The organism is Flammeovirga agarivorans (assembly GCF_012641475.1).
In the GTDB taxonomy this organism is placed as follows: Bacteria; Bacteroidota; Bacteroidia; order Cytophagales; family Flammeovirgaceae; genus Flammeovirga; species Flammeovirga agarivorans.
Map to the genome: position 1 here is coordinate 230,686 of NZ_JABAIL010000005.1, position 57,671 is coordinate 288,356.

Below are 57,671 nucleotides of genomic sequence, written 5' to 3' on the forward strand. Positions count from 1 at the left end.
CAGAAGTCGACATATGAGCGATTTTAAAAGATCCCCATCCTTTACCAAATACGTCAATACACATTTGGCCAATAGCTGTCTCGTTTTCTTCTTTTACATCCGAAGGAGGCATAATCACATACCATCCCATTACATCTGAATAAAATTTTACAGCTTTTTCAATATCAGGAACTGTAATTCCGATATGAGAAAATGATCTTGGGTAACTTTGCATAATTATTTATAAATTTTTGATTGGTTTGTAAAGATCGAATACAGAATGTTGGAAGTCAATATCTTACTAATTTGAGAGATAGTTACTAATAGGTTAGTATTATTGATTATCAGTCTAAAAAAAATACAATGGAAAATAAAAAATATGAATGTCCGCTTCGGTTCACGATGGATCTGATTGGAAGTAAGTGGAAATCCTTGGTGTTATTTCATCTACTAAAGGGTGGAATGCGTTCAGGAGAACTACAGAAAACATTAAAAGATATATCAAATAAAATGTTTACTCAAACAGTGAGAGAATTAGAGGAAGATCAGTTGATTCAAAGAAGGATTTTTCCAGAGGTTCCACCTCGAGTTGAGTATGAATTAACCCCATTAGGGAAATCGTTAGAAGACATACTAATTCAGATGGATGACTGGGGGAGGAATGTAATAGAAGATATAAAAAAAGAACGCTAGGTACAAAGTATCTAGCGTTCTCCAAGCTCTCTCTTCAATCTATTCATCTGACTTCTATGCTGCTTAACATAGTTTTTCTTTAGATATTTTGTTGAAACCATTCTAATGGTTCAACTACGTATCAATGTCTTTTTGAGTACATTACAAATGTCATCATATGTTCCTTTAAAATGAAGGTATTTATACTTTTTAATCTTATTTGCTCAAGTTTAAACCTTATTTAAGAATTATATTAAAAAATTACTTAAAATATGTATCGGTGTTACGAAACCATTTCCTTAATGACTTTAAATTTCAACTGAAATAGATTAGCAAGTAAATTGCTATTAACTGTGCTTAACATTTATTAAATTGCAGATCGACTAACTCATTTAATTTATATGAAACTTCAAACGCTCATATCATATATTCTACTATTAGCTGTTTTTGCATCATGTATTGCTTTAGAAGATGACTTTTCTCCTAGTATTTCTTCCATGGAAATCGAGGAAAATAAGGTCTTTCATTACAAAGATACTTTCAACTTAAGTGTTACGTTCTCAGACAATGTATTGATCTCTGAAGCAACGATCTCTATAGGTGAGGTAAACCCTGAAAGTAGCTCTGTTTTTACTTTTTCTTTTGACTCTACCTATGCTGATATTCAGGCAAGAGCATTGGCTATCGATTCCTCGTTAGTGATTCCTGCTTACGTTCCAACAGGGCAATATTTCTTGGCATTAAAAAATAAAGATGCAGGAGATAACGTAATGGTAGATTCGATCTTTTTCCGAATAGAATCAGATACTATATTACCTTCATTTTCTTCAGATATCTCAGTGATGTCAGCTATTGAGGGAAATCAAGAAAGTACAGTTTATTGTAGAGGTGAACGACTATTATTATCTGGTATCTTATCTGATAATATTGGTCTTACGAAATTGAGTGTACAGTTTGCTGATAGCTCTCCAAGAAACTTCTTAATACAAGGAGATTCATTGGATATTAATGATATCGTTCAACGACAAATTTTTATTCCTGAGTCGCTAGAGAACGGGATAGATACATTAACTTTAACTCTAGAAGACGAGTACAGTAATGTTTCTGTTAAGAAAATACCTTTAGAAATTAATTGTGATGATGTTGCAGCCAATTTTGCATCATATGAGTCCACTCAAGAAATACCATCAGATCGTATTGTTTTAATTTATCCTGGTACTCCATTCCAATTAACTTCATTAATTGCTGAAGATGAAGGTGGATTAGATTCAGTACAATTAGAAGTAAGTAGAATACCTGTTTCTTCTGACGGAAGTACTTCTACTCCAATTATCGAGCAGTTTGTTGAAGTCGCTTTAAATGGAGTGAATACAATAGATTTAGCTACCTTAGAAGATTTGAACTTTAATTTTGAATTTGATGAACTAACTACTGATGCAGGTGAAACGATTTTCATTAATGTGAAAATAAAAGACCAAGAGCAAACGTGGGATAATGCTTCATTCTTTAGATTCTCCTTGGTGGCAAGAGAAGATTTGGCTCCATCAATAACTGTAACAGACTTCATCTTTAATGATACTAAAGAATATGTTCCTGAAAATGAACCGTATGCTTTAACACCTCAAACAAATAGTATCAATATTAAATTAGAAGGTAAAATCTATGAAAATGTAGGTTTACAATCTGTACTAATTGAATTCATTGATTTAGGATTAGGATCAAGAGGTACGTCAGCAAGTAAAACAGTTACTGAGTTTTCATCTTACCCTGTTGATTTAGGAAGTCTGATCTCAGATCTACAAATGGTAGTTCCTTCAATGAATCAGGCAGATTTATATGAATACTCTCAAACCGATTTCCGTTTAAGAATTCTTGCTACCGACATCAGAGGTCAAACGGATGAAATCATCTACAACTTCAGTGTTGATTATAGTTTAGCAATCGAAGAAGGAGAGGGAGAAGTGGAAGAGCCAATTCTTCCAGGTAGAAAGGGATTTTAATATATAATTACAATGATATACTGAATTAAAAATACAGTAGTTTCAATATAAAAAGGAAAGAGGCTGTCTCATGATTGAATAATTGGGGCAGTCTTTTTTTGTGATCATGGTACAAAAAACTTAGTAATTGATTACGGAAGTTTTCTATTCGTGTCAAATAATAGATTTTTAAGTATCAAAATAAGCTAGTAAACTATTTGACTGTCTATTTATAAGAGTGCTTGTAAATAGTCACTTTTTTAGAGGAGGTGTAAAACTGAAAACTAATTATCATGAAAATTTTCTTTCACTCTAATGAGTTTAGAATTCTCTTTCTTTATGATTGTAAAAGTGGGTGAAAAAATTGGTGAGTTTATTTATCATGTTTCACACTAGAAGGATTTAAATCATTTTAATATAAGTTTATAAAGCCCTTTTGAGAGGTATTTAGGAGATATTAAAAAGCACCATATGAAGATACATATGGTGCTTTTTTATATAGCTACGTAAAAATATTACGCTTCTACCAATTGTCCTTTGTTGATAACCGCTATCGCTTTTCCTTTAAATTGAGTGCCAATAAATGGAGTGTTATCTGATTTAGATTGAATATCTTTTTTCTCAAAAGTCCACTCATGGAACGGGTCAAAAACTGTTATTGTAGCTTTTTCTCCTTCTTTAATAGTAGCTGAATCAGCTTTTAAGATTGATCTTGGCGTAGTTGATAACTTCTCAATAATTGTATCAACAGAAATACCCTGAGGTAAATTGGAGATGATATTAGCGAAAGCTGTTTCTAAACCTAAGATTCCACAATCAGCCAAATCAAACTCTAACCTTTTTGATTCAGTATCTTGTGGTGTATGTGATGAAACGATGGAGTCAATAGTTCCATCTTTAATTCCTTCCCATAGAGCGTCAATATCTTCTTGAGAGCGGAAAGGAGGCCATACTTTTTTATTTGTATCAAAGTCTGATAAAGATTCGTCTGTTAAAGCAATTTGATGTGCTGCGATGTCACAAGTAACTTTAAGGCCATCAGCTTTTGCTTTTCGAATTAAATCGACAGATTCTTTTGCTGATATATTGGCAAAGTGTACTCTACCATCTGTATAACTCAATAAAGCTAGGATTTTCTGGATGGCTAGCCATTCTGCTACATTAGGTATTCCCCTTGTACCCATTAAGGTACTCGGAACGCCTTCGTTCATATGGCCATCATTGTCTAATGTCTTCTCATTAGCTAATTCTACCATCAATCCATCAAATTTTTGCATATACATGATAGCTCTTTTCATTACACCTAAGTGCCATGAATGATGTATACCATCTGTGAAAGCTACCGCACCGGCTTCATGCATATCGATATACTCGTTCATTTCTTCTCCTTTTGCATTCTTAGTTAATGCTCCCATTGGGTGAAGTTGAACTGGAGTAAAAGCGCTCATTTGTTTAATAAAATGTACACTTTCTTTTGTCTGTACTGTAGGGTTTGTATTCGGTAAAGTGGCTACATCTGTAAACCCACCAAAAGCAGCTGCTTTACATAAAGAAGCAATGTCTTCTTTGAATTCTTCACCTGGCTCGTTTAAAGTAGAACGCATATCTAACCAACCTGCAGATACCCATAATCCATCTGTATCAATCGATTTTGCATTGGGAGCAGTAATTGGAGATGTTGAAACCTCATCGATTACACCATCTTTAATTAAGATATAAACATTTTGTTGATGATAAGGGGAAGTTGTATTTGATACTCTTACGTTATTGAGCAAAATTTCTTTCATGGTGCTGTAACTCAAAAGACCTTTAAAAATTCTCGGCTACAATCCATTTTAATGTTATTGGGAGTAACCGCACAAATGTACATTGTAAATAATAAATTTTGAAAATATAGGGCACAAAAAAAGAGATACAAAAAGTATCTCGTTCAATTTGGAAGAGTTCAAAGCTGTTTTACAAGTCTACATACCTGATGTTTTCCGACTTGTACAACCTGAACGGCATCCATAATATTTTTAACCAATCTAAGTCCCATTCCTCCTTTACGATGTTCTTTAATTACATCTGTAATAGCAGGAGATTGATATGCTTTAATATCAAAAGCTTCGCCATCGTCTTTAATTTCAATCACTACCTCTTTTTCATTGTCTTGGGTAGAAACAGAAACTTCTATTTCCTTGGTAGGATCACAGCTGTTTGAATGAATCATCCTGTTTGCACAGACCTCATCGACTGCTACAACGATCATATCTCTTTGGGAAAGAGGTACACTGTAGTTGTCTAAAGCCGAGAGCAGAAACTCACGGATTTCATGAAGGTTGGTCGTTTCACAGTTGACTTTTTTTCTAAACATCACTGTTTTTAAATTATAAAATATTGATGGCCTCTTCTTTACTGGCTGCCAAGTTTAAAAATTGATCTACACCTAAAATTTCGAATACACTTTTGATGTTGTCAGCAACATTAAACAATACCATAGTAATACTATTCTTTTCGATATCGTCTAATCTTGAAGTAAATACACCAATTCCTGCAGAAGAAATATAAGTTAATCCTACACAATCAATTAATAACTTCTTATCACCTTTATCGATGCACTCTTGAAGTTCAGTATCAAGTTCAATAGATGAGCTTGCATCTAATTCTCCAACTACACTGATTAGTGTGAAGTCATTCTCTTGTACAACATTAACGTCTACTTTGGTCATTATGTATACGGTTTAACTTCATTAAGGTTTCCCTTAATTTTAATTTTTTTTAAATTTTTTACTAATAAAAGAAACAAAGGGTGTTAAAATCTCGTAGACCAACCCTTTGTCTCTTTTGATGTCTCTTAAAAATGTTCAATTCTATTAAAGAATCAACATTGCGTCGCCGTAGCTTAAGAAACGGTATTTTTCTTTGATTGCTTCTTCGTAAGCTCTCATTACTAAATCATAACCACCAAATGCAGCAGCCATCATTAATAATGTTGATTTAGGTTTATGGAAACCTGTAACCATAGAAGATACAATTTTGAAATCGTATGGAGGGAAGATAAATTTATCTGTCCAACCTTCGTTTGCTTTCAATGTATTTGAAGCCGAAACTGAAGTTTCTAAAGAACGTAATGCTGTAGTACCTACTGCACAAACATTTCTTTTTTCAGTCAACGCCTTATTAACAATCTCTACAGTCTGCTCACCTACTTTGTAGTGCTCAGAGTCCATTTTGTGTTTTGTTAAATCTTCAACGTCTACATCTCTAAATGCACCTAACCCTACATGTAAAGTAATAGGAGTGATATCTACAGATTTAATCTCTAAACGTTTTGCAACTTGTGGTGTAAAGTGTAAACCTGCTGATGGGGCAGCTACAGCACCTTTATTTTCTGCAAAAATTGTTTGGTAACGGTCACGATCGGCCGGTTCAGCTTCACGACCTAAGTCTCTTGGAATTGGAGTTTCTCCAAGTTCTTCAATTGTTTTGTAGAATTCTTCATCTTCACCGTCTACTAAGAAACGGATAGTTCTACCTCTTGAAGTTGTATTGTCAATGACTTCAGCCACTAAACTACCATCGCCAAAATACAATTTGTTACCTACACGAATTTTACGAGCAGGATCAACTAAAACATCCCATAAATGAGACTCTTTGTTTAGTTCACGAAGAAGAAATACCTCGATCTTAGCACCAGTTTTTTCCTTGTTACCATATAATCTTGCAGGGAAAACTTTAGTGTCATTCGTCACTAATACATCACCCTCCTCGAAGTACTCTACAATATCTTTGAACAATCTGTGCTCAATTTCTCCTGTAGAACGGTGTAATACCATTAAACGTGCTTCGTCGCGGCTTTCTGCCGGGTATTGTGCTATTAGATCTGAAGGTAGATCAAACTGAAATTGGGATAGCTTCATGGAGTGAAATTACTATTTTTAATCTATCTATTAATATCGATATATTATCGCTTAACTTTTCTACTATACACACAAAATGCGTACCTTGAAAATCAAGACGGTAAATTTAACAAATAAAGATCAGATAATTTCCAATAGATCAATAGATAAAGGATTTATTATCTAAAATCTTTCAATTTTTTTTGAAAATAATGCTTTTCTTCAAACTTTTTTTTGAGAGTTTCCGATTTGCAGTCAATGCACTGAAAGAAAATATATTACGAACAGTTCTTTCACTATTAGGAGTGACCATCGGTATCTTTGCGATTATAGCCATTTTTACCTTAGTAGATGCATTGAATAATGGTATCCAAAATAGTTTATCTGCTTTTGGAGATAAAGTAATGTATGTTGGAAAATGGCCTTTTGCTTTCAATGAACCCAATTACCCTTGGTGGAAATATTATAGAAGGCCTAGCCCTGATGTAAAGGAATTTAAGTTTATCCAAGACAATGCAAAATGGGTAAAACACATAGCGATCTTTGAAGATAAAAGGGGAAATACTATTCAATATAAAAATAATTCTTTTGAAGATGGAAAGATAGTAGGATGCTCATATGAGTATAATAAGATCACTTCTATGCCTATTGATCGAGGCAGATACTTTACTAAAAGTGAAATGACTGCAGGTGTTCAAAATACTATAATTGGATACGATGTAGCCAAACAACTATTCCCTAGAGGTGATGCTCTTGGAAAAACGATTAAATCAAAAGGACAAAAATTTAAGGTAATCGGTATCTTCGAGAAGCAAGGAGAAAGTTTACTTTCCACTCCAAGTAATGATGAAATTATCCTTATTCCTTATAATTCTTTAGTGAAAATGTATACCTCAAAAGGACGAAACATTTCTCCAGTGCTTATTGCAAAAGGATATAAGCAAGATGAAGATATGGGAGAGATGCATGCAGAACTTAGGGGATTAATTAGAAGACATAGAGGACTTAGGCCAAAAGAAGAAGATAATTTCGCCCTAAATAAAACGGATGCAATTGCAGACTTTATTAATGGTATAACAGGATCTTTAAAAATTGCCGGAGGAGTTATTGGTATGTTCTCCATCCTTGTTGGAGGATTTAGTATCGCCAATATTATGTTTGTGTCTGTAAAAGAAAGAACATCACAAATTGGTATACAGAAGGCATTGGGTGCTAAAAATTACTTTATCTTATTACAGTTCTTATGTGAGTCGATGTTCCTTAGTTTCTTTGGAGGGGTTGGTGGACTTATTTTGGTCTCCTGTTTATCAATATTCTCAACAGAAACTTTTATTATCTCTCTAAATATTCAAAATTTGATCATAGGAATGGGTATCTCTGGGTTAGTCGGAATTATTTCGGGGTTAGCACCTGCCGTTTCAGCTGCCAGAATGGATCCTGTAGAAGCGATGAGAGCTTCATAGATAAATTAATTATTAGATAGATGATCACACCTTCTGAACGTATCAGTTCACAATTTCCTTTTGAACCTACACAAGGTCAAAAAGTATTATTTGATTTATTTGACCCATTTATTCTGGAGAAAAACAACAGAAGGAACACTTTTCTATTAAAAGGATATGCAGGTACAGGTAAAACATCTGTAATTACTGCTCTATCTAATATTCTACGTTATTATAGCTACAAAACATTACTTATGGCGCCAACAGGAAGAGCAGCCAAAGTGATGTCATCTTATGCAAAACGAAAAGCGTTTACGATTCATCGAATTATCTATAAGCAAACGGAAGATCCTGATACCGGAGCCATGCGTTTTGAGAGAACAAAGAATAATGCTCAAAACACTATCTACATTGTAGACGAAGCATCTATGATTGATGATCAATCACATATGCAAGGGGAAGGATTATTGAGTTCTTTAATCCGATATGTTTTTCAAGATCCTAAGGCCAATAATAAATTATTACTAATTGGAGATACAGCACAGCTACCTCCTGTGAAACAAGATATTAGTCCGGCACTAGATGAAATATATCTTCAGAATATCTTCAAACTGAATATTATTAGTCATGAATTGACAGAGGTTGTTCGCCAAGCCTCAGAGTCTGGTATTCTTTACAATGCAACTCTTCTTAGAAATACATTGGTTACTAATGAAGATATAAAGTTTGTGACTTCTCCTTTTAAAGACATTTTTAAAATGGGGTCAGATCGTTTGGAAGATGGTTTATTATATGGATATGATAAATATGGAATTGAGAATACGGTGATTGTTACCAGATCAAACCGAGCAGCAACACAATACAATCAATATATAAGAAGGCAAATTCATTATAGAGAAGATGAACTAGATGCTGGTGATTACCTAATGATTGTCCGCAATAATTACTTTTGGTTAGATGAGGATTCACCTGCTGGTTTTTTGGCTAATGGAGAGTTTATTGAAGTGACTAGAGTGGGTGGTATTGAAGAGAAATATGGTTTAAGATTTTGTGATATCCGTTTCAGGTTATTGGATTATGATGAGCATAATGTGGTAGAGGCAAAAATTATCTTAGATACCCTCCATTCTTTTACCCCTCAACTAAGTAATGAGGAAAATAGAAAATTGTACAATGCTGTAGTTGAAGAGTATGCCGATATTGAAAATCCGAGGTCTCGAATGAAAAGAATCCGAGAAGATGAATACTTAAATGCTCTACAGGTGAAATTTGCTTATGCACTTACTTGTCATAAGGCACAAGGTGGACAGTGGGATGCAATTTTTGTTGATATTGGTTTCTTGAGAGATGATATGCTAGACTCCGATTTTGTTCGTTGGCAGTATACAGCATTAACCCGAGCAAAATCGGAGTTGTTCTTAATGAACTATCCAGAAAGGTTTTTTAAATAATTAATTTCTTGAAGGCTAATTATCAAACATTGCAACAACTCTAGCTGGTGCTGCTGACGCTCCAACAATTTTTAAAGGAAAAACGGCTACTTTAAACCCAGTGTACGGCAGGGATCCTAAATTCACCAATTGTTCCATATGACAATATTCCTTTTCTTGACCTACAAGATGGGCATTCCAGAATAAATCCTGGTTTTCAGTTTTCTTTGCTTGTTCAATAAGATAAGGTAAGGGTAAATCCCAGCCCCAAGAATCGATACCCATCACTTTAATTCCTTGATCAATAAGGTAGTGCGTTGCTTCGGCACTCATTCCTGTACCTACCTTATGAAAGTCTTCCGTTCCATTAAATTTATCTCTACCAGTTTTTATCAATACAATCATTCCTTCTTTTAAGGAAAGGTTATTATCTGATAAAAAATTGGTAATATCTTCTTTTGTAATAGGGGCAAAATCCTTTTTGTGTTCCATATCAATCACTAACCCTTCTCCGTAGCACCAATCCAAAGGTACTTCATCAATAGTTTTTGCTTTTTTTCCTGCAACTGTTGGGGAATAATGCCATGGAGCATCTATATGTGTTGTAGAATGAACTCCCATCTTTTCAATGGTATCATCTGCCCAACCAATAAAGTTTTTCGGAAATAATTTAAAAGGTAGTCCTAGGAAACGAATCAACCATTTTGCTTTAGCGTGAGGTTTATGTTTAATCTTTACTCGCATAAACCAAGGGTCTTTCTTGTTGAATTGAATTGGTTTTGAAAGGTCTACAATTTTCATAGTTAAGTTTATCAGTAATTTAAAAGCGTTTTTGAATAAGAATATTTGCAGCAATAAAAAAGCCAACCCGAAACGGATTAGCTTTTTCATCATGTAACCAAGTATTTAATCGTCCTATTTCATCCTTCTACTTTAAGTAGACAGATAAAAAATCTATGTAAATCACTGACTTAAACTACGAAGAAAGGATATGATTCTTTCTCAATAATAGTGTCAGCTAATTCGCGTCTTAAAACATGTACGTTCTCTAAATCATACTTAGTGAAACGTTTTAATCCCATCAACATTACTCGTTGTTCATCTCCTGTAGCAATTCCACCAATTGCTTCGCGACCTGAAGTAGCAATCACTTCAGCTGCTTCTCTGATAAACACTTTTGCAATGTTAATTTGTTCTTTGCAAGCTTCTTCTCCTTTGTCCTCTACCATTTTTTCAGTACGAAGAATTGTAGATTCAGCAGCATAAATTTGAATTAACATATCAGCAATATTCATAAGTATTTCTTGCTGATCGTTAATTTTTGCTTCAAACACCTGAACAGCTCTACCTGCAACCATTAAAGCTGCTTTTTTGAGTCGTTTTAAAATGTCTTTTTCAACATTAAATAGGATAGAAGTATCAATTGTCTCAAACGATGGAACAGAAGTTAGTTCTTTTGCTACATCCATTGCTGGAGAAACAATATCTAACTCACCTTTCATCGCCCTTTTTATCATCATGCCTACAAGAAGCATGCGGTTGATTTCGTTTGTTCCTTCGTAAATTCTAGAAATACGAGCATCTCTGTAAGCTCTTTCCATTGGTGCTTCAGCAGAGAATCCCATACCACCATACACTTGAACACCTTCGTCTACTACGAAGTCTAATACTTCAGATCCGAATACTTTAAGAATAGCACATTCAATAGCAAATTGCTCCACACCTTTAAGTTTCGCTTTTGCTTCGTCCATTCCTCCCACAAGTAATTCTTCTGTATGGTCTTCAATGTTTTGACCAGCTCTATAACACATCGACTCAATAACATAAGTTTTTGTAGTCATTTGAGCTAACTTTTGTTTGATTGCTCCAAAGTTTGCGATAGGTTGTTTAAACTGTTTACGCTCCTTCGAATATTTTACTGCATGATTAATCACTGCTCGGCAGCCTCCAAGAACACCAGCACCTAATTTAGCTCTACCGATATTCAAGATATTCACAGCGATTTTAAAACCGTTTCCTCTTTCCGAAAGCATGTTCTCTACGGGAACTTTGCAATCAGTAAAGAATACCTGACGAGTAGAAGAACCTTTGATACCCAATTTTTCTTCTTCTTCGTTCATTGTAATTCCACCAAACGAGTTTTCTACAATAAAAGCAGTGTGGTTTTTGTCATCACCAATTTTGGCAAATACAATAAATAAGTCGGCAAACCCAGCGTTGGATATCCACATTTTTTGACCTGTGACCAAATAGTGAGTTCCATCTTCTGAAAGAACCGCTTTTGTTTTACCTGAATTGGCATCCGAACCTGCGTCCGGTTCTGTTAATGCGTAAGCGGCTGCCCACTCACCTGTTGCTAGTTTAGGAAGATATTTTTCCTTTTGTTCTGTAGTACCATAATACATAATTGGTAGTGTACCAATACCCGTATGTGCACCGTAAGTTGTTGAAAATGAACCTGCTTCTCCAAATACATCGGCAATCAACATAGAAGTGTTGAAACTCATACCCAAACCACCTAACTCTTCTGGTACAGAAATACCTAAAAGACCTAAATCTCCAGCTTTATGGAAAATTTTCTCTACTAATTCCCAGTCATGGCCATCGATTTTTTTAGCATTTGGTGTAATCTCTGTGTCAATAAAATCTTTAGTGGCTTGTGCCATCATTACTTGCTCCTCCGAAAACCCTTCAGGAGTAAAAATTTCATTTGCTTCTGTTTCGCGAATTAAAAATTCTCCACCTTTGATTGCTTTCTTATTGGTTACAGTGTTCATAATAAATTGAAAATGTTTAGTGTTGTTATTGGATGTAATTCAAAGTGGAATGATCACATTAGACTTTCTATTTAAGTAGTAAGTGAATATGTGATCATCCCTTACATGATTTACAATTATGTGTATTGTTTATTGGATGATCGGTTCATCTAATCACTAAATACAAAACGTATTACAGAAGTGATTATTCATTTAAAATGTATGCAAGCATAACATTCTTTTTCAAATATATGTAAAAATATTATGCATGCATAACATAAAGCGAAAAAATGTTCTTTTCACGCTTAATTTTTTACTTCATCTTCATTTTTAAAGCAATTACAGTAGTATTATCACAATTTTTTATTAGAATCATTAAAATGTATTTAACAAGTATGACTTATCTCACTGATGACTAGCAAGGTGTTATGTATTTTTGCGGGGCTTGGTTCATACTATTAGCACGAATCAAACAAACTGAACACGGAATTATTATAAATCTCTGAAAAATTATGAGCGATTTTTTCTATCAAAAGCCTTTCCCAATAAAGAAAGACACAACGAAGTATAGATTACTTACAAAGGATTATGTATCAACTATCGAAGTAGACGGACGTAAATTTTTAAAAGTAGATCCAAAAGGATTGGAGTTACTTTCTAAAGAAGCGATGGCAGATGTTTCATTCTACCTTCGTACTGCCCACTTAGAAAAAGTTGCTAAAATCTTAGATGATCCTGAAGCATCAGACAACGATCGTTTCGTTGCTCGTACATTATTAGAAAATGCTGCAGTTGCAGCAGAAGGTCAACTGCCATCTTGCCAAGATACAGGTACTGCTATCGTAATGGCTAAAAAAGGTGAAGGTGTAATTACTGGTTCTAATGATGCTGAAGCTTTATCAAAAGGTATCTATGAAACATACCAATCAAGAAACTTAAGATACTCACAAGTGGTTCCATTAACCATGACTGAGGAAAAAAATACAGGTACGAACCTTCCTGCACAAATTGATATTTACTCTGAGCAAGGTAACTCGTATGAGTTCTTGTTCATGGCTAAAGGTGGTGGTTCTGCCAACAAAACATTCTTATACCAACAAACTAAGGCTTTACTAAACGAAGAGAGCTTAACAGCTTTTGTAAAAGAAAAGCTAAAGTCTATTGGTACTGCAGCATGTCCTCCATATCACTTGGCATTTGTAGTAGGTGGTACTTCTGCTGAAGCAAATATGGCTACTGTAAAGAAAGCATCAGCAGGTTACTATGACCATTTACCAACAGAAGGTAATATGGGAGGTCAAGCTTTCCGTGATGTTGAATGGGAAGAAAAAATCCAAAAAATCTGTCAGGAAAGTTTAATTGGTGCACAATTCGGTGGTAAATACTTTACACATGATGTAAAAGTAGTTCGTTTACCTCGTCATGCTGCTTCTTGTCCTGTTGGTATTGGTGTTTCTTGTTCAGCAGACCGTAACATCAAAGCAAAAATCAATGAGGATGGTATTTGGTTAGAAGAATTAGAAAGAAACCCTCGTCGTTTAATTCCTACAGAAGAATCACAAATGGACAATCCTGTAGAAATCGACTTGAACCGTCCAATGGAAGAAGTATTAGCAGAGTTAACGAAGTACCCTATCAAAACTCGTTTGAATTTGAAAGGTACATTGATTGTTGCTCGTGATATTGCTCATGCTCGTATCAAGCAGATGTTAGATAACGGTGAGGAAATGCCTGAGTACTTCAAAAATCACCCAATTTACTATGCAGGCCCTGCGAAGACTCCAGAAGGAATGCCTTCAGGATCATTTGGACCAACTACTGCAGGTAGAATGGACCCTTACGTTGGACCTTTCCAAGCTAAACGCGGTTCTATGATTATGTTAGCTAAAGGTAACCGTTCGCAACAAGTTACAGATGCTTGTAACGAACATGGTGGATTCTACTTAGGATCTATCGGTGGTCCTGCTGCAATTCTTGCGAAAGAAAATATCAAATCGGTTGAATTGGTTGATTTCGAAGATTTAGGAATGGAAGCAGTTCGTAAGATTGAAATCGAAAACTTCCCTGCATTCATCATTGTTGATGATAAAGGAAATGATTTCTTTGCGGAACTTTAATTTAATGTAGATAAGAACAGCATGCTGTTTATCTCAATAGATTTCAATATAATCCCTCATAACTTAAGTTGTGAGGGATTTTTTTGATCAAAATTTTTCGTTCTATTTAAGAAACATCCTCTAAATTTATTGTAATCAATAAATTATATCATGCTGAATATAAATATTAACTCTATTACAAACTTCCTTGAGGGACTAAGTGATCAAATGGAAGCATCTATAAGTAACAATACTTTATTTTTTCCTTCTAATTATGGTCGAGGATTTATAAAGCAAGTAGAGTTAAACAATGGTTTAATTTTTCAGGAAGAGAAGTTTGTGATTTATGAAGATATGTTCCTTACAAGAAGTATCGATAAGCAAGAGAATTATTTATCACTTTACTTTTTGATACACTCACCTTTATTAACCTATAATCCCCAAAGTAAAGATTGGGCTCAGCAGAAACTTCTTTTCTTTGATGAAGATTATCGATTCAATCAATATTACCCAGCATACCTTAATATACATCAGTATCATTTATTCATTCATAAAAATAAATTGAATGAAATCTGTGAAAGATATGAGTTTCCAAAAGGATTATATGAACACTACTTGAGTGATCAGAGATGGTTATTTCAGGCTTCACATTCCTTAGAAATAAGAAACTTGATAAAGCAGTTCGTTGAACTTGATATTGAAACACCTGTAGATAAAAGTCTATTTCATCAAAACTTGGAGACTTTAATTCTTTGGTCTTTAAAAAGGATCAATGAAAATAAAGAAGGGAGAGTCAATAAGATTTACCAACAAGATCTTCAAGTAGTTTTAGAGGTCGGTAATTTGTTACTACAAGACCATGAGAATGAAATGACGATTCAAGAAATAACCCAAAAGTATGCTATTGGTGAGCGCAAACTTCAACGATTATTTAAATCCCATTTTGGAGAGTCTATGAACTCCTATAGAAAAAGAATGAAGTTGGAACAAGGGAGACAAATGTTAGAGCAAGGTCTTTTTACAATCACTGAAGTCTCTTACCAATTAGGTTATAGTTCTCCTAGCCATTTTTCTAAGATTTTTAAAGATCACTTTGGGGAAAGTCCTAATAGTATCATTTGATTTGACGTTTTTGCTATATATTAAGACGGAATAGTATAATACGTTAAGCAGCTTTCATATTTAGTTTTGTGTTGTGATTAGAAACAAAAGTCTTCAATAACAATAAAAAACAATAATTATGAAGAAAGTGATTTATTATTTAACGGTAGTGTTATTCTCAAGCGTACTATTATTTAATGATGTCGTTTATGCTAATGATAAATATGAAGTTGAGATAGAAAGAAACATCAAATATGGAGAAGGTTTTATTCTTAAAGATGGTCAACCTACTTCTGTTGATCTATTGATGAATATTTATAAGCCTATCACTTCAGATCATAAGCAACGCCCAGCAGTATTTTTTACTTATGGGGGAGCATTTCAAAGAGGAACACCTCATGAACGTTATGAAATTGATGGACAACAAGATACTTCTCCGGAAGAATATTGTAAGCGATTAGCACAAGAAGGATATGTATGCTTTGCTATCAATTATAGAGTTACGCCAGATTTACCAATTCCTCATCTTAAAGGTATTAACGAGAGTACTCTTTTAAATAGAGATGGTATTAAATTAATGATGGATAGAGCATCGCAGGTACGAGCAGATATGAACTTGCCTCCATTAGATCCAAAGAATCCATCACATATAAAAATACAATCCGATGCTGTATTAGCAGCTGCCGAAGATTTGCAAAGTGCGGTTCAATATGTAAAACAAAATGCGGAGGAATTATCTGTAGATAAGAACAAGATTATTATTGGAGGTTTTTCTGCAGGGGCAGTTACTTCATGGAATGTAGCTTATGGATTAAAAGAGCCAGTTACTGCAGTATTTTTATTATCAGGAGCACCGATTGTTTTTGAGCTTGATAATATAAAGGCAGGAGAAAATCATCCTCCAATTCTTCAATTTTTAGCACAGACAGACCTTACAGGGGCAAGAATTGCCAATCCATTAATGATAGAACATTATCAGAAAACAGGTGTGGAATATGAGTTTGCTTGGGTACCCGGTTTTGGACACTTCTACCCGGCAGGGGCCACGTCTATGTCTGGTGATGCTCGACGAATTCCTGTGGAAACGAGGTTACTCAATTTTATAAAAAGAGTAGTAGAACCAACAATATAGATCACTAAAAAAGGGGGGAGAATACTTCCCCCAACATTTACTACTTAATCGATTTATTATGATTTATCGCGTTTCTCTTTTTATGCTTTTTCTTGTACTACATATAGTATCAGCATATGGACAGGAAGATCATCTTCAATCAAAGACAAGGCTTACATCTATAAGTCTGCATAAAGAATATTATAATTTCAATTCTACTCATCAGGCAACTTACTTTCTTTTAAAAGGAGGGATAACTTTCAAAGACAACAGCCATTTATTGGTGGAACTAATAGGTACCCAATACACAGAAGAAGGTAGAAAAATCTATTCTCCAGGTGATATGAATATCTCTTACACAAGAGAGATCCTTCCCTCGAGTAATGGTGATTTTTTAGGTATAAATGCATGTTTGAAAATGCACTTTCCTACTGGAAACTCGGATTTATCTGGTTTATTTGGTCATTACACTGTAGAACCTATGATTACTTATGGGTGGAAATTAATTGGTAATAATCTCACTCTATCTAATCAGTGGAGAGCCTATATTCCTACAATTCAAGCTATAGAAAATACGGTAGCTCCTGCGTTTGTTCGTTTTGAGCCTGCATTGAAATATCAATACGATGATAAATGGATCAATGTAGCATTAGACAATCGATGGGTGTGGAATTTTGATGACTTTGTGATTTACTACAAAGTGGAAGGTGGAATTGATTTAGGAAACAATTACCAACTTTCAGGATTTTATGAGAAAAAAATAAGAGGAGAAGCATTATTTGATATTTATTCAGGTATCAATATCAGGTTTAAATTTTAACTCTAGATTTTCATTTTTGAGTTATAATAAACTTGAAGTCAAATCCATCACTTTTGCCTTGAAAGCATCCCAATATTCAGTAAGGAAAATATAAGTGACTACACCTACAACAACTCCAATAATATACTTGATAATTTTATTCATGAATAAGTGAAATTAGATTGATGAGACTTTGAATATTTTTAAGAATTAATGACGGAGTAAAGATCTAAAATGATACGGAAATAAAACTTCCGCAACTTCTAAATATTTAAAAAAGCCTTGACAATTAATTAACTGTCAAGGCTTTTTTTACAAGAAATTCAGTTTTGAAAGGAAGTTACTTTTGTAGCTATTACCAATCGGAATTTCTTTTTGAGGCATCACAATTTGCATATCCTCTATTGTATTTACTTTTTCCAGATTAACGATATAAGAGCGATGAACTCGAATAAAATTATCTGGAAACTTTTTTTCTAATGCTTTCATAGTAGAGTGGATCACATACTTTCGATCCTTTGTATTAATTAACATGTAATCTGAAAGAGCTTCAACAAAAAAGATATCGCCTAAAGAGAGCTTTACAATTTTGTTATCTGCTTTTACAAATAATGTATCATCACTACTTTTATCTACTAAACTTTGATCACTATTTTCGATGGACTGTTTGGCCTTTTCTACCGCTTTTAGAAAACGAGGGTAGGTTATTGGCTTGATCAAATAGTCTGTCAAATTGTATTCATAAGCTTCTGCTCCAAAATCACGTCGACCTGTAATTAGAATTACTTGAGGTAGTTTTTCTAAGGATTGTACCAACTCGATCCCTGTCATTTGAGGCATCTCAATATCTAAAAATAATAAATCGACAGCAGTGTTTTTGAGAACTTCATATGCAGATACAGCATTGTCAAACTCACCGGCAAGTTCTAACCCTTCGGTACGTTTTACAAAGTCTCGTACAACCATACGAGATACCTCTTCATCGTCTACAATAACACATTTTAAATCGACCATATTAAAGATCTAAGGTTTTTAACTTTTGAATGTATTTTCCTAATATATCAAATTCTAAGTTTACTTTTGTCCCTTTTTGAATTTTATGGAAGTTTGTGTGTTCAAAAGTATAAGGAATAATAGCTACGCTAAATTGTCCTTTTGCATCATCTACAACAGTAAGGCTTGCTCCATTAACACAAACAGAACCTTTCTCTACCGTAAAGTTTTTCGTTGAAGGATCGTATTGGAAAGTAAATCTCCAACTTCCTTGCTCATCTTGTACATTTACACATTCACCAATTTGGTCCACATGTCCTTGTACAATATGTCCGTCAAATCTACCATGAGATGGCATACTACGTTCTAAATTAACGACATCTCCTTCTTTCCAATCTCCTAAATTTGTCTTTTGTAAAGTTTCATGGATGGCAACCACTTGGTGTTGATCACCTTCAATATGAGTGACAGTAAGACAAACACCGTTGTGTGCTAAACTTTGATCTATTTTTAGTTCTTTGGATATTGAAGATTCAACAGTAAAAATCGTATTTTCTTGGTCTTTCTCTATTTTGATGATAGTTCCCAAGTCTTCTATTATACCTGTAAACATTTTAATTATTAAGGGTTTGATGATTATTGGGAGACAATTTAGTCAAATTTTATCAGAGATATTTTACTTTTGAAGTATTCCATTCCTTTTCTAATTTTCTTTTTTCATTTCTTTCAAAGTTACCTTTCTTGTCGAGTTATCAAATAGGATAATTTTATGAAATGATTGCTGACTTTTTAGAGGTGTGATGGACATAATATTCTATTCACATTTAATTGAAGGGGAACTACAAATTAGTTCTTATCTTACCCTCAATACGCTTTATTAAACCAATTATATTATCTCATCAATTAAAACATGACGGTTACAAACAGTGAACAGAGATATGAAATTGTAAAGGGACTCATAGACCAAGGAGAATGGGATGCACTAAGTGGTGTTTTAGAAAAACTACCTACCATTGAAATTGTAGAGATCCTTGAAAAAGTAGATGAAGACCATATGGTTACTGTCTTCTCGTTATTTTCTAAAAAGGAAAAAGCACAAATCTTTGGAGAGCTTTCTCATGACCTTCAATATTTTATATTTAATACTCTAGATAAAAGATCTTTTTCAAAAGTTTTTGAAGACATGCGTTCTGACGAACGAGCGGATTTTTATCAGAGGTTGGAAGTCGATGAGCAATCGGCCTTATTGCCCTATATCAACAAAAAGGTAAGAAGTAATGTAATAGAACTTAGTGGATACGAAGCAGATTCTGCTGGGGGTATCATGACGACAGACTTTGCTACAGTTCGAAACTGGATGACTGTAAGAGAGGCTGTAGATAAAATTAAGGTCGACTCACCAGGTAAGAAAATGATCTATTATGCTTATGTAGTAGACAACGAAAAAGTATTGCTGGGGTTTGTGACTCTAAAAGACCTGATCATAGCCGATTTACAAGATAAAATTGAGGATCTTATTCATGTTGATTTTGTCGCAGCTGATGTTCATGAGGATAGAGAGAATGTAGCTAAAATGATTGAAAAATATAATCTATTAGCACTTCCTATTATTAATTCAGACCGTAAACTAGTTGGTATTGTTCGACATGATGATGCAATGGATGTTATCGTTGCCGAACAAACTGAGGATATGGAACGTCTGATGGGTATTCAACCTAATGCAGAAGAAGATGAGGATGAAAGTTATCTAGATTTACCTGTCGTCAAGCATTTTAAAAAAAGGGTCATTTGGTTGGTTTCATTGGCCATTATGGGAATGATTTCCGGACTGATCCTTCATCATTTTGAAGAGGCATTGGATAAGATGGTGATATTAGCTTTATATATGCCTATGCTTGCTGATACTGGAGGTAACGCGGGTAGTCAGGCGGCAACAGTGGTTATTCGGGCATTATCTTTAGGAGAAGTCACCACTAAAGATTGGGCAAAGATTACTTTTAAAGAAGTAAGGATATCGATGTTGTTATCCATTTGTCTTTCTGCAATAGCTTATATCAAGGTTTCTTTATTATCATTCGATACGGTTTTACCCGATGGTCTATCACTCGCTTATGTAGCTTTTATTATCTGTCTTGCTTTAGCGATACAAGTAGTTACTTCTTCGTTGATAGGAGCTGGGTTACCGCTTATTGTTCGAAAATTTGGAGGAGATCCCGCTGTCGTTGCAAGTCCGGCGATCACCACCATTGTGGATGTTACAGGTCTTTTAATTTACTTCAGCCTAGCCACCACATTTTTGTTACATTGATATTATATAAAAATAGCATTACCACTCTAAGCGGTAATGCTATTTTAATTATACAGAACAATATTTTTCCATTCGATCAAAAAACTGTCCCATATGATATCCATCAACTAAAGAGTGATGAGCTTGTACACATATAGGAAGCATATTTTTTCCTTCTTGTTGAAAGATTTTTCCAAAAGTAACTTTCGGAATGCCAAATTCTGCATCGCTATCCTTCAAAGGGTTACTCATATTTGTAAATGCAACCCATGGTATTGTTGTACAATGAATAATGGGATAATCGTTTTCTTTTAACTCAAAAGCATTCCCTTTTTTAATAGCATCAATAGCTTTTTTTGCATTGTCGGTAAAGCGATCAAAATCAGGATACCAATCGAGGTAGCAGAATGTAAAGGTTTTATCTTCTTTTAATATTGTAGTCCCACCATATACTTCATCAAAATAATATACTTTATCGTTGATGATTCTATATCTAAATTCTTCAATTTCATTCATCACTTTAAGCATATAAAAGTGATATAAATGATGTAGCGATGCGTTGTTGTGTTCCTTTTGATGGATCAGCCCATCGATACAAACATTCGCTGTCAATGAAAAATTAGGGTTCAAATAATCTTTAAAGAAAAGGTATTGTTCTTTTCTTTTCCATTGATCTATATTTTGTTCTTTCATTTACTCTCCGAAAATCAGTTTATTCTCTTTTGCATAATAAGAAGAAGTACATGCAAAATTTGATTTATTATTAATAATGATTAACATTTTTTGAGCAAAATTAGTACTTAATCGATCATCCTTCTATTTTCGTAGCGAATTACTATTACCTAAATTTTTTCAGATGATGTACTACCTAATGCTCGAAGTTTTTATCTTCGGGTATATACTGATTGTGTTAGAACATAACGTTCATATCAACAAAGCAGCGACCGCTTTAATAATGGGTGCCGGGTTGTGGGCACTGTATGCAATTGGCGCTGATGAAATATTATCCCTTGGACATAGCGAGTCATGGAAGCATTGGTTAGAAGCAGGCCATGTAAAAGGACATGAATCCATTATCAATTTTATTGTTCATCATGAATTGACAGAACATTTGTCGGAGATGGCTTCCATCGTTTTCTTCTTAATGGGAGCAATGACAATTGTTGAAGTAATAGATGAATACCAAGGTTTTCGAATTATTACCAATAGAATCCGAGTAACAAATAAACCAAAACTGTTGGCCATTATCTCCTTAATGACATTTTTCTTATCCGCAGCGTTGGATAACTTAACCACAACAATTGTCATCGTAGCTGTACTGAATAAGCTAGTTCAAGACAAAGAAACTCGATGGTATTTTGCCAGTATGGTAGTGATATCAGCCAATGCGGGTGGTGCTTGGTCACCAATTGGTGATGTTACAACGATTATGCTTTGGATTGGTGGGCAAATCACAGCCTTAAAAATTATGGAAGAAATATTTATGCCTTCCTTAGTAGCGATGTTGGTTCCATTGGGAGTTTTAATGTTAAAACTTAAAGGTGAAATAGATCCTCCAGATATGTCGGATGATGAGACAAAAGCCTTTATTCCTTTAAAAGATAGAATTATTGTTTTAACAGCTGGTCTTTGTGCTTTAATGGCTGTACCTGTAATAAAATCATATACACATTTGCCTCCATTTATAGGGATGCTTTTAGGTTTGGGAGTGATGTGGTTTATGACAGATTTTAAGTTACACTCTAAAACAGCAGAAGATAAACGTCTATTGAATGTTGGTAGAATCTTAAAAAAGATTGACATGCCAACGGTACTATTTTTAATGGGTATTCTATTAGCTGTAGGAGCATTAAGTTCTGCAGGTCATTTAAATGTAATGGCTGGTTTTATGCAAGAACATTTTACTGATATTTATTTCCAGAATACATTAATTGGTGTGCTATCGGCAATCGTAGATAACGTTCCAATTGTTGCAGCATTTATGGGAATGTATCCAATTGCTGAAGCTGGAGCAACTGGCGAATTAGCCAACTTTGTAGTTGATGGTAAATTCTGGGAAATGTTAGCTTATGCATCAGGAACAGGAGGATCGATTTTAATCATTGGTTCTGCTGCAGGTGTTGCAGCTATGGGAATGGAACGTATCAGTTTTACTTGGTATTTCAAAAATATCGCTTGGGTAGCCACATTAGGTTATTTAGGTGGTATTGCATTATTCTATTTAGAAATGCTGTTCATGTAATAAACATAAATAGTGTTCTTTTGTGAATAACTTATATGTATATTTTTGTGATTTATGTACAGAAAACAAAAGTTATCAACATTGTTTGTTGATAACTTTTGTTTTCTTGATATTTCCCGAATTTTACCCTTATTCCTAAAAATTATTGATTTATTTACTTAATTTCATTTATCCACATAATTTACTGCTATGCGAACATTGTTGATAATTACCTTACTATTCTTATTTACAACAAGTTGTACAACCAATGAGAAAAATGAAAAAGACACGAGTGTGAATAACTCTTCTGGAGATTACACTTCAACCATTGTTAATCATTCAATAGAGACAGAATCAGGAATGTTGTTCACATTAACCGAAGAGAGAGTTACTAACAGTGTGAGTAACATTTCAATTCAAGGAATGAACTTTCCGAATTCAAATGATATTATCAACATTGATCAAACCGATCCTATAGAACAATTTAATGTAATGGATCTCAATGATGATGGTTATGAAGAGCTTTACATATCACAAAGAACTCCAGGATCTGGTGCCTATGTAAAACTTATTGGAGTGTCATCTAACAGAGATAATAGTTACAGTAAAATCTACGTTCCCTCGGTTTCAGAAAATGACGAATTATCTGAGGGGTATATGGGACATGATGAAGTTGAATTTACTAGAAAAGATATTATCCGCACTTATCCTGTATACAAAGAAAAAGATAGTAATGCTCATCCAACCGGAGGAGTTCGTACTGTAAAATATGAATTGATAACAGGAGAAGCAGGTTATATCTTAAATCCTTATATGGTATCTAACGAATAAGAAAAAGCCCTACAGATGTTCATCCGTAGGGCTTTAATATATTTCTAAAACTTATTTAAACGCTAAACTATTTGCTCCATTTCATGTAAGGATACTTAGCAGGAGCTTGTTGAATAGTTTTACCAGGATTAGTATTTCCAGCTTCAGCTAATGTATTAACACCTGCCTGGTTTTGAATATAATATGCACCTTTACGCTTTTTAGTAATAGCATCATCTTCATGTTCAATGCTTAACTTTGTATCGCGTTGTGCTAATGTTGTTGTTTTATAATTTTTACGAATATTTTTTTGTGGATTATCAGCATTTGCAGCGAAATTAACTCCAGCAATAATAAGTGCGATAGCAATGATTTTCTTTTTCATGTAGTTGATTTTTTAAAGGTTTTATTGATTTAACTTTCAATTATATATACCCTTAAAACACCTAAAACGTTACCCTGTTTTCGCTAATAGAAGTTAACAAATTAACAATTTTGGAACTTATTTTAACAACACTGAGCACACCTTTTTTAACACTTAAATTCTCACGATTAAGAGCCCATTTTCTCTTAATATTTGCCACAGTTCACTCTCAATTAATTCACTAAAGTCTAAACCTGTCTCATTTTCGAAATCGTCTTTAATCGTTTCGATTTTTAAATAAGGATCATCGCTATAGATACTGAAAGAATCCATCATACCGGCCACCCAGTCTGCAAGAACATCTGAAGTTTCAATTTCAAGGTCTTCTTTCTTATTAATAAAGATAAGTTTTCCCCATTGATCCTCTTCGTCTATCTCTACCATAGGAGATTTTCCCAACCATAATACAGAGTGTTTTACTAATTGGTCGTCACTTTTTGTATTTTCAGTAAGTGCTTCTTCAATTAGTGTTGGAGACAGAGTTGTTGACGAAGTAGAGAAATCGAACCATTGTTGAACAGGTAAGTCCAGTTCTAAACCATGCATATAATTGAAGATGGAAGTTCTTAGCCCTTCGCCAAAGCGTTCATGGTTGGCTCCTGTAGGATCTTTGTGAGGAATATCATTCCATGCGAATCCTTCAAATTTAAACTCTTCTTGTTCTACTTTATAGTCATTAGGATTTAAACCTACAGGTGCATGTGCCGTCATTGCAAAACGGTGCCAGAAACCTGATTGTAAACAATGATTGGCGAATAATTGTCTTACAACTTCTAATGAGTCGATAGTTTCTTGTGTGTTTTGAGTAGGAAAGCCATACATCAAATAAGCATGAACCATAATACCTGCAGCACTAAAAGCTTTTGTTACTTGTGCTGCTTGTTTGATAGTTACACCTTTTTTCATCAATTCCAGAAGACGATCGGATGCCACTTCTATACCACCTGAAACTGCAACACATCCTGATGCCGCTAGCAATGCACATAGGTCGGGAGTAAATGTTTTTTCAAAACGTATATTACCCCACCATGTAATCTTTGTTCCTCTCCGGATAATCTCAATAGCAATATCTCTTAGTGCTAATGGAGGAGCAGCTTCGTCTACAAAATGAAAACCAGTTTGTCCTGTTTCATTAACAATTTGTTCAATACGGTCAACAATCATTTTGGCTGGGGCAGGATCATATCTTCCGATATAGTCTAAAGAGATATCACAGAAAGTACATTTTTTCCAGTAACAGCCATGAGCAACGGTGAGCTTATTCCATCTTCCATCATTCCATAAACGATGCATAGGATTCGCGACATCAATTACCGATAGGTATTGGTCTAATAATAAGTCGCTATAATCTGGTGTGCCAACTTCAGAGTGTGTAATTACATCCTGTACTTTTTGATCAATAAAATGAACTTCTCCTTCTTCATTAAGCATGTAGGTTCTTTGGAGCTGCTTGGAAGAGATGTTTCCTTCTAAATACTTAAGTAGATTTAGAAGTGGGCCTTCTCCATCATCTAATGTGATAAAGTCCAAATATTGAAATACTCTTGGATCTTGTAATGAACGCAATTCAGTATTAGGATAACCACCACCCATTGCTATGTTTATTTCAGGATAATTTTCCTTTATATACTTACCACATTTTAGTCCTCCATATAGGTTCCCTGGGAATGGTACTGTAAAAGCGACTAAATCTGGTTGAGAGTTTTGTAGTTTTTCATCCAGAATTTCTAATAGCCATTCATCAAGTAAATGCATTGGTTCATGTAATGCGTCATCGATCGGGGTAAAGCTTGTTGCTGACATAGCAATTCTTTCAGCATATCTACTAAAGCCAAAATCTTCCGTGATGGTTTCAATGATAAAGTCACCAAGATCTTCTAAATAAAGAGTTGCAAGGTATCTCGCTTTGTCATTGATCCCCATAGTACCAAAAGTCCAGTCAACATTCTGTACATGTTTGAACCTTGATGCTCTAGGCAAGAAGCTATCTTGACAAATACTATGTGCTAAGGTATTGTCTTTATTTTGTAAAAATTGGATAACTGGATGTATGGTTTCCAAGTAATCATCCTGTAACATAAAAATACGCTGAGCATTATCGTTTGCTTCTTCGATTACTTCTTCAGCCTGATCAAAAATTGCTGTTAATCCATCAACACTGAAAATTTTTAATACTAGTTCTAAACCAAGGTCTACTTGATCTGCACTAATATTTTTTTCTCTTAAAAATCCCTTCAAATAAGCTGTTGCTGGATAAGGTGTATTCAGCTGTGTTAATGGAGGGGTAATTAATAATGTTTTGATGTTACTCATGTATTTTGAAAACTTACGGATGATTGTGACTGCAAAAATACAGTAATCAGTTAACTATCTCGTATTTTGTTAACCTTCGATAGAAAAGATTGTTATGAATAGGCATAAAAAAAGCATCTCTGGGTAGAGATGCTTCAATATCTTAATAACAGGTACTTTTATTTTAGATCCTGTGATGCTTTTGCTGCTGATAAATCTTCTTTCTCAAACTTAAGTTTATCTACTACAGCTTTTTGGATTTCTGCAGCTTCATCAACTCTGCTTTTCAAATAGAAATCGTAACTTCTATTAAAGACTGTTGAATCTACATTGTTTTTGGTATAAATACTACCTTCTAATTTAGCATAAGCGTTCATTGCTTCATCCTTTGGAAGGTGTTGCGTAGAAACTGTTGCCTCTGCTTTGTATAAATCGACCAAAACATTGATCATCACATCTTTTGATAAAAGATCTGCAGGTGCTTCTGGACCTTTTTTAGGACCACAGCTTACAAGTAAAATTGCTAACGCAAGTACATTCAATAATCTTTTCATAGTGACAAAAATACCTAAAGACATTAAAACCTCGAATCTAATAACGTTACTAGTAGTAAAAAATGTGGTTAAATAGTGTTAAATGAGCTTTCAAGTTGTTCACAACGATAAGGTTGAAGTAAATTTGGTAACTAAGTAAGTCTAAAATTAAAGGAATGAAAGAATTACTCAAGAAGTTAAGAAAATATGAAATCCGTATTAGAAAAGCGATCAACTCGCATATGCAAGGGGATTTTCATTCTGTATTTAAAGGCTCAGGTTTAGAATTTGATGATGTCCGCCTGTATCAATACGGAGATGACATTAGACATATAGATTGGAATGTGACTGCAAAAGGGCATGGAACCTTTGTGAAAACATTCAAAGAAGAGAAAGAGCAAAACGTATTTTTTGTGGTGGATGTCAGTGCCTCTCAGGACATTGGTAAGCCTCAAAGAAAAAAAATAGATGTAACGAAAGAAATTGCAGGAGTGTTGGCGATGTCGGCATTAAAAGAAGCAAGTTCTGTTGGTCTATTATGCTTCTCTGATGATAAGGAAAGATATGTGAAACCCAATAAAGGGAATAAGCATGCCTATCAATTGATTGGTGAATTATTTAGATTGAAACCGAAATCACCTAAAACCAATATCAATAAAGCCTTAGGTCAAACTTTATCAATGATCAAAAGAAAGAGTATCATTATTGTGATCTCCGATTTTGTAGATGAAAATTATGAGCGTCACTTAAAAGCTTTATGCCGAAAGCATGATCTTGTAGTGGTACATGTTGGGGATGATAGAGAAACTTCTTTTCCTCGTATTGGTATTGCTCCTTTGTATGATAAAGAAGCTGGAAAAACGATTTGGGTAAATACATCATCAAAACAGTTTAGAGACAAATTGGATAAGTTTTATGCACAAAACAGATTGGAACTTAGTGACCTTGTTCGAAGAAACGGAGGTAACTATGTTTTTGTCAATGCAGCAGAAGACTATGTCCCTAAATTGATCAAGTTGTTTAAAGTAAGAAACAGAGTAAAAAGATAAAGATTCTAGTATCTAGATACAATGAAGAAGACATTCAATATATTTTTTACACTTTTATTTCTAATTACAAACTTCGTAGTTGCTCAAGATGAGCAGGAGTTACCTTATGGTAGGTTTAGTACTGACAGTATTATGCTTGGAGAAGAGATTAAATATACTCTTAGATATGAGCACAATGCTGATGATGAAGTACTATTTGTAGATTCTACTTATAACTTCACACCCTTCGAATTATTGAATAAGGAATTTTTTCCAACACGAAGTGTAAACAATGTTAGTATAGACTGTGTGATCTATACTTTGGCTACCTACGAAATTGATTCTGTTTATGAATTAGGCTTGCCAGTTTTAATTGCGGAAAATGGGACTACAGATTCTCTTTTTGCTCATTTAGATGGCGTCTTTTTTAAAGACTTAATTCAAGTGCTTCCTGATACTGCAAAAGTAATTGCAGATGTGAATTATGTAGAAGTTCAACGCGAATTCAATTATCCTTACCTAATGATTTTCATTGGTATTATCTTCGCTATAGCTCTGATAGTAGTATTTGGATTTGGTGGAAAAATAAGAGAACACTGGAGAAAGAAAAAAGTACAGAAGGCTTACGATACATTTATCTCTTCTTATAAATCTTACTTAGGAAAAGAATTAAGTAGTAGTGAAACGGAAGATGCTGTAGCACTTTGGAAAGGATACTTAGCAGCAGCCACTAACTTAGAGATTCAGGCATTAACTTCTAAAGAGATAGGAAAAGTATTAGTTTCGAAAAAGTTAGAAGAGCAACTTAAACTTTTAGATAGAGTGATTTACTCGGGCAGTGGAGCAGAAGAAGCTAAACCTGTACTGAAGAAATTACAGAATATTGCTAATAAGGGTTTTGCTTATGCTTTAGCTAATGAAAAAGATAAAGCTTTTATTCTTCTTGAAGATGATTTTGAAAAAGAAAGCCATCATGAAGATGTAGTTTCTGCAGTGACTGAAGTATCACAAAATGGAACTACTGATAGTAGCCTTAGTGGAAATGTATCTCAAGAAATTAAGACACTACCGGCAGATATTAAACAAAAAGTAGAGAATACGAAATCATCAAAAGAAATATACCCATTATTAAAGACTAGTGATTGGGTAGGAAAAGATTTCAGTATTTTCAAGAACTTTCCAATATCTTCAAAAGCTCCATTACCATTAATTGCTTTTGGTTATGATTTAGGAGAACAATTTATGTTCTACACTAAAGATGACCTTAAAAAAGAAAAGGTATCTGAAGATGCTATTTACAAACAAGCGATGGCAAATTTAAAGGAGATTAAAGTGCCTTTCGAGTCAGGTCCTGGATTTTATACTGCTTCAGGTAATGACTTCTCTGCTGAAAAGATTCTGGATACAGATTTTCTTTTAGAAGCCCAGAAAAAAATGGGAGCATATAAGATCATTGTTGCTATTCCGAGACGAACAGTGATGTATCTAACAGATGCCAACTCTACAGAAGAACAATTGAAGTTATTCCAAAAACTCGTTCATACAACGTATCTAGATGACAGTTATGGGAACGCTCCAATCACGAATCTTCTATTTACTTTTGAAGGAGCCGAATGTAAAGAAGTAAATGTAGTTGCTCCTTAATAAAATGATTATAAAAGAAACGATTTAGCTAGTACAGTAAATTATGTACGAAAATATATTATCATTAGATTGGTTTTTACCTTCCACACTAAAGGGTTTTGATTGGGAAAATCCGTTCTACCTCTATCTAATTGCAGGTGTTCCATTTCTATTCTTATTGAGATGGTTGCTTCGATATAGAGTACGCCAAAAACTCGATGTAGCTTTACCAGAAGGTAGGCTAAAGGCAGATTGGAGTACACTTTTACGATTTATTCCTCCATTTATTTTATCATTAGCGATAGCTTTAATGTTGATAGCATTGGCTAGACCACAAAAGACAAATGAGCAAGTAGAACAATGGACTGAAGGTATCGATATCATGTTGATATTGGATATTTCCCATTCCATGAAAATCGAAGACTTTGTCCCTAATAGATTAGAAGCAGCAAAAAAAGTTGCAGCAAAATTTATTGATGGCAGGGTACAAGACAGAATAGGTTTAGTTATTTTCTCTGGAGAAGCGATTTCTTATGCGCCTTTAACTACCGATTATACCTTACTGAAAAACTTAGTAAAGGACATCGATTTTAATATGATCGATAAAAATGGTACTGCTATTGGTCTTGCACTAGGTGTAGCCATTAATAGAATGTCAGAGTCTGATGCTAAATCAAAAGTAGCTATTTTATTATCAGATGGTGAGAATACTGCAGGAAGTATTGACCCGAAGACGGCTGCAGAATTAGCATATGGCTATGGAGTAAAAGTATATACAATTGGTGTAGGTAAAGAAGGTAGAGTACCATATGGTACTGATATGTTCGGTAGACCAAAATATATTGAGCAACATCTTGATGAAACAGCACTGAGAGAAATTGCGAAAATTGGTAAAGGAAAGTATTTTAGAGCTACAAATAATAAAGCCTTAGCAAAAATCTTTGATAGAATTGATAATTACGAAAAGGCTGAAATCAAAGAAACAAGATACAAGGACACAAAAGATTTCTACCAATATTATTTGATTTGGGGACTGATATTCTTCTTAATGTGGATGGCACTGAAAAGTACATTTATGACAAACGCATTGGAAGACTAAGAAAAGAAGGGACTAGGAAAACATGGAATCAAGACGTTGGCATATCATTGCAGGCTTTTCAATCTTATTCATTACTTATGCGGTTGTTTTATTAAACATTCAGGTATTTAGTACGAATTATAAGACAAGAGCTGAAGCAAACATAGTAGAACGAGTGGTAGAATATCCTTTAAGAGGTATGATCTACGACCGTAATGGAAAACTATTGGCTTCAAATGCTGCCGTTTTCGATGTGATGATTGTACCCAAATACTTTAAGATAGAAGAAGAGGATTCAGTAGTATTAGCAGGAATGCTAGACTACACTATGGAGGAGTTAAGGTATAATATCAAAAAATCGAAATATTATTCTTGGTATAAACCTTCAGTACTAAAAAAGCAGCTGACGGAAACAGAATACGCCAAGATACAAGATAAAATTATTCGCTTTAAAGGTTTAAGTATTCAAGCGAGAACCATTCGATCATATCCACATCAGAGTTTAGCAAATGCATTAGGATATGTGAAAGAGGTATCAAAAGCATTTTTAGATCGTGATACTGCAGGGTATTACCAGAGTGGTGACCTTATCGGTAAAAGTGGTGTAGAAAAATTTTATGAAGAAGAACTTAGAGGACAGCGTGGTGTAAGTTACATCATGAAAAACGTTAAAGGGGTGACCAAAGGATCTTTTGAAGATGGTAAATTTGATACTATCCCAAGAGTAGGAGCTACTTTAACTTCATCCATCGATCTTGACTTACAAAAATATGGGGAAGACTTGATGGTGAATAAAAAAGGTGCTGTTGTAGCACTAGATCCTAATACAGGTGAAATCTTAGCCATGATTTCTGCTCCATCATACGATCCAAACCAGTTAACGGGTGAAGGAAAAAGAGTTTCTAAGAATTATGGTGGTCTCTCAAGAGATAAAAATAAACCACTTTTTAACCGTGCTATGCAATCTAGGTATCCTCCGGGATCTACTTTCAAAACTGTGATGGCGTTAATCGGTCTACAAAAAGGAGCAATTGATACGCTTACCACTTACTTCAGTTGTAATAAACGATTGGTAGGTTGCCATGATCACAAAACACCTTTGAATGTGGCAGGGTCCATTATCAATTCATGTAACCCTTGGTATTATCAAGAAATTCGTCGTTTGTTAGATGATGAAGGTAAGCGGTATGAGACTTCAGATGTATTAAGACAAACTCTAGATACATGGAGGGAAGAGGTAAAAGGATATGGTCTTGGTGTGAAGCTTGGTGTAGATATGCCTTATGAAAAAGGTGGTTTAGTACCTAGTTCAAACCTTTATGATAGAATTTATAAAGGTGGAGGATGGAAAATCAGTACTATTCACTCTATTAGTATTGGTCAAGGAGAGGTATTGGCTATGCCTATCCAATTAGCTAACTTAGGAGCAATTATCGCTAATAGAGGACATTATTATACGCCTCATATCATTAAAGATATTGGTGGTGAAGGACCACTACAACAATATAAAGTAAAGCATCAAGTAGATGTAAAACCTGAATATGTGGATCATATTGCAAGGGCTATGTCTGAAGTTCCAAGAATAGGTACAGCCCGAAGAGCATTCAGTAATGATCTTGTCATTTGTGGTAAAACAGGTACTGCTCAAAACCCTCATGGAGAAGACCATTCTATTTTTATGGGTTTTGCTCCACTTGATAAACCTCAAATTGCCATTGCTGTATATGTAGAGAATGCAGGTTTTGGTGGTACATGGGCTGCACCTATTGCAAGTTTAATGATGGAGAAGTACGTAAACGGTGAAGTAAAACGTCCTTATCTTGAAAAATATGTTTACAACGGAGACCTAATTGCTAAAGAAGAAGCAAGAAAGGAGAAAGAAAGGTTGTTGAAAGAACGTAGAGAAAAGCAAAAAGCCAGAATGAAAGAACTTCAAGCGAAGAGAGCTCAGCAGGCAGCCCAACAAGATTCCATTCGAGTAACAACATCGACAGATGAATAAATAAAAAAAGGATAATTAAGAGTGCTTTACTCTAATTATCCTTTTTTATTCACTTATAAAATCTATTAATTGGTCGGCATAATACCTTTACTATAGATAGTATCTTTAACGACTTGTTGATAAAGTCTTCCTATTGGGAGCATTTTACCATTTTTAAGTTCTACCTGATTACCTTCAATGGCATTTACCTTATTGAGGGAAATTGCAAATGAACGATGAACTCTGATGAATTCATCTTCTGGTAGGTTTTCAAGAATTTTTGTGAGGGTATAATGAACAACCATTTCTTGGTCTTTCGTGTAGACTCTTAGGTAGTCCTTTAGACTCTCCATATAGATAATATCATCCAACTTTACTTTTACCATCTTCTTTTCCACCTTGAGGAAGATAAAAGCATCTTCATCAGATGATGATTTCGCTGTAGTTGTTGAAGTCACTTTTGGACTACTACTAGAAGTAGTTGCCGTTGATATATTACCTTTTGCGGCTTCTTTGGTCTGAATTAATTTTGATGCTTTATTAGCTGCTTTTAAAAATCTCTGGAATGAAATAGGCTTTAGAAGGTAATCTAATGCAGAAATTTCAAAGCCTTCTAATGCATATTCTCTGTAAGCAGTAGTTAAAATTACTTCAGGTTTTTGTTCTAAAGATTTTACAAAGTCAATACCTGTTAGCATTGGCATATTGATATCTAAGAACATTAAATCTATTTTCTGATTCTGTAGTACGTTGAATGCTTCTATAGCACTTTCACATTTTGCCACGATCTCAAACTCGTTCAACCTCATTAAGTAATTTTCAATCACTTTTATTGCTAGAGGCTCATCATCAACAATCAGACATTTAATTTTACTCATCTCGTGGAATTTTAAGCGTTACTTTAAACTTCTCCTCTCCATCATTAATGTCAAGGCTGTATCGATCATCATATAGTAGTCCTAGTCGTCTTCTTGCATTAGCAAGTCCGAATCCGCCGGTTTTGGTTTTTTTCGTTTGAACAGGCAGGTTGAAAGGGAGTGGGGTTTGATCAATACTTGGATTCTCTACTTCAAATGTGATAAAATCATCCGAAATCTTCAAGTTCAATTCAATTTTGATTTCATTGAGCTTGTTCTTTACCCCGTGTTTAAATGTATTTTCTATAAAAGGTAAGAATAAAAGTTGAGGAACTCTTACATTTCCTGCTTCTCCTTCTACATTAAAAGTCATAATTAGGCGATTTCCGAATCTAAGTTTTTCAAGATCCAGATAGCTTTGCATATAATATAGCTCGTCCTCTAGGTTTACCCTTGTTTCTTTTTGATACAGCATATAACTCATCAGCTCTGATAGTTTCATCACAGCATCAGATGCCTCATCACTTTTATCTAAAGTAAGAGAATAGATATTATTAAGTGTATTGAATAAGAAGTGTGGCTGAATCTGACTCTTTAATAAGTTCAGTTCCGTCATCATATTCTGTTTTTCAAGCTCTCTAGTCTTCTTTTGGTTGGCTATCCAGTTTTGTGTTAGAGCAATAGATGTAGTAATACCTAAAACATAGAGCTCACCGGTGATAATGGCAATAACATGGTTCGCACTAAATATTTCAGCTTGAGTACCCGCTTCTGGCCAAACAGGTAATAAAAACTGTTGGGTAAGGAATACTTTTAAGTACATCATAATTACCAAAGCGATACTTAATTGAAAGATGTACATAAAGTACTTCTTATTAGGTATGTATTTCGGTAATAAATAATAGGCATGATAATACGATAATGGTATATGTATCGCAAAGCCTATAAGGTTGGACTGGAAAGAGTAAGTGTAGTCATCATAATAACTGCCCCATCTTAGACCATTTAATACAAAGTAGATGATCCAGAAGATGGAATGCTGTATGATTGGTTTATTCAATTTCAAAGACATTGATTCAGGTAGATGGTCTAGAATATTTATCTTCTCATCAAATAACTTATTTTTTGTTTGTATTGCCATTATTTAACGTCTATTGTTTAATAAAAGCTAAATACAAGATAAGCGTTGATGAAACAATTATTTTAGATTTATTGCATTAAATATAGGATTTTATGACGTTCATCTAGGGATGAATGCAGTTTATCCTAAAAATTGTGCTGTATAGCATACTTTAATGACTGTTAATCTATTTTTTTAAAATTCCTTAAGTGTCTGATATACATTTACGATATCAAGAATGTGCAAGGGAGTGTTTCCTTTGCTTGTAGGCCAAAAATACTAATTTAATGATTTGCCTGCATCGTCTGTTCATCTAACCTTCAGTTCAATATGAAATTCAGACTACTAACAATGTTTATTAGTTTGCTGCTTATGGCAAACACAATTCACGCACAAGACCGTGTTGTGAAAGGTACAGTAACCGAAAACGGCTCTTCTGAACCACTTCCAGGGGTAAACGTACTAGTTAAAGGTACGACTACAGGAACAACAACTGATTTTAACGGAGCTTTCTCTTTATCAGTTGCCGACGGAACTACTTTAGTATTCTCTTATGTAGGATACTTATCACAAGAAATTGTAGTAGGAAACCAGTCAGAGTTTTCAGTATCATTAGAAGTAGATGCTGAACAATTAGAAGAAGTTGTAGTAACAGCACTAGGTGTTGAAAGATCTGCAGAAAGTTTAACTTACTCAACTCAATCAGTAAGTTCTGAAGATCTAATTACTGCTAAAGATCCAAACGTAATGAACTCGCTTTCTGGTCGTGTAGCTGGTTTACAGTTATCAAGAAGTGGTTCTGGTGCTGGTGGATCAGTAAAAATCAACTTAAGAGGTAACCGTTCTGCAAAAGGTGATTCTTCTCCTTTATATGTAATTGATGGTGTGCCAATGGCAGGTCAAGGTGCTACCCAACCAGGTGAGATTGAAAACCCAGGTCGTGATGGTGGTGATGGTATCTCAAACATCAACCCAGAAGACATCGAGTCAATCAACATCTTAAAAGGTGCTGCAGCGTCTGTTCTTTATGGTTCACAAGCGGCAAACGGTGTAATCATGATTACTACAAAGAAAGGACGTCCTGGTTACTCTAACTTAACTTACTCATCAAACTTTACTGCAGAGCAAGCTTACATGTATCCTGAAATGCAATCAAAATATGATGCTGAAGGAAATGCAATCAACCACAATGCTCACACTGCAGATGACTTCTACAAAACTGGAACTACTTGGGTAAATTCATTATCATATACTCAAGGTGGAGAGAAATCACAATTCTATGCTTCTTATGCAAATACTACTGCAAACGGAGTAATGCCAACAAACACTTTCAATAAAAACAACTTCTCATTCAACGCTACTACAAAAGGTTTGAATGACAAGTTAGAAATGAGAGTTTCTGCAAACTACATCAACCAAAAAGGTATCAATAGACCAACAGCTGGTGCGTACATGAACCCTATCTATAGTTCTTACTTATCATCTAGATCTATCTCAAATGATGAGTTAACTAATAACTACCAAACTTGGAACTCAGACAGAAAGATTTACGAGCAAAACTATCCAGCAACTGTAAAATCAGAAATTGGTAACGAAAACCCTTACTGGTTATTGAACAAAGCACAAACAGAAGATATTCGTAACCGTTTCATGTTATCAGGTTCAGCGAAGTATAACTTCAACGAATTCCTTTCATTGCAAGGTCGTGCTAACATTGATGCAACTCAAGACGTTTGGGAAAGAAAAGCACATGCTACTACTAACCCAATCAATATCTCAGCGGATCCGATCACAGGTTTATCATATGGTGGTTACTTCAGAGATGATTTCTCTAACACTATGATTTATGCTGATGCGATCTTAAACTTCAATAAGCAATTCAATGATTTCAATGTAACTGCTTTATTAGGTTCTTCAATCCGTGATGAGGAAAATACTTTACAAAGAGTAACTTCTGATAAGAGATCAATTAGATACACAAACATCTTTACTGTATCAGCTTTACCAGAAGGTATGGTTCCAACTGAAACTTACTTACAACGTCAAGTACAATCAGTATTCGCAAGTGCTACACTTGGTTGGAGAGATATGTTATACTTAGACGTAGCAGGTAGAAATGACTGGTCATCTACATTACCATCAAACAATAATTCTTACTTCTACCCTTCAGTAGGTTTAACAGCAGTTCTTAACAAGATGATGGATTTACCAGACGTAATTTCATTAGCGAAAGTTAGAGGTAACTATACAGTACTAGGTAACGATGCTCAACCAGGTGTAACAACTCTACAACATGAGGTTGACTTCAATGGTAACTTGAAATTTGCTGATACTGAGCCAGCGGCTAACTTAAAGCCTGAGCTTTCTACTTCAATTGAATTCGGTGCAGAGTTAGAATTATTCAATGGTTTATTATACATGGATGCTAACTTCTACAAAACGAACACTGTAAACCAGTTATTCCGTGTAGCTAACCCAACAGGTTCTTCAGGATTCCAATATAGCTATGTGAACGCAGGTGATGTTGAAAACAGAGGTTTTGAATTATCAATCTCAGCTATGCCAGTTTCACAAGGTGATCTTACTTGGAGTACTACATTTAACTTCGCAAGAAACGTAAACGAAATCAAAGAGCTTTATACAAGAGCTGACGGTACTGAAGCAGAATTTGATATCGTAACTAATGGTGGTAACATCAACTACATGCAAGTATTAAGAAAAGGTGGAGCAATTGGTGAAATCTGGACTGCTGACTTTGCAAGAGACGAGGATGGTAACATGATCATCGGTGATGACGGTCTTCCTTCATCAGGTTCTTTAGATCCAGAAAGTGCTAAGAAGTCAAACTCTAACCCTAACTTAATCGCAGGTTGGACAAACACATTAAAGTACAAAGGATTTACTTTAAACATGGTAATTGATGGTAAGTTTGGTGGTCAAGTATTATCATTGACTAACTCTTACATGGATGCAGAGGGTACTTCAATTGAATTTGCTAACGCTGTAGAAAACACAGGTACAGTAACAGTAGAAGGTAACCAATTCGATCCTCTAGGATACTTACAAGCGACTGCTGGTAGATCAAATGTTACTTCTCAGTACTTATATGATCAAACAAACGTAAGATTAAGAGAATTATCAATCGGTTATACTTTCGACAAAGTTGGTCCTCTTAGTGATGTAACGTTATCAGCAATTGGTAGAAACTTATTCTTCTTCTACAATGCAGCACCATTCGATCCAGATGTAGTAATGTCAACAGGTGCAGGTGTTCAAGGTCTTAACTTCTTCGGTTTACCAACTACAAGAAGCGTAGGTTTGAACTTAAGAGTAAACTTCTAATCTAAAAGATCGACTACAATGAAAACAGTTTTAAAAAAATATATTCTACCTACTGTTTTAGCAGCAGGTGTATTTACAGGATGTACTAGTAATTTCGAAGAAATTAATAATGATCCTAACAAGCCAACAAACGAAGAGCTATTAGCAGACGGTAACTTAGTAAATGGTTTCTTCCCTCAGTTATCACGTTCGATTTACTTCAACTTTGATAACTCGAACTGGAAGTGGCAGGTACAACAAAACTTGAATGGTGATGTGTTTTCAGGTTACATGGCTCCTCCAACTCCATTTGCAGCAAACTCAAATGCAACGCATTACAACTTAATCTGGAACTTCTGGCCTTGGTCAATCGGATATGAAAATGTAATGTCACCGGCAAATGCAATTGACTTAATCTCAGAGGATTTAACACCAAGATTATATTCTCCAGCACTAGTACTTAAAGTATTAGGTATGCACAGAATGACTGATATCTACGGTCCAATCCCTTATGTAGATTATGGTTCTCCAGAGGTAACTTATGATAAGCAATCTGAGATCTATGACAAGTTCTTTGCTGAGTTGGATTTAGCTATCGCTAATATTGGTGATAATCCTGAGCAAATTCCTACATTCTCTGCAGTAGATGATTTATACCAAGGAGATTTCTTAATGTGGAAAAAGTTAGCAGCTTCTCTTAAGTTAAGATTAGCAATGAGAATCTCTAACGTTGCTCCAGATAAAGCTAAACAATATGCTGAAGAAGCAGTTGCTACAGGTGTATTTGAAGGTGATGATATCGCCAGAGTTAATGCTTCAATCGTTCATCCATTAGCGACAATTTCTGAAGGATGGGGTGATATCAAAATGGGTGCTGATATGGAATCTATCTTAACAGGTTACAGTGACCCAAGAACAGCAGTATACTTTACTGAGGCAGGTGGACCAGAAGATGGTTCTCCAATCAAAACTGGTTTTGCAGGTGTACGTTCTGGTATTGATTTACCTGATGGTCGTGGTGATTACCAATACTACTCTAGAATCAATCCTGACTTCATCAACCAAACTACTAATATCGTATTAATGACTTCTGCTGAAGTGTATTTCTTAAGAGCAGAAGCAGCATTAAAAGGATGGAACGTTGGTGGAACTGCTCAAGCTTTATATGAAGAAGGCGTGAGACAATCTTTCACTCAACATGGTATTGCTGATCAAGCTGATGCTTACTTAGCAGATGATACTAGTGTTCCTGCGGATTATGTAGATGTATCTGATGCTACTTATGGTACAGATTACAGTATTGAAGCTGCAAGTGATGTTACTATCAAGTATGATGCTTCAAGAGCTTTAGAGCAAATTATTACTCAAAAGTGGATTGCAATGTTCCCAGAAGGAATGGAAGCATGGGCTGAATACAGAAGAACAGGTTTCCCTCATATTTTCCCTGTGAAATACAACAAGAGTAACGGAGATGTTCCTGCAGGTGAAACTATCAAACGTTTAAGATACCCTGACGGTGAAGCAGTAAACAATGCTACTTCTTACGCTAACGGTATCAAAAACCTAGAGGCAGAAAGTACACATAAAGTAACTAGCCCTATTTCAGGGTCAGTTGACGCAGGTGGTACTTCTCTATGGTGGGACGTAGACTAATAAGAATTTAGGTGAATAATAATATAACGGACAATGAATTGTAACAAGCAGAGGGACTATGTCTCTCTGCCTGTTTTTTTTATAAGACTATGATAAATTAACCTACATCAATGTTGTAACACTGTAATTTATGTTTTTAGAGAATATCTTGGTTGAAATTGTTAAGATATTGTGTTGATTCTTAATTTTTACTAAACATTAAATCTTTGATCGTTTAAAAGAGTAAAATACTAATAAAGATCTCGGTAGTATTTACAATATTTATAGCTGAGAACTAAGTTTAAGAAGATCTATCAGCTAAGCAATCAAAATATTACTATTATGAAAAACATAAAAAATTTACTGATAACGGTATCGGCTTTTATTGGATTAGCCTTTATTGTTACTTCATGTTCATCGGCAAAGATTTATACAGATTATAAACCAGGTACAAATTTCACTCAATACAAAACATTTAGTGTTTTACCTTGGCAAAAAACAAATGCCAAAGTGAATGAATTTGACCGTGAGCGTATCAAAAACGCTGTCATAACAAATATGCAATCGTTAGGATATACTTATTCTGAGCAAGATACAACTGCAGATTTACAGGTTGGAATGGTATTCACAACGAAGGAAAAGAAAAGTGTAACATCATATAACGCTGGATACGGCGGATGGTACGGACCTTGGGGTATGGGTGCTACGCACTACTCTGAGTACGATTACACTGAAGGTACTTTTGTAGTAGATGTATTTGATACACAAGCTCGAAAATTACTTTGGGAAGCTGCTGCTGTAGGAACTGTTCCAGAGAAGCAAGAGAACCCTGTAGTAAGAGAGAGAAACATCAACAGATTTGTAAAAAGTATCTTTAATAAATATCCAATGAAGAACTAAAAAGTTCAACTCATTGTAAAGAAAAATCCCAGTAATATCGAGATGATGTTACTGGGATTTTTTTATTGCTATATCTATTAATTAATCAATTCGATCTTTGATATGATAGTCATTTCGATTGCTTTGGTTGAGTGAAACCATTTCGGCAATAAAACCTGTCATAAACATTTGGGAACCTATGACTACCGCTGTAAGTGCCAAATAGAAAAGCGGTTGTTCTGTTACTTCTCTCTGAATAGGAAGGTTGTTGATAGAAAGGTATACCTTTTCAAGGATCAACCAAAGTGCAGCAATAGTACCCGTTAAAAAGGAAACAGAACCTAATGAGCCAAAGAAATGCATTGGAGCTTTCTTGAACTTAGAAACAAAAGTAATAGACATTAAGTCTAAAAATCCATTGACAAAACGCTCAAGACCAAACTTGGTTGTTCCATATTTTCTAGCTTGGTGGGCAACTGATTTTTCACCAATTTTCCCGAAACCATTCCATTTAGCGATAACTGGAATATACCTATGCATTTCACCATACACCTCAATCACTTTCACCACATCTTTTTTGTAGGCTTTTAGTCCACAATTGAAGTCATGCAGTTGTATATCGGAAACAGCTCTTGTAGCGGCATTGAAAAGCTTTGTAGGAAGTGTTTTTGTAATAGGATCGTATCGTTTTTCCTTCCAGCCTGATACTAAATCATAGCCATCTTCCAAGATCATTCTACGAAGTTCTGGGATTTCATCAGGGCTATCTTGAAGGTCAGCATCCATAGTAATTACTACTTCTCCTTCTACTTCTTGAAAACCCATTTGAAGGGCTGCAGATTTACCGTAGTTTCTAAGAAAACGTAAACCTTTTACCCAAGGAAATTTCTTCTTTAATTCCTGAATCACTTCCCATGAATTATCTGTACTTCCGTCATCAACAAGACAAACTTCTCCATTGATGTTTTCTTGTTCAAAAACTCTATTGATCCATTCTACCAACTCAGGTAAAGATTCTGCTTCATTGAGCAGTGGTACCACAACGGATACATCTATTTTATTTTTTTCAGTCATGAACTGATGATTTATTTCTAGAAATTATATCCATCTTTTCCTACTTCTTGTTTCATAAAGTAAGAAATGGCTAATGCTAGTAGAAAACCTAAGAAGGTATATAAAACAACACTCAATAAATAGGGAATAGGAGTAAGTGCCAACCATTGTGATAATTCTATGGCTTGGTCAATTTGTTCATCAGTTAATTGAGGTTGCTTTTCTAGTTCTACTCTTGTTTGTTCTATGGCTTGCATAATGGCAGAATCATCAAGGAATTTTACATATAAGTAATTTAAAACTCCAGTGATTAATGCTCCGATAAAAGAAAGTAAAGTACCTAACTTTACTCCATCTTTGTAGTTTAAATATCCTCCACTATGAAATTTATATTCTCTGTAAGCAAAAAATGTTGCTGTAACAATCACTAATATATTTAAGTATTGTAGAAACGGATCTTGTGTTTTTCCAAGTGTGGAAAGAAGTACACTATATCCAAAACTAAATACACCAACGATAGCCCCGTATTTAATGGCAAACGTTCTTTTTTGTGGTAGTTCGTTCATATCGAGTTGCAAATTTTTATAAAAATAGGCATTAGAATTGATTAAGACAGTAACTTTTTCAACTCATTCAACTTTAACATAGCATCGAGTGGAGTCATTGTGTTAATATCCAATGCTTCCATCTCTTCTTTGAGTTTCTTAGCTACAGGATCTGCTGCACCATCAAAGATAGAAAGTTGATAATTTTCTTTTGGTACTTCTTTAATCGCCTCTTTATTTTTTTCTTTCCTCTTATCTTTTTCAAGATGATCAAGAATATCTTCTGATCTCCTTACTACTGATTGAGGCATACCAGCCAATTGGGCAACATGAATACCAAAACTATGTTCACTTCCTCCTTCCTTTAATTTTCTGAGGAAAATAATTTTCTTTTGATATTCTTTTACTGATACATTAAAATTTTTGATGCGAGGGAAGTCTTCTGCCAACTCATTTAACTCATGGTAATGTGTAGCAAATAAAGTTTTTGCCTTTGCTTTTTTATGGTTATGTAGGTATTCTACAATAGCCCAAGCAATAGAAACACCATCATACGTACTGGTACCTCTACCAATTTCATCCATTAGCACTAAGCTTCGGTCAGAGATATTATTCAAGATACTTGCAGTTTCCGTCATCTCGACCATAAATGTCGATTCACCTTTCGATAAGTTATCCGAAGCACCAACTCTGGTAAATACTTTATCAACGATACCTACTTGTGCCGACTTTGCAGGAACAAATGACCCCATTTGAGCCATTAACACAATTAAGGCAGTTTGTCTTAATAAGGCGGACTTACCCGACATGTTGGGACCTGTAATGACCATAATTTGTTGCTCCTGAGTATCTAAATAAACATCATTAGGAACATATGGGTCATCAGCAGATAATTGTCTTTCGATAACTGGGTGTCTTCCTTCTTTAATATCTAAAGCCTTGTCATCGGTAATCGCTGGCTTTATATAATTATATTCAATCGCATTAAATGCAAAAGATAATAAGCAATCTAATTTTGCTAGGGTAGCAGCTGTTTGTTGTATTGGATTGATATATTCTGTTGCAGCACGAATTAGATCCATAAAGATTTTCGTCTCAATAACAGATATCTGTGATTCTGCATTAAGAATTTTTTCTTCGTACTGTTTAAGTTCTTCTGTGATATATCTTTCAGCATTGACCAACGTAGATTTACGAATCCATTCGGCCGGTACTTTATCTTTATGTGTATTTCGAACCTCTAGATAATATCCAAATACCTTATTGTACCCAATTTTTAATGATGGAATACCTGTACGCTCACTTTCTCTCTCCTGAATTTTCTGAAGAAAATCCTTTCCTGAGTGAGAAATAGATCTTAATTCATCTAGCTCAGCATTTACTCCCTCTCTAATAATGTTTCCTTGAGCAGGATTAATAGGAGGGTTGTCCTGCATTTCTTTTTCAATACGTTCTACTAAAACGTTACAAGTATTGATGCGATCTGCAATAGCTCTTATTTCAGTATTACTAGTATTTTCTAAAAGCTTTTTGATTGGAGCAGCATGTTGAAGCGCCTTCTTGATGAAAACAATTTCTCTTGGGTTTACTCTTCCAACAGCCACTTTTGAGATCAATCTTTCGATGTCCGTGATTTGGCGGAGATGAGTAATCACATCGTCTGCTATATCTTCTTCTTTTGTAAAGAAATCTACAACATCAAGACGGGCATCAATCCCTCCTTTGTCTTTTAATGGTAATACAGTCCACTTTTTTAGAAGACGAGCCCCCATCGGGGTAACACATCGGTCTAAAATATCTATTAGAGGTATTCCTCCTTCATTTTGAGGGAAAATTAACTCCAAACTTCTCGCAGTAAACTTATCTAACCAAACATATTTATCTTCCTGTATTCTACTAATCTGATGGATATGATCGATATGATGATGTTCGGTCAATTCCAAGTAATTCAAGATGGCTCCAGCGGCGATAATTCCCAACGGTAAGTTTTCAATACCAAAACCTTTTAGGTTTTTAGTTCCAAAATGACTTGTAAGTTTTTCATAGCCATATTCAGAAGTATATACCCAATCATCTTGACGGAAGGTAGGGTAAGTATCTCCAAAAATTTCTTTGTAGGCCTCTTGATCATTTCTACAATACAAAACTTCTGAAGGAGAAAACCCTTGGAGTAACTTATCAATGTAATTCTGATCGCCTTGTGCAATAAAAAATTCACCAGTGGAGATATCAAGGAATGAAATACCTAATTCCTTTTTTGTAATATGAATTGCAGCGAGGTAATTGTTTGACTTAACATTAAGAACATTATCGTTCATAGATACACCAGGAGTTACTAATTCTGTAATTCCTCGTTTTACAACACCTTTCGCTGTTTTAGGATCTTCCAGTTGATCTACAATAGCAACTCTTTGTCCAGCTTTTACCAGTCTAGGCAGATAAGTGTCTAAAGAATGATGAGGAAAACCAGCTAAAGCCATTTCGGAAGCAGCACCATTAGACCTTTTTGTTAATACAATGTCTAAGATTTTACTTGCTGTTAATGCGTCGTCTCCAAAGGTTTCATAGAAATCTCCTACTCTAAATAATAATAAAGCTGTTGGGTGTTTCGCTTTAATCGCGTTGAACTGCTTCATCATTGGAGTTTCCTTCTTCGCTTTTGTTTTCCCTTTTGCCAAAGTATACTTCTTTTTATGTATGATAATAATGCCTGTTCAAGACATTCATAAATAGCTTCTTAAAAATAAGAAGGCATCACAAAAGTAGATTAAAATATTGTTTGTGATATACCACCTTATTAAAGGTGACAAATTTAGCTAATGAGAAAATAATATCACTAATGGATAAATACTATTCACGAAAAAAAAAGGGATACCACAAAATGGAATCCCTTTTCTACGCACGATCTTAACTAATCTACTACCTAATCAATTTTTATTATCCTTTGTTTATTCGAACGATTGATTAATGAAAAAGTTGTTCAATTTTATTTTTTTAACATCATGTAGAAGAGAATAGATTTTATTCAAATAGGATATATCCTTTAAATTTTAAGGATTTCAACGTTATGAAGGGTATTTTAACTATTGAAATTACATTGAATTTATATATTTAAAATATTGATATTCAGTTTTTTAGTGTTGTTTGTTGTTGAGATTTAAACAGAATTATTATAGATAATTGATAATAAATTGATTAAGAATACATTTTTTAAGACTTTTGTGCACTAGTCTCTTTTCTGAGGAGATCATTCTAGATGAAGGTACACACTTCTTATTGCATTTTGTTTTGAGCAGTGGGTACAGTGACATTATTGACTTATGCATAACTTTAATACGTTAAAGGAGTTTCTAGAGGAACCAAGAAAAGTGGTCATTATACCACACACTAAGCCCGATGCAGATGCGATTGGTTCGGCCTTAGGTTTATCATGGTACCTTAGAAAATCAGAACATAAAACAACAGTGTTATCACCTAACGACTATCCTTCTTTCTTACATTGGATGCCTGGGCATGAGGAAGTAGAAGTATATGATAAAGATAACCCTGAAAAAGCTGAACAATTATTGGACGAAGCCGATGCAATTTTTTGTGTTGACTTTTCTGCTTTAAGTAGAATTGATGAGTTAGGTCCAATGGTAGAAAAGCAGCTAAGTAGCAAAGCTATTGTAATGATTGACCATCATAGAGGCAGACAAGAGTTTGCTGACTATGAGCTATGGGATATTGATGCAGCAGCAGCAGCACAATTGGTATACGAATTCATTGATTTAGATGAAGGTACTCAGCGTATCGATCAGAGAATTGCAGCTTGCCTTTATGCAGGTATTGTAACAGATACTGGTTCTTTTAAATACCCAAGCGTATCAAGCAGAACATTAAGAATCGCAGCAGCATTAAAAGATACAGGTTTAGATACAGCTCGTTTGTATAATCTGATCTACGATAATAATACAGAAACTCGTCTGAGATTTTTAGGTCATTGCTTAAAAGAAAATCTTACATTCTGGCCAGAACTAAACACAGGTATCTTCACGGTTTCACAAGATGACAGAGAAGAGTACAAACTTCAGTCTGGTGATACAGAAGGATTAGTAAACTATGCTCTTTCAGTAAACGGTATTAAAATCGCAGCAATTTTTAAAGAAAAAGACGAACGTGATGGTGTGAAAATTTCCTTCCGTTCATTGGGTGATTTTTCTGTTGCTGATTTAGCTTCTGAGCACTTTAATGGTGGAGGCCATAAAAATGCAGCAGGAGGTAGAGTAGATGGTATTACTATCGAAGAAGCTGTCGCTAAATTTAAGAAGGTACTCGAAGAGAAATTGAAATAGAATTTATTATAAACTAAATATGCAAATCACAAAAAAAGTTGCCTTAGCAGCACTAATGTTTGGTGCCGTTGCTTGTGGCAAAAAAGAAATGACTACTCCATCAGGTAAGAAATTTTCTGTTGTAGAGTCAGGAAGTGGACAAAAAGCTCAAGAAAATAATATCCTTGAATTTTCTTTTAGAATTTCCAACGCAAACGATTCAACTTTATTCGAAAACACTCAAATGGGTAGAGGAGAGTACGAAATGTTTATGTTACCTCCAGATTCAGTGTTTGACAAGGCAATTGCTGAAGGTCAAAAAATCGACCCTATGATCGAGATGTTGAGAATGATTAACGAAGGTGATAGTGCTGAAATGGAAATCGTAGCAAGCGAATTCTTTGGTCAGATGTTACCTCCATTCGTTAAAGATCCAACGGAACAAGTTAAAATTGGTGTTAGAGCTGCTAAGTTATACTTATCAAGAGAAGAGTATACAACTGTTATGCAAGAGCGTCAAGAAGAGATGCGTAAGCAAATGGAAGCAGATGCTGAAAAATATATCGAGATTGATGATAAATTAATCCAAGAATACTTAACTGAAAAAGGTATCACTGGTGCTGAAAAAACTGAATCAGGTTTATACTATGTGATTACTAAAGAAGGTAAAGGTACTAACCCTGCAGTAGGTGCTGAAGTACAAGTTCATTACACTGGTACTTTATTAAATGGAAATAAATTTGACTCTTCAGTAGATAGAGGACAACCATTTAGCTTCCCATTGGGTCAAGGTAGAGTAATCCAAGGATGGGATGAAGGTATTCAATTATTAAATAAAGGTGCTAAGGCAACTTTATTCATTCCTTCAGCATTGGGTTATGGTCCAAGAGCAATGGGTACTGATATCCCTGCTAACTCTGTATTAGTATTTGATGTAGAGTTGATCGACTTTAACACTCCTGCTTCAAAATAGTAGTTGTTAAGTAGGTTTTGATCGTTGACAATCATTACCTCTTAAATTAATAATATATTCAAACACAGTAAGTTTACTTTGTTATTCTGAAGTAAATTTACTGTGTTGAATAAGTTTACCGTTATTTTCTCAATGTGAAATCGCGTAAATCTAATTAAATTAAACCTACTTATCTTATGAACAATACTTACAAATTTTTCAAATGGGTTGCGTCATTAGGGCTTGCATTAGGCCTTTCAGGTTGTATGCATGACGATATTGTGGATTACGTAGCTCAAGACACTGAAACGCTAGAAACTTACCTAAATAGCAACAACATTGATTATTACAAAACATCAACTTTAGGGCAAGGTTACGGAGTGTATATTACTCCTCCAGATGTGATCACACCTCTTCCAGGTGAACCTGAAGAAAATGATGTTAGAATCATCCAAAGCACATTGGATCTTCGAAAGTTCGATCAATCTCTAATTGATAACGAACAAATTGGTAGTAATCCTGATGAGTTAGTGACTCAAGTATTTTTAAAAGATTCATTATATACTTTTGCTGTTCGTAGAGGAGCAATCTGTTTAGGTTACCTAGATGCATTAATCAACATGCAAAGAGGTCCTGTGGCAGAGAGAGTATATATTCCTTCTTACTTAGCTTTTGGTGGTACTGCATCAAGTGGTATTGGATTAGAGTTCAATGACATTGTTACTGCAGAAAACTTAAAAATTGTTGATGTAAGAGATGCTAGATCTCAAGCAGAATATGAGAAAGCATTAGCATTACAATATGCTGCAGATTCAATTGATGGTTTTGTAAGTGCTGAACAAGGCTTGATGGATAGTACTTCTGTTGTGGCAACAGATTTCTATGGAGAAGGTCAAGATCTTATCTTAAACGATTACATTGTAAAACATACAATCACTGAAGGGGAAGGCGATTTAATTGCTGTTGGTGATACTGTAAAAGTACGTTATGAAGGTAAGTTTGCGAACTTAGGATCTAATTCAGAACGAGCTAAAGCAACTTTAGTGTTTGATGATAACATTACCGAAAAGGATGGCTCTATGCCAGATGCTTTACAAGTAGTAGTTTACTCAAACAGCCAAGATGCATCAGAAAAAAATGCCTCTACTCAAGTAATTAATGGTTGGTATAAAGCTTTAAGATCAATGAAAGTTGGAGAAAAAGCTATCTTTGTGATGCCTTCTCATGTTGCTTATTGGGAAACAGGTGATAATCCAAATACTTTTGATTTGTTCAAGACAATTCGTCCATTCAAAACATTAGTATTTACAATGGAAATCAAGAAAGACGAACAATAAAATAATTTATACAGTTCATACTATGCATATCCGCATTCGACACTTTTTATGGCTGCTAGTAGCAGTGTTCTCAGTTTTTTCATGTACTCAAAGTAGTGAGGTATTGGAAGAAATAGACCCTGATGCTGCAGAGGATTATTTAATTCAACAATACATTATTGCAGATAGTGTTTTTGTAGCTGATACAGAAGCTGATATTGAGCAATATTACAAGTTCGGTGTTTACATGACAACGACAGGTACAACAAATGGTCAGCCGATAGACACAGACCGTAAAATCAGTTATGGTGATTCAATGCACATTACTTATACTGGTTGGGTAATGGGGCCTGAAGCTGTTCCTTTTGATAGTAATGTATTATTAGAAGATCCATTTGAACTAGTATTGGGAAAAACGTCTGTGATCGAAGGTTGGAATATTGCATTGTTCGAAATGCATGAACATGAAATTGCAAGAGTTGTAATTCCATCTAAATATGGATATGGAGCGACTGGAAACCCTCCGTCGATCCCACCAAATTCATCTTTAGTATTCAATATTCAAATTGATAGTCTTTGGACCACCGACGAGCAATAGTGGTGTTCAAGACCTTCAAATGATGAAAACCGTAGAAAAATTTAATTTTTTCTACGGTTTTTTTTATTCCAAAAAAAAAATGTGAATAATAACGTATAACTTCTAACTAGTATCTATTGAAAGTCGTTGAAAAAAACTAAATTTGTTCAGATTATCTGGGCAGATTTACTGTCGATAGATAATCTATTCATAGAAAGATCAAACATCATTTAAAAACAATATATGTTAGGTTCAATAACCAAATTATTTTCAAAGGTATTTGGAACAAAGTCCGAAAGAGACCTAAAAGAAATTAGACCCTATTTAGCTAAAATAGACGCAGAATATCAGAAACTCAAAAGTATTTCAGACGATGAGTTAAGAGGTAAAACTGCATACTTTATTGATTACATTGAAAATGGTTTAAAAGGCATTGATGATCAAATTCAAGAATTGAAAGATGCTGTTGAAAATGATCATAAATTAGACCTTGCGTTCAAAGACAAAACGTTTAAAGAAATTGATAAACTGAAGAAGGATCGTAACGAGAAATTAGAAGAGATTCTAATGGATATTCTTCCTCAGGCTTTTGCTGTTACAAAAGAAACAGGTAGAAGATATACAGAAAATAGACAATTAGTAGTTACTGCTACAGATTATGACCGCGAAATGGCGGCTAAATATGGTAATGTAACTATTGAAGGAGATCAAGCAACTTGGGCAAACAAGTGGCTAGCTGCTGGTAGTGAAGTAGAATGGAATATGATCCACTACGATGTACAATTATTAGGCGGTATTTTCTTACACCAAGGTAAGGTAGGTGAGATGATGACTGGTGAGGGTAAAACTCTTGTAGGTACATTGCCAGCTTACTTAAATGCTTTAGCAAAAAGAGGTGTACATGTTGTAACAGTAAACGACTACTTAGCAAAGCGTGACTCTGAATGGAATGCTCCATTATTCCAGTTCCACGGCCTGTCTGTAGATTGTATCGACAAGCACCAACCCAACTCAGATTCTCGTAGAGAAGCTTATAGAGCAGATATCACTTACGGTACAAACAACGAATTCGGTTTTGATTACCTAAGAGATAACATGGCAAGAGATAAGAATGATCTTGTACAAAGAGAACATCACTTTGCTATGATTGATGAGGTTGACTCAGTATTGATTGATGATGCTCGTACACCATTGATTATTTCTGGTCCAGTACCAAAAGGAGATCAACAAGAAGAGTTTGGTGAATTACGTCCTAAAGTTCAAGTATTGGTTGATGAGCAACGTAAGATGGCTCAGAAGATGCTGAACGAGGCAAAGAAATTAATTAAATCTGGTGATAAAGTCGAAGGTGGACTTCAATTACTAAGAGTACATAGATCACTTCCTAAATATAAACCTTTGATCAAATTCTTAGGTGAGGAAGGAATGAAGCAATTATTGCAAAAAGTAGAAGGTGAATACATGCAGGATAATAACCGCCGTATGCCTGAAGCTGATGAGCCATTATTGTTTGTAATCGAAGAAAAGAATAACAGCGTTGAGTTAACTGAAAACGGTATTAAAACGGTAACAGGACATAACTCACCTGACTTTTTCGTTTTACCTGACCTTGCTACAGGTATTGGTAAAATCGAAAATGATCCTGAGATGACGGATGAGCAAAAAATTGAAGCTAAAGATGCTTTAATTGCTGAGTTCGATACTAAATCTCAGCGTATCCACTTAATGAAGCAATTATTAAAAGCTTACACTCTATTCGAGAAGGATGTAGATTACATCTTAGTGGATAATAAAGTGAAGATTGTGGATGAGCAGACTGGTCGTGTAATGGAAGGACGTCGTTACTCTGATGGCTTACACCAAGCATTAGAAGCGAAAGAAAACGTAAAGATCGAAGATGCTACACAAACTTATGCAACAGTAACGCTTCAGAACTACTTCCGTATGTACCATAAATTAACTGGTATGACGGGTACAGCAATTACAGAAGCTGGGGAGTTCTGGGAGATCTATGAATTAGATGTAATTCAAGTTCCTACACACCGTCCAATAGTTAGAGATGACCGTGAGGATTTTGTTTACAAAACTGTTCGTGAGAAATTCAATGCAGTTGCAGAAGAATGTAAACGATTAGTAGATCAAGGGCGTCCTGTATTGGTAGGTACTACTTCAGTAGAAAACTCAGAGTTAATGAGCCGTATGTTGAAGCTTAGAGGTATCAATCACCAAGTACTAAACGCGAAACAGCATGGTAGAGAAGCAGAAGTAGTTGCTTTAGCTGGTCAGAAAGGTGCAGTAACTATTGCAACCAACATGGCTGGTCGTGGTACCGATATTAAGTTGCCAGTAGAAGTAAAAGAAGCTGGTGGTTTAGCAATTATTGGTACATCTCGTCATGAATCTCGTCGTGTAGACCGTCAGTTAAGAGGTCGTTCTGGTCGTCAAGGTGATCCAGGATCGTCTCAATTCTTCGTTTCATTAGAAGATAACTTGATGCGTTTATTCGGTTCAGACCGTATCGCAGCAGTAATGGATAGATTAGGATTAGAAGAGGGTGAAGTAATTCAGCACTCAATGATTACAAAGTCTATCGAAAGAGCACAACGTAAAGTAGAAGAAAATAACTTTGCTATTCGTAAGCGTCTTCTTGAGTATGATGACGTTATGAACTACCAAAGAGAGGTAATCTATCGTCGTCGTCGTAATGCCTTATCAGGTGAGCGTCTACAAGTAGATATCATGAATACATTCTTTGATGTAGCTTCTAATATTTCAGAAACTCATGTAGGTAACTACGAAGGTTTCAAGTTAGATGCATTGAAAATCTTAGGTGTATCAACAGCGATAAAAGAAGAAGGCTTCCATCAGTTAAATGAGGCACACCTTACACAAGAGTTATACAAAGAAGCTTTAACGCATTACAAGGCGAAAAATGAAGCTATTTGGACTCAAGCAAAACCTATTTTCGAAAAGGTGAAAGCTGAGAAAGGTGGTGTTGTTGAAAACATTGTTATGCCATTTACAGATGGTCATAGAATGTTCCAAATCAACGTAAATCTTGATAAAGCTTTAGAAAATGATGGAGAGGAAGTAGCATCTGTATTGGCTCAAAATGCAACACTTGCAGTTATTGACCATTTATGGAAAGAGCACTTACGCGAAATGGATGAGTTGAAACAACAAGTTCAAAATGCGGTTCACGAACAAAAAGATCCATTATTGATCTACAAATTCGAATCGTTTGAATTGTTCAAGTCATTTGTAGCAGAAGTGAACGATGAGATCATTGGTTTCTTATCGAAAGCTCGTATTCCAGTACAAGAGCAACCTCCAATGCCTGCACCTCCTCCAATGCCAAAAAGACCGGAACCAAAAGTAACAGCTTCTAAAGCTGAAGCAGGTTCGGCATTAGGCAATGATTCAGCTCCACAAAGTGCTGATATTCCAGAAGCTCCAAAGGCTCCTGTAGAGGTGGTTAAGCCTCGTCACAGTGACAAAACATATCAAAGAAATGATAGAGTGACTGTGAAATATCAAGATGGTACTGTAAAAGAAGGTGTTAAGTACAAGTCTGTTGAAAATGATATTACTAATGGTGCTTGTGTGATCCTAGAAGGATAATTATATGCATCACTAAAAATACATTTGAGGGTATTTCTGATGATTTCAGAGATACCCTTTTTCTTTTTGTGAAAAAATCAAAGAGATCGTATCATATTGTGATTATCTTTATTTCTTACTGAGATTAATTCATTAACTTTGAAAACATCATAATTAAGGATAAATATTTTTATGAAGTTACTCTTACGATTTACATTAATAGGACTTTTCTTTGGCACTTTTGCTTGTAAGCCTTCACAGACCACTACAAAAGCATCCGTAGACCTAATTGATACAGATTTATCTGCATATATGCCTCAACCTGATCAAGAAGATATGACTAAACCTTCTGAAGTAGAGGAAGAAGTAACAGCAGGTAATGGTATTCCGGAAAACTATGACAATGATAAAGTAGACCAAATCTTAGCAGATCTATCTTCTAGAGATCTTGGTGGTATTTCTGTATATAGAATTTTAGTTTACTCTGGTAGCGATAGAGCTAGAGCCGAAGGTGTGGTTTATAACCTAAAAGAAAGATTTGGTAACTACGAAGTTGATCTGGTATATGACCAACCAAATTATAAAGTTAGAGCAGGATATTACTTTGATCGTTTAACAGCGTATGGTGAGCATACTAAGATCAAGAAAAAATACAGACAAGCATTTGTCTTACAAGAGAAGATGGATGTAAATGAGGTATCAAGAAGAATTAAAGAAGCGTCTTCAGCAAAAGAAGCCGCTGAATTTGGTGTTTCAGAAACAGATGAAAGTGGAGAATAATCACTTTTATCGTTAATGAAAAAGGCCATTCTATATTTAGTAGAATGGCCTTTTTTTATTTTGCTTTTGTATTTGTCTTAATTGCTTTTGCGATATCATCCCAAAGAGGTGATGGTATTGCATCGAGGTGGTTAAACTCTCCAGCACCTTTAAGCCATTCGCCTCCATCGATTGTTACTACTTCACCGTTCATATATGCGGAGAAATCTGACATTAAATAAGCAGCAAGGTTGGCTAACTCTTGATGTTCCCCAACACGGCCTATAGGAACTTTTCCGGCTTCGTCAAATTGTGCGCGAAGGTTTTCAGGGAATAGTCTATCCCATGCTCCTTTTGTAGGGAAAGGGCCAGGTGCGATAGCATTGGAACGGATCCCATATTTAGCCCATTCGACCGCTAATGATCTTGTCATCGCTAATACTCCTGCTTTAGCACTTGCCGAAGGAACAACATATCCAGAACCAGTAGAGGCATAAGTGGTCACTATATTTAGCATAACACCTTTTATACCATTAGCAATCCAATGTTTGCCCATAGCTAAGGTGAAATAATAGGAACCTTTTAGAACGATGTCCACAATAGTGTCAAATGCTTTATGACTTAATCTTTCAGTTGGACTGATAAAGTTTCCTGCGGCGTTGTTTAATAAGCCCGTAATTTTACCATGTTTTGCTGTAGCCTCTTTGATCACATTTTCTACTTGATCGTATTTTCTGACATCACAAACCACGTAAAATGGACGTTTTCCAGTTTGTTCCTCCAATTCATCTGCTGCAGCTAAAAGTTTATCTTCTTTTCTACTACAGATGGTCACGTTAGCTCCGAGTTCAAGAAAATATTTAGTCATTGATTTGCCAAGACCTGTAGCACCTCCAGTAACTACAAAATGATTCCCTTCTAGGGCATTGTCTCTTAGCATTGGTTTATTATACATGTTAATGGTCGGTTATTACTCTAATTTGTAAGGTGACTGTAATTGCAAACTAATATAATGAGTATTCAATTTGAATACATAGAAAATGATAAAAAATAAGTGTATAAAATACTTTTTCATTAACGAAGCTTATACTAATTCATTTTCTACTAACTAATAATCTCAAATTTGGTTTTCGGTTCATCTCTAATATTCAAGGTTCATCCTTGATTTTTCAGGCTTCGTCACCCTTTAATTTATATAGAGGTATAGAATCAGGATGTTTGTGTCATCGTCATCATTCATAAACTTATCAAAACGATGAAAAGCAAATATATATACCTAATCCTAAGTCCTCTTGTGATAATTATCGCAGTATTCGCAGTGAGTGCATTGCCAGAAAAAACTGCTGAAAATCCGATAGAAGATAAAAGTATCTTAGCAGTTGAGGTGGATTACGCAAAACTTAAAACGCTTCAAAATACAATTGAAGTAACAGGAAAGTTAAGAGCAAAAGATAGATATGAAATTTATGCAGAAGTAGAAGGTCGCTTATTACCCTCAGCAAAAAAATTTAGAGAAGGGAATTACTATAAGAAAGGTCAAATACTTTTACAAATAGATCAGCAGGAACGTTACATGACATTACTGGCCGATAAAAGTAATTTCATGACAAGTCTAACAGCTATCTTACCAGACCTGAAACAAGACTTCACAGAAAGCTATCCAGCTTGGAATCAATATTTAAAAAATCTTGATATAAATAAATCATTACAGCCTTTGCCTGAACCTAAAACAGAAAAGGAAAAGTACTTTATCGCAGGTAATGGGATTTATAGCTCGTATTATACAATCAAATCATCAGAAGAAAAATTGAGTAAATATACTATCTACGCACCATTTAGTGGGGTGATTTCTAAAAGTGATATTGAAGCGGGTACTGCAGTTAGAGCAGGTCAGGAATTAGGAGAAATGGTTAATCTTTCATCTTATGAATTAGAAGTAACAGCACCTTTAAAAGATATCGAACATTTTAAGATTGGTAATAAAGTAAGATTATTCTCTTCTGAATTAGAAAACGAATGGACTGGAACTGTAATTCGAATTGGTAATACCTTAGATGCCAACTCACAAAGTGTAAAAGTTTATATACAGACATCGGGTAAAACATTAAAAGAAGGAATGTTTTTAACGGCTCAGGTAAATAGTGAGGCATATAAAGAAGCAGTTCAAATCCCTCGAAAACTAATATTTGATGGTAATAAAATCTATGTGATTAAGAACAATAAGCTTGCATTACAAGAAATAGAAGTAATGGAAACCTTCAAATCTGATGCTATTGTTAAGGGTGTTCCGACAGATGCAGCGGTATTGATGACTAACATCAAAAATCCATATGAAGGAATGAAAGTACAAGTATTGAACTAAGCGGGCTGATTCATGAAAAAGTTAATATCCTATTTTATCAAATTTCCGGTAGCTGTCAACTTAGTGATGGTGTTAATACTGGTTCTTGGATTTATGACTGCGTCTAATATGACCAGTACATTTATGCCGAATGCTCCTCAACGTTTTATTTATGTGGATGTGGTCTACCCAGGTTCATCAGCTGAAGAAATAGAGGAAGGTGTGATTCTTAAAATCGAAGAAGAACTGAAAGGTTTAGAAGGTTTGGATCAGATTACTTCTTATGCACAAGAAAATGTTGGTAAAATTACCCTTGAAATGTTTAAGGGAACTGACATGGATGAAGCATTGACTAGAGTAAAAAATGTGGTAGAAGGTATTCCTTCTTTTCCAGTTGGTGTGGAGTCTGTGGTATCCTCAAAACATGAGGACTCCAACTTTAGCTTTATGTTTGGTATTACAGGGGAAGGAGTTTCTCTGAAATCACTAAAAGAAACAGCAAGAAAAGTTGAAAAAGACCTACTCGCCAAAAAAGGTATTTCGAAGATAGAATTATCAGGATTCCCTAATGAAGAAATTGCAGTATTACTCAATGAAGATGCCCTTGAAAGCTACAATATGACTTTTGAAGAAGTGGCATTAGCAGTTCAAGGAGCCAACTTAGATATGACTGGTGGTAGTATTAAAGATGGTGAGGAAGAGTTTTTTATTAGAGCCAATAATAAAGGATACACTTCTGATGAGTTGGACCATATCATCATTAGACAAACTGATAATGGTGGTGTAATTCGACTAAATGATATCGCTAAAGTGGTTGATCAGTGGGAAGATGCTCCGGCTAGAGCGACACTAAATGGTAAAAGAGCTGTTACAGTAACGATTAACAATACTTTTAGCGAAGATATTCTTCAAACAGCAGAAGAATTACATAAGTATATCGAGACATTTAATGCTCAAAATGATGTGTTGCACATAGAAGTCATTAGAGATCAGTCTGATTTATTAGGGCAACGTTTAGAGCTATTAATTGAAAATGGTATCGTAGGTATTATTCTCGTTTTGGTATTCTTGTCGTTATTCTTGAATCCAAGAATTGCCTTTTGGGTAGCTTTGGGGATCCCATTTTCCATCTTTGGTATGTTTATCCTCATCTCATTTACTAGTGTTACGATCAATATGATTTCATTGTTCGCATTGATTGTGGTATTGGGAATATTAGTGGATGATGCCATTGTGGTTGCAGAGAATATCTACCAACATTATGAAAATGGTAAACCAGCTATTCAAGCAGCAATCGATGGAACTATGGAAGTTTTACCTGCTGTGATTTCAGCTGTACTAACTACTATCGTAGCCTTCTCTACATTTATTTTCTTAGATGGTACAATGGGAGATTTCTTCAAAGATATGTCATGGATTGTTGGATTGATCTTATTCGTTTCTTTGATCGAAGGTTTAATCATTCTACCGGCCCATTTAGCTTTTTCAAAAGCCTTTAAGAAAAATGGTAAAACAGAGGCAAATATTGTAACAAAAACGGTCGATAAATACCTTTTTAAATTTAGAGACCAAGTGTATAAACCAATTTTGGAATTTACGCTTAGAAATAAAGTATTCACCTTAAGTATTACCGTTGGCTTGTTTATTTTCTCTATTGGTATGATGGCTAAAAAGGTAGTACCAGCCACTTTCTTTCCCAATATTGAAGGAGACGACATTACAGTCACTTTAGTCATGCCGAATGGTACCCAACAAGAAGTCACAGAAAAGGGAGTTCAGCAAATAGAGAAAGCAATTGAAATCGTTAATGATGAATTGAAAGTAAACCAGATCGATGAAAAAGACATCATTCAGAAGGTAAATATGGTGTATATGGGTTCTGGTCATCAG

Annotated in this window: 46 protein-coding genes (2 of these 46 only partly in view); 26 read left to right on the forward strand and 20 right to left on the reverse strand. The window is 34.9% G+C overall.

Going from position 1 to position 57,671, the window contains the following annotated elements; all coding sequences use genetic code 11:
* Window positions 1–214: the start of a lactoylglutathione lyase family protein gene (locus HGP29_RS17080; protein WP_168883643.1), read on the reverse strand. Its footprint begins 290 nt before the window's first position; only the first 214 of its 504 coding nucleotides appear in the window; the start codon lies at window positions 212–214; its stop codon lies beyond the left edge, outside the window.
* A gap of 167 nt (window positions 215–381) precedes the next feature.
* Here HGP29_RS17080 and HGP29_RS17085 point away from each other — a divergent pair, with 167 nt between their 5' ends.
* Together HGP29_RS17085 and HGP29_RS17090 are read left to right on the forward strand one after the other, a co-directional pair.
* On the forward strand, window positions 382–672 hold the full coding sequence (locus HGP29_RS17085; RefSeq protein ID WP_235958316.1) for a winged helix-turn-helix transcriptional regulator: 291 nt from the start codon (window positions 382–384) through the stop codon (window positions 670–672).
* Window positions 673–1,052: 380 nt separating this feature from the next.
* Window positions 1,053–2,651, forward strand: a complete 1,599-nt coding sequence (locus HGP29_RS17090; RefSeq protein ID WP_168883645.1) for a DUF4625 domain-containing protein — start codon at window positions 1,053–1,055, stop codon at window positions 2,649–2,651.
* 494 nt (window positions 2,652–3,145) lie between these two features.
* Here the strand turns inward: HGP29_RS17090 and HGP29_RS17095 are convergent, their stop codons facing one another.
* From HGP29_RS17095 to queA, 4 genes are all read right to left on the reverse strand, one after another.
* Window positions 3,146–4,417, reverse strand: coding sequence for a dihydroorotase (locus HGP29_RS17095; protein ID WP_168883646.1), 1,272 nt, complete (start codon window positions 4,415–4,417; stop codon window positions 3,146–3,148).
* Between the two features lie 158 nt (window positions 4,418–4,575).
* On the reverse strand, window positions 4,576–4,986 hold the full coding sequence (locus HGP29_RS17100; protein ID WP_168883647.1) for an ATP-binding protein: 411 nt from the start codon (window positions 4,984–4,986) through the stop codon (window positions 4,576–4,578).
* A 13-nt stretch (window positions 4,987–4,999) separates the two neighbouring features.
* A complete protein-coding gene (locus tag HGP29_RS17105) occupies window positions 5,000–5,341 on the reverse strand; it encodes an STAS domain-containing protein (RefSeq protein WP_168883648.1) in 342 nt (113 codons plus the stop codon).
* A 144-nt stretch (window positions 5,342–5,485) separates the two neighbouring features.
* Window positions 5,486–6,532, reverse strand: coding sequence for a tRNA preQ1(34) S-adenosylmethionine ribosyltransferase-isomerase QueA (queA, locus tag HGP29_RS17110; RefSeq protein WP_168883649.1), 1,047 nt, complete (start codon window positions 6,530–6,532; stop codon window positions 5,486–5,488).
* A gap of 191 nt (window positions 6,533–6,723) precedes the next feature.
* Here queA and HGP29_RS17115 point away from each other — a divergent pair, with 191 nt between their 5' ends.
* Together HGP29_RS17115 and HGP29_RS17120 are read left to right on the forward strand one after the other, a co-directional pair.
* Window positions 6,724–7,974: an ABC transporter permease gene (locus HGP29_RS17115; RefSeq protein ID WP_168883650.1), complete on the forward strand. Its 1,251-nt coding sequence runs from the start codon at window positions 6,724–6,726 to the stop codon at window positions 7,972–7,974.
* A gap of 20 nt (window positions 7,975–7,994) precedes the next feature.
* Window positions 7,995–9,404, forward strand: a complete 1,410-nt coding sequence (locus HGP29_RS17120) for an ATP-dependent DNA helicase (RefSeq protein WP_168883651.1) — start codon at window positions 7,995–7,997, stop codon at window positions 9,402–9,404.
* A 15-nt stretch (window positions 9,405–9,419) separates the two neighbouring features.
* Here the strand turns inward: HGP29_RS17120 and HGP29_RS17125 are convergent, their stop codons facing one another.
* Window positions 9,420–10,184 (reverse strand): cyclase family protein, encoded by a 765-nt coding sequence (locus tag HGP29_RS17125; RefSeq protein ID WP_168883652.1) that lies wholly within the window; start codon window positions 10,182–10,184, stop codon window positions 9,420–9,422.
* A 170-nt stretch (window positions 10,185–10,354) separates the two neighbouring features.
* Window positions 10,355–12,160 carry an acyl-CoA dehydrogenase family protein gene (locus HGP29_RS17130; protein ID WP_168883653.1) on the reverse strand — a complete coding sequence of 602 codons (1,806 nt, stop codon included), beginning with the start codon at window positions 12,158–12,160 and terminating at the stop codon, window positions 10,355–10,357.
* Between the two features lie 491 nt (window positions 12,161–12,651).
* Between HGP29_RS17130 and HGP29_RS17135 the strand changes: the two genes are divergently transcribed.
* The 4 genes from HGP29_RS17135 (at window position 12,652) to HGP29_RS17150 (ending at window position 17,267) form a co-directional block, all read left to right on the forward strand.
* Window positions 12,652–14,256 carry a fumarate hydratase gene (locus HGP29_RS17135; protein ID WP_168883654.1) on the forward strand — a complete coding sequence of 535 codons (1,605 nt, stop codon included), beginning with the start codon at window positions 12,652–12,654 and terminating at the stop codon, window positions 14,254–14,256.
* Between the two features lie 150 nt (window positions 14,257–14,406).
* Window positions 14,407–15,357, forward strand: a complete 951-nt coding sequence (locus HGP29_RS17140; RefSeq protein ID WP_168883655.1) for a helix-turn-helix transcriptional regulator — start codon at window positions 14,407–14,409, stop codon at window positions 15,355–15,357.
* Between the two features lie 118 nt (window positions 15,358–15,475).
* Complete coding sequence (locus HGP29_RS17145) at window positions 15,476–16,468, forward strand: alpha/beta hydrolase (RefSeq protein WP_168883656.1); 993 nt, start codon at window positions 15,476–15,478, stop codon at window positions 16,466–16,468.
* A gap of 58 nt (window positions 16,469–16,526) precedes the next feature.
* Window positions 16,527–17,267 (forward strand): hypothetical protein, encoded by a 741-nt coding sequence (locus HGP29_RS17150; RefSeq protein WP_168883657.1) that lies wholly within the window; start codon window positions 16,527–16,529, stop codon window positions 17,265–17,267.
* Between the two features lie 21 nt (window positions 17,268–17,288).
* On the opposite strand, the gene HGP29_RS29000 is transcribed toward HGP29_RS17150, so the two are convergent.
* From HGP29_RS29000 to HGP29_RS17160, 3 genes are all read right to left on the reverse strand, one after another.
* The gene (locus tag HGP29_RS29000; RefSeq protein ID WP_262889537.1) at window positions 17,289–17,411 is read right to left on the reverse strand and encodes a hypothetical protein; all 123 of its coding nucleotides are present in this window, start codon (window positions 17,409–17,411) and stop codon (window positions 17,289–17,291) included.
* Between the two features lie 147 nt (window positions 17,412–17,558).
* Complete coding sequence (locus tag HGP29_RS17155) at window positions 17,559–18,260, reverse strand: LytR/AlgR family response regulator transcription factor (RefSeq protein ID WP_168883658.1); 702 nt, start codon at window positions 18,258–18,260, stop codon at window positions 17,559–17,561.
* Between the two features lies 1 nt (window position 18,261).
* Window positions 18,262–18,852: a riboflavin synthase gene (locus tag HGP29_RS17160; protein WP_168883659.1), complete on the reverse strand. Its 591-nt coding sequence runs from the start codon at window positions 18,850–18,852 to the stop codon at window positions 18,262–18,264.
* Between the two features lie 297 nt (window positions 18,853–19,149).
* Between HGP29_RS17160 and mgtE the strand changes: the two genes are divergently transcribed.
* Complete coding sequence (gene mgtE, locus HGP29_RS17165) at window positions 19,150–20,547, forward strand: magnesium transporter (protein WP_168883660.1); 1,398 nt, start codon at window positions 19,150–19,152, stop codon at window positions 20,545–20,547.
* Window positions 20,548–20,595: 48 nt separating this feature from the next.
* Here the strand turns inward: mgtE and HGP29_RS17170 are convergent, their stop codons facing one another.
* Window positions 20,596–21,219 carry a CatA-like O-acetyltransferase gene (locus HGP29_RS17170; protein WP_168883661.1) on the reverse strand — a complete coding sequence of 208 codons (624 nt, stop codon included), beginning with the start codon at window positions 21,217–21,219 and terminating at the stop codon, window positions 20,596–20,598.
* Window positions 21,220–21,382: 163 nt separating this feature from the next.
* On the opposite strand from HGP29_RS17170, the gene nhaD reads away from it, so the two are divergent.
* Together nhaD and HGP29_RS17180 are read left to right on the forward strand one after the other, a co-directional pair.
* Window positions 21,383–22,768, forward strand: a complete 1,386-nt coding sequence (gene nhaD, locus HGP29_RS17175; RefSeq protein WP_317169948.1) for a sodium:proton antiporter NhaD — start codon at window positions 21,383–21,385, stop codon at window positions 22,766–22,768.
* A 189-nt stretch (window positions 22,769–22,957) separates the two neighbouring features.
* Window positions 22,958–23,578 (forward strand): hypothetical protein, encoded by a 621-nt coding sequence (locus HGP29_RS17180; RefSeq protein ID WP_168883662.1) that lies wholly within the window; start codon window positions 22,958–22,960, stop codon window positions 23,576–23,578.
* A 67-nt stretch (window positions 23,579–23,645) separates the two neighbouring features.
* Here HGP29_RS17180 and HGP29_RS17185 read toward each other — a convergent pair whose 3' ends face one another.
* The 3 genes from HGP29_RS17185 to HGP29_RS17195 form a co-directional block, all read right to left on the reverse strand.
* Window positions 23,646–23,942, reverse strand: coding sequence for a hypothetical protein (locus HGP29_RS17185; RefSeq protein ID WP_168883663.1), 297 nt, complete (start codon window positions 23,940–23,942; stop codon window positions 23,646–23,648).
* A 153-nt stretch (window positions 23,943–24,095) separates the two neighbouring features.
* A complete protein-coding gene (locus tag HGP29_RS17190) occupies window positions 24,096–26,294 on the reverse strand; it encodes a B12-binding domain-containing radical SAM protein (protein ID WP_168883664.1) in 2,199 nt (732 codons plus the stop codon).
* Between the two features lie 158 nt (window positions 26,295–26,452).
* Window positions 26,453–26,827, reverse strand: coding sequence for a DUF4296 domain-containing protein (locus tag HGP29_RS17195; protein ID WP_168883665.1), 375 nt, complete (start codon window positions 26,825–26,827; stop codon window positions 26,453–26,455).
* A 155-nt stretch (window positions 26,828–26,982) separates the two neighbouring features.
* Between HGP29_RS17195 and HGP29_RS17200 the strand changes: the two genes are divergently transcribed.
* The 4 genes from HGP29_RS17200 to mrdA are packed head-to-tail and all read left to right on the forward strand — an operon-like array spanning window position 26,983 to window position 32,537.
* Entirely contained in the window at window positions 26,983–27,855 is an 873-nt protein-coding gene (locus tag HGP29_RS17200) for a DUF58 domain-containing protein (protein WP_168883666.1), read from the forward strand.
* A gap of 21 nt (window positions 27,856–27,876) precedes the next feature.
* Complete coding sequence (locus HGP29_RS17205; protein ID WP_168883667.1) at window positions 27,877–29,478, forward strand: DUF1444 family protein; 1,602 nt, start codon at window positions 27,877–27,879, stop codon at window positions 29,476–29,478.
* 43 nt (window positions 29,479–29,521) lie between these two features.
* Window positions 29,522–30,556 carry a vWA domain-containing protein gene (locus HGP29_RS17210; protein WP_168883668.1) on the forward strand — a complete coding sequence of 345 codons (1,035 nt, stop codon included), beginning with the start codon at window positions 29,522–29,524 and terminating at the stop codon, window positions 30,554–30,556.
* A gap of 22 nt (window positions 30,557–30,578) precedes the next feature.
* The gene (gene mrdA, locus HGP29_RS17215; RefSeq protein ID WP_168883669.1) at window positions 30,579–32,537 is read left to right on the forward strand and encodes a penicillin-binding protein 2; all 1,959 of its coding nucleotides are present in this window, start codon (window positions 30,579–30,581) and stop codon (window positions 32,535–32,537) included.
* 65 nt (window positions 32,538–32,602) lie between these two features.
* Here mrdA and HGP29_RS17220 read toward each other — a convergent pair whose 3' ends face one another.
* Window positions 32,603–33,394: a LytR/AlgR family response regulator transcription factor gene (locus HGP29_RS17220; protein ID WP_168883670.1), complete on the reverse strand. Its 792-nt coding sequence runs from the start codon at window positions 33,392–33,394 to the stop codon at window positions 32,603–32,605.
* On the reverse strand, window positions 33,387–34,514 hold the full coding sequence (locus HGP29_RS17225; RefSeq protein ID WP_168883671.1) for a sensor histidine kinase: 1,128 nt from the start codon (window positions 34,512–34,514) through the stop codon (window positions 33,387–33,389). The genes HGP29_RS17220 and HGP29_RS17225 overlap by 8 nt, the downstream gene beginning before the upstream one ends.
* Before the next feature lie 309 nt (window positions 34,515–34,823).
* On the opposite strand from HGP29_RS17225, the gene HGP29_RS17230 reads away from it, so the two are divergent.
* The 3 genes from HGP29_RS17230 to HGP29_RS17240 all read left to right on the forward strand — a co-directional run bounded on the left by HGP29_RS17230 (window position 34,824) and on the right by HGP29_RS17240 (window position 40,346).
* Window positions 34,824–37,835 carry a TonB-dependent receptor domain-containing protein gene (locus HGP29_RS17230; protein WP_211093322.1) on the forward strand — a complete coding sequence of 1,004 codons (3,012 nt, stop codon included), beginning with the start codon at window positions 34,824–34,826 and terminating at the stop codon, window positions 37,833–37,835.
* An 18-nt stretch (window positions 37,836–37,853) separates the two neighbouring features.
* Window positions 37,854–39,467 carry a RagB/SusD family nutrient uptake outer membrane protein gene (locus tag HGP29_RS17235; RefSeq protein WP_168883673.1) on the forward strand — a complete coding sequence of 538 codons (1,614 nt, stop codon included), beginning with the start codon at window positions 37,854–37,856 and terminating at the stop codon, window positions 39,465–39,467.
* A gap of 321 nt (window positions 39,468–39,788) precedes the next feature.
* Window positions 39,789–40,346, forward strand: coding sequence for a DUF4136 domain-containing protein (locus HGP29_RS17240; protein WP_168883674.1), 558 nt, complete (start codon window positions 39,789–39,791; stop codon window positions 40,344–40,346).
* 81 nt (window positions 40,347–40,427) lie between these two features.
* Here the strand turns inward: HGP29_RS17240 and HGP29_RS17245 are convergent, their stop codons facing one another.
* Genes HGP29_RS17245 through mutS form a run of 3 tightly spaced genes read right to left on the reverse strand, consistent with a single transcriptional unit; the run spans window position 40,428 to window position 44,601 of the window.
* On the reverse strand, window positions 40,428–41,399 hold the full coding sequence (locus HGP29_RS17245) for a glycosyltransferase family 2 protein (protein WP_168883675.1): 972 nt from the start codon (window positions 41,397–41,399) through the stop codon (window positions 40,428–40,430).
* Between the two features lie 17 nt (window positions 41,400–41,416).
* Window positions 41,417–41,944 (reverse strand): DUF4199 domain-containing protein, encoded by a 528-nt coding sequence (locus HGP29_RS17250; protein WP_168883676.1) that lies wholly within the window; start codon window positions 41,942–41,944, stop codon window positions 41,417–41,419.
* A 41-nt stretch (window positions 41,945–41,985) separates the two neighbouring features.
* Window positions 41,986–44,601 carry a DNA mismatch repair protein MutS gene (gene mutS, locus HGP29_RS17255; RefSeq protein ID WP_168883677.1) on the reverse strand — a complete coding sequence of 872 codons (2,616 nt, stop codon included), beginning with the start codon at window positions 44,599–44,601 and terminating at the stop codon, window positions 41,986–41,988.
* 642 nt (window positions 44,602–45,243) lie between these two features.
* Here mutS and HGP29_RS17260 point away from each other — a divergent pair.
* The 6 genes from HGP29_RS17260 (at window position 45,244) to HGP29_RS17285 (ending at window position 53,461) form a co-directional block, all read left to right on the forward strand.
* Window positions 45,244–46,257 carry a DHH family phosphoesterase gene (locus HGP29_RS17260; protein WP_168883678.1) on the forward strand — a complete coding sequence of 338 codons (1,014 nt, stop codon included), beginning with the start codon at window positions 45,244–45,246 and terminating at the stop codon, window positions 46,255–46,257.
* Window positions 46,258–46,276: 19 nt separating this feature from the next.
* Window positions 46,277–47,209 carry an FKBP-type peptidyl-prolyl cis-trans isomerase gene (locus tag HGP29_RS17265; protein ID WP_168883679.1) on the forward strand — a complete coding sequence of 311 codons (933 nt, stop codon included), beginning with the start codon at window positions 46,277–46,279 and terminating at the stop codon, window positions 47,207–47,209.
* A gap of 176 nt (window positions 47,210–47,385) precedes the next feature.
* Window positions 47,386–48,525: an FKBP-type peptidyl-prolyl cis-trans isomerase gene (locus tag HGP29_RS17270; protein WP_168883680.1), complete on the forward strand. Its 1,140-nt coding sequence runs from the start codon at window positions 47,386–47,388 to the stop codon at window positions 48,523–48,525.
* A 22-nt stretch (window positions 48,526–48,547) separates the two neighbouring features.
* Window positions 48,548–49,102 (forward strand): FKBP-type peptidyl-prolyl cis-trans isomerase, encoded by a 555-nt coding sequence (locus tag HGP29_RS17275; protein ID WP_168883681.1) that lies wholly within the window; start codon window positions 48,548–48,550, stop codon window positions 49,100–49,102.
* Window positions 49,103–49,324: 222 nt separating this feature from the next.
* Window positions 49,325–52,702, forward strand: a complete 3,378-nt coding sequence (secA, locus tag HGP29_RS17280) for a preprotein translocase subunit SecA (RefSeq protein ID WP_168883682.1) — start codon at window positions 49,325–49,327, stop codon at window positions 52,700–52,702.
* A gap of 171 nt (window positions 52,703–52,873) precedes the next feature.
* Window positions 52,874–53,461: an SPOR domain-containing protein gene (locus HGP29_RS17285; RefSeq protein ID WP_168883683.1), complete on the forward strand. Its 588-nt coding sequence runs from the start codon at window positions 52,874–52,876 to the stop codon at window positions 53,459–53,461.
* 55 nt (window positions 53,462–53,516) lie between these two features.
* Here HGP29_RS17285 and HGP29_RS17290 read toward each other — a convergent pair whose 3' ends face one another.
* Window positions 53,517–54,395 carry an SDR family oxidoreductase gene (locus HGP29_RS17290; RefSeq protein WP_235958317.1) on the reverse strand — a complete coding sequence of 293 codons (879 nt, stop codon included), beginning with the start codon at window positions 54,393–54,395 and terminating at the stop codon, window positions 53,517–53,519.
* A gap of 300 nt (window positions 54,396–54,695) precedes the next feature.
* On the opposite strand from HGP29_RS17290, the gene HGP29_RS17295 reads away from it, so the two are divergent.
* Together HGP29_RS17295 and HGP29_RS17300 are read left to right on the forward strand one after the other, a co-directional pair.
* A complete protein-coding gene (locus tag HGP29_RS17295; RefSeq protein WP_168883684.1) occupies window positions 54,696–55,802 on the forward strand; it encodes an efflux RND transporter periplasmic adaptor subunit in 1,107 nt (368 codons plus the stop codon).
* 12 nt (window positions 55,803–55,814) lie between these two features.
* Window positions 55,815–57,671, forward strand: partial view of an efflux RND transporter permease subunit gene (locus HGP29_RS17300; protein ID WP_168883685.1) — the 5' portion only. 1,305 nt of this gene lie beyond the right edge of the window; the window shows 1,857 of its 3,162 coding nt (coding positions 1–1,857); its start codon is at window positions 55,815–55,817; its stop codon lies off the right edge, out of view.

What these genes read in the sequence shown, in the direction of transcription:
- HGP29_RS17260 (WP_168883678.1), top strand. Translation starts at nt 45,244, where the DNA reads ATGCATAACTTTAATACGTTAAAGGAGTTTCTAGAGGAACCAAGAAAA.
- nhaD (WP_317169948.1), top strand. Translation starts at nt 21,383, where the DNA reads ATGATGTACTACCTAATGCTCGAAGTTTTTATCTTCGGGTATATACTG.
- HGP29_RS17225 (WP_168883671.1), bottom strand. Translation starts at nt 34,514, where the DNA reads ATGGCAATACAAACAAAAAATAAGTTATTTGATGAGAAGATAAATATT.
- HGP29_RS17250 (WP_168883676.1), bottom strand. Translation starts at nt 41,944, where the DNA reads ATGAACGAACTACCACAAAAAAGAACGTTTGCCATTAAATACGGGGCT.
- HGP29_RS17135 (WP_168883654.1), top strand. Translation starts at nt 12,652, where the DNA reads ATGAGCGATTTTTTCTATCAAAAGCCTTTCCCAATAAAGAAAGACACA.
- HGP29_RS17240 (WP_168883674.1), top strand. Translation starts at nt 39,789, where the DNA reads ATGAAAAACATAAAAAATTTACTGATAACGGTATCGGCTTTTATTGGA.
- HGP29_RS17270 (WP_168883680.1), top strand. Translation starts at nt 47,386, where the DNA reads ATGAACAATACTTACAAATTTTTCAAATGGGTTGCGTCATTAGGGCTT.
- HGP29_RS17275 (WP_168883681.1), top strand. Translation starts at nt 48,548, where the DNA reads ATGCATATCCGCATTCGACACTTTTTATGGCTGCTAGTAGCAGTGTTC.
- HGP29_RS17265 (WP_168883679.1), top strand. Translation starts at nt 46,277, where the DNA reads ATGCAAATCACAAAAAAAGTTGCCTTAGCAGCACTAATGTTTGGTGCC.
- HGP29_RS17145 (WP_168883656.1), top strand. Translation starts at nt 15,476, where the DNA reads ATGAAGAAAGTGATTTATTATTTAACGGTAGTGTTATTCTCAAGCGTA.
- HGP29_RS17170 (WP_168883661.1), bottom strand. Translation starts at nt 21,219, where the DNA reads ATGAAAGAACAAAATATAGATCAATGGAAAAGAAAAGAACAATACCTT.
- queA (WP_168883649.1), bottom strand. Translation starts at nt 6,532, where the DNA reads ATGAAGCTATCCCAATTTCAGTTTGATCTACCTTCAGATCTAATAGCA.
- secA (WP_168883682.1), top strand. Translation starts at nt 49,325, where the DNA reads ATGTTAGGTTCAATAACCAAATTATTTTCAAAGGTATTTGGAACAAAG.
- HGP29_RS17150 (WP_168883657.1), top strand. Translation starts at nt 16,527, where the DNA reads ATGATTTATCGCGTTTCTCTTTTTATGCTTTTTCTTGTACTACATATA.
- HGP29_RS17140 (WP_168883655.1), top strand. Translation starts at nt 14,407, where the DNA reads ATGCTGAATATAAATATTAACTCTATTACAAACTTCCTTGAGGGACTA.
- mgtE (WP_168883660.1), top strand. Translation starts at nt 19,150, where the DNA reads ATGACGGTTACAAACAGTGAACAGAGATATGAAATTGTAAAGGGACTC.
- HGP29_RS17200 (WP_168883666.1), top strand. Translation starts at nt 26,983, where the DNA reads ATGAAAGAATTACTCAAGAAGTTAAGAAAATATGAAATCCGTATTAGA.
- HGP29_RS17290 (WP_235958317.1), bottom strand. Translation starts at nt 54,395, where the DNA reads ATGTATAATAAACCAATGCTAAGAGACAATGCCCTAGAAGGGAATCAT.
- HGP29_RS17245 (WP_168883675.1), bottom strand. Translation starts at nt 41,399, where the DNA reads ATGACTGAAAAAAATAAAATAGATGTATCCGTTGTGGTACCACTGCTC.
- HGP29_RS17120 (WP_168883651.1), top strand. Translation starts at nt 7,995, where the DNA reads ATGATCACACCTTCTGAACGTATCAGTTCACAATTTCCTTTTGAACCT.
- HGP29_RS17155 (WP_168883658.1), bottom strand. Translation starts at nt 18,260, where the DNA reads ATGGTCGATTTAAAATGTGTTATTGTAGACGATGAAGAGGTATCTCGT.
- HGP29_RS17100 (WP_168883647.1), bottom strand. Translation starts at nt 4,986, where the DNA reads ATGTTTAGAAAAAAAGTCAACTGTGAAACGACCAACCTTCATGAAATC.
- HGP29_RS17285 (WP_168883683.1), top strand. Translation starts at nt 52,874, where the DNA reads ATGAAGTTACTCTTACGATTTACATTAATAGGACTTTTCTTTGGCACT.
- HGP29_RS17180 (WP_168883662.1), top strand. Translation starts at nt 22,958, where the DNA reads ATGCGAACATTGTTGATAATTACCTTACTATTCTTATTTACAACAAGT.
- HGP29_RS17235 (WP_168883673.1), top strand. Translation starts at nt 37,854, where the DNA reads ATGAAAACAGTTTTAAAAAAATATATTCTACCTACTGTTTTAGCAGCA.
- mrdA (WP_168883669.1), top strand. Translation starts at nt 30,579, where the DNA reads ATGGAATCAAGACGTTGGCATATCATTGCAGGCTTTTCAATCTTATTC.
- HGP29_RS17090 (WP_168883645.1), top strand. Translation starts at nt 1,053, where the DNA reads ATGAAACTTCAAACGCTCATATCATATATTCTACTATTAGCTGTTTTT.
- HGP29_RS29000 (WP_262889537.1), bottom strand. Translation starts at nt 17,411, where the DNA reads ATGAATAAAATTATCAAGTATATTATTGGAGTTGTTGTAGGTGTAGTC.
- HGP29_RS17205 (WP_168883667.1), top strand. Translation starts at nt 27,877, where the DNA reads ATGAAGAAGACATTCAATATATTTTTTACACTTTTATTTCTAATTACA.
- HGP29_RS17190 (WP_168883664.1), bottom strand. Translation starts at nt 26,294, where the DNA reads ATGAGTAACATCAAAACATTATTAATTACCCCTCCATTAACACAGCTG.
- HGP29_RS17085 (WP_235958316.1), top strand. Translation starts at nt 382, where the DNA reads ATGGATCTGATTGGAAGTAAGTGGAAATCCTTGGTGTTATTTCATCTA.
- HGP29_RS17160 (WP_168883659.1), bottom strand. Translation starts at nt 18,852, where the DNA reads ATGTTTACAGGTATAATAGAAGACTTGGGAACTATCATCAAAATAGAG.
- HGP29_RS17220 (WP_168883670.1), bottom strand. Translation starts at nt 33,394, where the DNA reads ATGAGTAAAATTAAATGTCTGATTGTTGATGATGAGCCTCTAGCAATA.
- HGP29_RS17210 (WP_168883668.1), top strand. Translation starts at nt 29,522, where the DNA reads ATGTACGAAAATATATTATCATTAGATTGGTTTTTACCTTCCACACTA.
- HGP29_RS17095 (WP_168883646.1), bottom strand. Translation starts at nt 4,417, where the DNA reads ATGAAAGAAATTTTGCTCAATAACGTAAGAGTATCAAATACAACTTCC.
- HGP29_RS17295 (WP_168883684.1), top strand. Translation starts at nt 54,696, where the DNA reads ATGAAAAGCAAATATATATACCTAATCCTAAGTCCTCTTGTGATAATT.
- HGP29_RS17125 (WP_168883652.1), bottom strand. Translation starts at nt 10,184, where the DNA reads ATGAAAATTGTAGACCTTTCAAAACCAATTCAATTCAACAAGAAAGAC.
- HGP29_RS17130 (WP_168883653.1), bottom strand. Translation starts at nt 12,160, where the DNA reads ATGAACACTGTAACCAATAAGAAAGCAATCAAAGGTGGAGAATTTTTA.
- HGP29_RS17105 (WP_168883648.1), bottom strand. Translation starts at nt 5,341, where the DNA reads ATGACCAAAGTAGACGTTAATGTTGTACAAGAGAATGACTTCACACTA.
- HGP29_RS17230 (WP_211093322.1), top strand. Translation starts at nt 34,824, where the DNA reads ATGAAATTCAGACTACTAACAATGTTTATTAGTTTGCTGCTTATGGCA.
- HGP29_RS17115 (WP_168883650.1), top strand. Translation starts at nt 6,724, where the DNA reads ATGCTTTTCTTCAAACTTTTTTTTGAGAGTTTCCGATTTGCAGTCAAT.
- HGP29_RS17195 (WP_168883665.1), bottom strand. Translation starts at nt 26,827, where the DNA reads ATGAAAAGATTATTGAATGTACTTGCGTTAGCAATTTTACTTGTAAGC.
- HGP29_RS17185 (WP_168883663.1), bottom strand. Translation starts at nt 23,942, where the DNA reads ATGAAAAAGAAAATCATTGCTATCGCACTTATTATTGCTGGAGTTAAT.